Raw genomic sequence first — 55,595 nt, forward strand, 5'->3', positions numbered from 1 at the left:
TGCTTGAGCGCGAGTTCGCCCGCGATAAGCTGCGTGTCGAGCGATTTGGGGGCAAGACGCTGCATCGTCGCCAGCGTGTTGGCTGCGCCGGTCCAGTCCTGCGCCTCGATCAGCATGCGCGCGTAATCGCGGGCAAGCTGAAGATCGGGCTGGCCCGCCATGCCCTGGCGATAGGCTTCGTTCGCACCGGGATAATCCTTGAGCGCATAGAGCGCCGCGGCGCGGATCCGCCAGCCCGAGGGGCTGCGATCGTCACCCACCCAGTCCAGCGCCTGGCGCGCCTGCCCGCGCAGCAATGCGGCCTCAGCCTTCCAGCGCGTCAATTCGGGCCCGCTGCGGCCTGCATCGACCAGCCGCTGCAGGGTGGCCTGCGCGCCATCGCCATCACCCAGCCGCAGCTGGCTCTGGATCAGCAGCACCAGCAGGTCTGCATTGCCGCTATCGCCATCGAGCGCGGCCAGAGCCTCTACCCGCGCGCCGGCGAAATCGTCGGCGGCATAGGCGGCGCGGGCGTTGGCGGCATGATCGCCCCCGCCCTTCCCGCAGGCAGCGAGCGCGAGAAGCAGCGGAGCAAGGGCGAGCGAATGTCTCGAGAGGCGCATGGGCATCACGATCTGCCATCGAGGGCTGAAATTTCGGTGAATTGTCCGCATCCCGTCCACCTTCAGCTCCCCCGCCATCCGGCGATCTCGCCAGCGACGATGCCGCCGCGCTGCCCTTCGGCCCGGCCGATCGCATCGCATCATCAAGCCGTGGCGCTGGCAAGCCCAAGATCGGTTGCTGGGGGCCGATCGCTTCGTTACGTGTCGGTCGGGTTTACAACGACGCTGTAGTTAACCAACTGGAATCAAGCATTTCCGGGCTTGGCACATGTCTTGCTCATAACTTTTTCAGCAAACTTTAACCATTGAAGGTCCCGCTCATGCGCCTGTCCCGCTCGATTGCCAGCCTCGCGGCGATGGCCAGCTTCGCGCTTGCCGGCACGGCATTTGCCGATTCGATGACCTTTGGTTCGACCGACATCAGCAAGTCGGTGACGCTGAACTACAACGGCTACAGCGGCAGCGGCGGATCCTCGATCAGCGGCCTGACCGGTTCGACCACGTTCACGCTGACCGGCGTGTCGAACAACACCTACACCTTCGACTATTCGGTTTCGAACACCAGCAGCGCGCCGGTCACCGGCTCGCGCATCTCCAGCTTCGCGTTCAACACCGATCCGACGATCGCCAGCGCGACCTCGACCGGCGCGTTCTCGCAGACCACGCTCAATTCGAACTATCCCAACGGCATCGGCAACGTCGACGTCTGCTTCAAGGACGCAACGACCGGTTCGTGCGCCGGTGGTGGCAGCGGCGGCCTGACGCTGGGACAGACGGGCACCGGCTCGTTCTCGCTGTCGTTCTCCTCGCCCGTCTCGGCGGTGACGCTGAGCGACTTCTTCGTGCGGTACCAGTCGATCACCGGCGTTCCGGGGATCAGCTCGGCAAGCGGCGCAGGCACGATCTCTTCGGGATCGACCACCAGCAGCGGCGGCACTTCGGTGCCCGAGCCAGGGATGCTGGGCCTGTTCGGCATGGGCCTTGCCGGCATGGCCCTCGCCCGCCGGCGCCAGGTGCAGCAGCGCCGCGCCTGATCGCAGCGACGACGCAACAACGGATGGAGCCGGCCCGCAAGGTCGGCTCTTTTTCGTTTGGGGCTAACCCTTGCGCGCTTCGGCGTAATGGCGCTGGATCGTGGGGTTCTGGGGCGCCTTTGCAGCGGCATCGCGCAGCAGTTGCACGCCCCGCGCGCGGTCCCTGCCCTGTTGCACCAGCAGCCAGCCGAGCGTGTCCATCACCGACGCATTGCCCGGTGCTTCCTTAAAGGCGCGCTCGCCATAGCCGATCGCCTTGTCGAAATTGCCGAGCTGTCCTTCGGCCCAGGCGATGTTGTTGAGGACCATCGCGTTGCGCCCGTCGGTGGCGGCGAGGATGCGTTCGTAGGCATCGACCGCATTGGCCCAGTTGCCCTGGCGCATGGCGATATCGCCATTGGCAAGAAGGGCGCCCATCGCGCGCGGACTGGGGAAACGGGCGCGGGCATCGAACGAGGCGATGTCGACATCGCCGGCGTCCTTGGCGGCCTTTGCCAGCAGGCGCAGATCGTCGGGCAAGGCGGTGCGGCTGGTGGCGAACGGCCGAAGCGTGACGACCGCGCCGGCATTGTCGCCACCCGCCATCTGCGCCTTGGCCAGTTCTCGGCGCACGACGAGGTTTTCCGGATGACGCAGCAGCAGCGGGGCAAGACGCGCGCGCGCCTGTTCCGGCTGCCCCAGCGCAACGAGCGCCTGGGCATAGAGCACATTGGCATCGTCGCGTTCGGCAAGCTGGCCCTCGGCCGCCTGCAGCAGATCGCGCACCTTCTGCCACTGGCCGCGCGCGGCAGCGAGCCGCGCGGACAAGTAGGTGACATCGGCATCGCTACCGACGCCCTTGAGCGCGCCGATGGCCTGTTCGAGCTGGTCGAGCCGACCGAGATCGCCGAGCACGCCTGCCCTGCCGACCAGCGCGGGAAGATTGCCGGGATAGGCGCGCGCCGCCTTGTCGTAGGAGGCGAGCGCGCGCGAAAGATCGCCTTCGGCGGTCGAGACCTTGCCGTCGGCGATCATGGCATCGAGGCTGCCGCCATCGGCCTTGAGCGCCTTGTCGACGAGGACGCGCGCTTCGATCCGGTCCCCTTCGCCAAGGCGATAGCGCGCGGCGGCCGCAAGCAGACGGGCATCGTTTGGGTGGGCAATGACGCCGGCCGTGAATTCGCGCGCGGCCGCATCCTTGTCGCCCTTCCCCAGCAGCGCGAGCGCCCGCAGCCGCTGACCGGAAGCCGAATGGTCGTCCCCCAGCGCGGCCAGGGCTTCCGCCGGCTTTTCACGGAGCAGCGCCGCTTCGGCGACGAGCAGGCGGAAATCGGCGGGGCGACGATTGGCCGGCAGTTTCTGAAGGCTGGCACCCGCGGCGACGCCATCGCCCATGGCCAGCGCGTTGCGGGCGTGAAGCTCCAGCACGCGCGGATCGTCGGGCATGGCGGCCAGCGCGGCGGCAAGATCGGCCTGCGCGGCGAGGTAATCGTGATGGGCAAACTCCTGCCCGGCGCGGGCGAAGCGCTTGGCCGGATCCTCGCCACAGCCGGCCAGCGCGGCGAGCATCAGGCCGCCGATCGCGGGAGCCAGCAGGCGATTAACGCTGTTCATCCGGACGATTCTCACCATTTCGGACCCGCTCTCGCCGAAAGGTATAAACGTTGGATGAAGGTTTCCAATCGTCCCCGACATTATTCGGGCACGGCCCGGCGCGGCACCCGCGCTGCCGTTGCGGAATTTGTCCGCGCCGCCTAAGGGCCTGCGCAGACCAGGAGTGAGCTGAAGATGGGTTTTCGTTGCGGGATCGTCGGGCTGCCGAATGTCGGCAAGTCGACTCTGTTCAATGCGCTGACCGAAACGCAGGCGGCGCAGGCGGCGAACTATCCGTTCTGCACGATCGAGCCGAACGTCGGCAACGTCGGCGTGCCCGACCCGCGGCTCGACAAGCTGGCCGCCATCGCCGGCAGCCAGAAGATCATCCCGACCCAGCTGGGCTTCGTCGATATCGCCGGGCTGGTGCGTGGTGCATCCAAGGGTGAAGGCCTGGGTAACCAGTTCCTGGGCAACATCCGCGAAGTCGATGCCATCGTGCACGTGCTGCGCTGCTTCGAGAACGACGATATCCAGCATGTCGACAACAAGGTCGATCCGATCTCCGACGCTGACACGGTCGAGACCGAGCTGATGCTGGCCGACCTCGAAAGCCTGGAAAAGCGCGTTCCCGCCGCCCAGAAGAAGGCCGCTGCGGGCGACAAGGAATCGAAGATCGTCGCCTCGGTGCTCGGCCAGGCGCTGGCACTGCTGCGCGAAGGCAAGCCCGCGCGGCTGACCGTGCCCAAGGACGACGAGGAAGCGCGCGTGTTTGCGCAGGCGCAGCTGCTGACCTCGAAGCCGGTGCTCTATGTCTGCAACGTCGAGGAAGAAAGCGCAGCGGAAGGCAACGCCTTCTCCGCCCGCGTGTTCGAAAAGGCCAAGGCCGAAGGCGCCAACGCGGTGATCGTATCGGCCGCGATCGAGGCGGAGCTGGTCGGCATGGATCCCGAGGAGCGCACCGTGTTCCTCGAGGAAATGGGCCTGCACGAAACCGGCCTCGCCCGCGTGATCCGCTCGGGCTACGACCTGCTGCACCTGATCACCTTCTTCACCGTCGGCCCCAAGGAAGCGCGCGCCTGGACCGTGCACAAGGGCGCGAAGGCGCCCGAAGCGGCCGGTGAGATCCACTCCGACATGCAGCGCGGCTTCATCCGCGCCGAGACGATCGCCTACGACGACTACGTCACGCTCGGCGGTGAAACGGCGGCCAAGGATGCCGGCAAGCTGCGCCAGGAAGGCAAGGAATACGTCGTCCACGACGGCGACGTGATGCACTTCAAGTTCAACGTCTGATCCGCTGACGAACGCCCCGCCATTTGGGCGGGAGCCAATCGGGCGAATTGCCGTTCCCTTGTCGAAACAAGGGGATGTGATGGCGAAATTGACACGGGCCGATGTGCTGGCACGCGCGGGCTATGCCGCGCGCGGCGTGGTCTACGCGCTGCTTGGCTGGCTGGCGCTGGAAACGCGAAGCGCCGCCGACGATGGCCAGAACGCGGTGTTCGACATGGTGCAGGACATGCCGGCGGGCGGATTGGCGCTGGCGCTGCTTGTCGCAGGCCTGGTGGCATACGGCATCTACAAGCTGGCGGGCGCGCTGTTCGATCTCGAACGCCACGGCCACGATGCCAGGGGCGTCGCGGTGCGCATCGGTCAGGGCGCCGGCGCGCTCGCCTATCTCGGCATGGCGTTCGCGGCCGCCAAGTTCGCGCTCGGCTATCGGCACTTCGCGCACGAAGGCGCGCATGGCGGGGCCGAGATGGCCGGCGGCGTGCTGGCCTGGCCGCTCGGCTGGGTGCTGGTCGGGCTTGCCGGAATCGCCTTCGTCATCGCGGCGTTGTTCCAGGCGTTCGGTGCGGCCACGGGGCACTTCATGAAGCGCATTGCCAGCGATGCACCGCGCGCGACCGAAGCGCTGGGCCGGATCGGCCTCGCCGCGCGGGCGGTGGTGTTCGGACTGGTCGGCTGGTCGCTGCTGCGCTCGGCCTGGCTGGTGCGCCATGCCGAAGTCCGCGATCTTGGCGGCGTGCTCGAACAGTTGCGCACCCAGCAGACGATCCATCTGCTCGTGGCGGCAGGCCTTCTGGTGTTCGGCCTCTTCAGCCTCATCTGCGCACGCTACCGCGTGGTGCCCGCCGTCGACGTGGTGCACGCGGCCCGCCGACGATTTAATTGATCGGTTGACGCAGTCGGGCCATGCAGGCACGTTCCAGCGCATGCAGTATTACGAAGATATCGTCCCCGGCAGCACCGACCGCTTCGGCGCCTATGCCGTGACCCGCGAAGAAGTGATCGAATTCGCATCGAAGTACGACCCGCAGCCGTTCCATCTCGACGATGAAGCCGCGAAGCAGACCTATTTCGGCAGGCTTTCGGCGAGCGGCTGGCACACATGCGCGATGACGATGGCGATGCTGGTGGAGCAACTCAAGCAGCACCAGCAGGCCGGGCTCGGCTCGCCGGGCGTCGATGAGCTGCGCTGGGTCAAGCCCGTCTATCCGGGCGACACGCTGACCTGCGAGCGCATCACCATCGACAAGAAGCGCAGCAAGTCCCGGCCGGAGATGGGCAGCTTCCGCAACGAGGTCAAAGTGCTCAACCAGCACGGCGAACTGGTGATGACGATGAAGTCGACCGGTTTCATCCGCACCCGCGATCCGAACGGAACCGACTGAAGCGACGCGCCCTTCGCGCCGCTACATCGGCTTGCACTGGGCAGTGCCCTTGCTGTTGTAGACCACCTGGTCATAGGGGTCGGTCACCGTCAGCTGCGCATCGAACATCTCGACCGCGCCGTTGACGACATGCTTGCCACCGTCGATCCGCGTCAGCCGCAACGAATATTCCTTGCCGCTGTAATGCGACCAAGCTTCCTGCGGCAGCCTGGCGCTGCCCTTGTCGGCCGCCAGCACGACGATATGGCCATCGAGCTTGATCGCCGCCCTTTCGCCCTGTGCCAGCGCGGTGGCGCCCATCCCGCCGCCATCGGCCACGAAGTTGCAGCCGGCCGCGATCAGCTTGTTGTCGCGTATTTCGAAGTAGCCGATCGGCTGCGGATCGATCATCCGCGCCGGCGGCTTGGCGTCCTGCGCCGCCTGGACCTGCGCGATGGCCTGCTCGTCGCTCTCCTTCGGCTTGCTGGAACAGGCGGCAAGGGCCAGCAGGGCAAATGGCATGATCAGGCGGCGCATCGCAATCCTCTCGTCGATTTTAGCCGAGCCTAGCGCAAAGGCGCGTTGCAGCAAGAGCCACGCTGCCGTGTGATCGAGGATACAAGAGAAGGTGGCAGGAGAGGCCCGCATGACCCGCATTTCGATGATCGAGCACGATGGCTGGAGCAAGGCGCTGCGCGACGCGACCAACCCGGACGCGATGACCCCGCTTGAGCGGGGCACCTTGCGGATCATGGCGCACAAGCCCGAAACGGCACTTGGCTTTGTCGGCTTTTTCGGCGCCCTTCGAGGCGAGCGCACGCTACCCGAACGGCTGACAGAGCTGATGCGCCTGCGCATTGCCTTCCACAACCAGTGCCGCAGCTGCATGGCAGTGCGCTACAGCGATGCCGCGGCGGACGGTGTCGACGAGGTCCTCGTCTGCTCGCTCGAGCGGCCGGCGGAAGCGGAAAACCTGACCGAGCGGGAAAAGCTGGCAATCGATTACGGCGAGCGGCTCGCAACCAACCATCTGTCGCTGGACGATGAATATCACGCGCGGCTGAAGAAGCATTTCACCGAGGCCGAGATCGTCGAGCTTGGCATCTTCGCCGCGCTTTGCGTCGGTTTCGGTCGACTGGGCGCGAGTTGGGATATGGTCGAGGAACTGCCCGAAGCGTTCCGTGCGCGCGAGGGCGGGCCGATTGCGCCTTGGGGTCAACGCGAAGTGGTGGGCGTGCGCTAAGCCGGGGCGCTTACTTGCGCCCGAACAGCTTCTCGATGTCGCCATGGGCGAGCTTCACCCACGTCGGCCGGCCGTGGTTGCATTGACCGGAGCGCGGAGTGACTTCCATCTCGCGCAGCAGGGCGTTCATTTCCGGCACCGACAGCTGCCGCCCCGCGCGCACCGAGCCGTGGCAGGCCATCGTCGCGAGCACGAGATCGAGCTTTTCTTCCAGCAGCAGCGCATCGCCGTGGCGGGCGAGATCGTCGGCCACATCGTTGACCAGCGCCGCGGGATCGCCCTTGGCGAGCGCGGCGGGAACGGCGCGCACCAGCACGGCGGCCGGACCGAACCGTTCGAGCAGCAGTCCGAAACGCGCAAGCTTGGGCGCGGCATCCTCGAGCCGGTCGGCAGCGAGTTCCTCCACCTCCACCACTTCGGGGATCAGCAGGGCCTGGCTGGGCGCCTCGCCCGCGCCCGCCCCGGCCGCGCGCAACCGTTCGAGCACCAGCCGTTCGTGCGCGGCATGCTGGTCGACCAGCACGAGCCCGTCGGCGGCTTCGGCGACGATGTAGGTGTTGGCGACCTGCCCGCGCGCGACGCCGAGCGGATGCTCCACCGCTTGCGGAACCGGCACCGATGCCTCCTCGGCGCGGGCCACCGGCGGCGCCATGACGATTGCCTCGTACCCGCGCCAGGCCTGGCCGGCTTCGGACAGACGCTGCGGCGCGGGGGCGAAGATGTTGCCTTGCACGGGCGCGCCTGGCGTGAATGTCGGCGTGCTGATCGGCTCGGAACGCCACGAAGCCATCGCGGCGGCATCGGGCGCCTGCGCGCTGCGCTTGTCCCCGGCGGCGAGCGCATGGCGCAGCCCGGAGACGATCAGCCCGCGCACCAGCTGCGGATCGCGAAAGCGGACCTCGGTCTTCGCCGGGTGCACGTTGACGTCGACTTCGCTTGGCGGAACGTCGAGGAACAGCGCCAGCACCGCGTGGCGATCACGCGCCAGCATGTCGGCATAGGCGCCGCGCACCGCGCCGACCATCAGCTTGTCCTTCACCGGGCGGCCATTGACGAACAGGTACTGGTGATCGGCCATGCCGCGATTGTAGGTCGGCAGGCCTGCAACGCCGCCGAGGCGATATTCCCCGCGCTCCAGGTCGACCGCGACCGCATTGTCCTTCAGTTCGCGCGCAACGAGCAGCGCGACGCGTGCCTCGAGACTGTCGCCCGGCTGGACCTGAAGCGCGCGGCGCCCGTCGTGTTCGAGCGTGAAGCCGATGTCGGGGCGCGCCATGGCGAGGCGACGCACGACGTCGAGGCTGGCCGCCCATTCGCTGCGCGCGGACCGCAGGAACTTGCGGCGCGCGGGGATCTTGCCGAACAGGTCTTCGACCCGCACCCGCGTGCCCGGCGGCAGCGCGGCAGGCCCTTCGGACAGGAGCGCGCCGTGATCGACCACGCGCTTCCAGGTCTCGCCGGTTTCGCGGCTGCGGCTTTCGATCGTCACCCTCGCGACCGAGGCAATCGAGGGTAGCGCCTCTCCGCGAAAGCCCAGGGTCGCCACCATCTCGATCGCTTCGTCCGGCAGCTTGCTGGTGGCATGGCGTTCGAGCGCGAGCGCGATTTCGTCGGCGCGCATGCCGCAGCCGTCGTCGGTCACCTCGATCAGCGCGAGGCCCCCTTCGCCGAGGCGCACGGTGATCGCCGAAGCGCCCGCATCGATCGCGTTCTCGACCAGTTCCTTGAGCGCGGAGGCTGGCCGCTCGACAACTTCGCCCGCCGCGATGCGGTTGACCAGCGTTTCGGGCAGGCGGCGAATGGTGCGGGATGGCAAGGCTTGCGGAGGCTGCGACATGGCTCCGAACAATCCTAGCGACGAGCGTGCGAAAATTCGAGACAAGCGGTGCGACTTATCCCCTTCGACCTCGCACAAAATATTGGGTTTTGCGCAGGGCTTGCGCTAATGAGCCGCCTTCGCTGGACGCTCACTTCTGGAGGGGGAAGCGCATTGCTTTTGCGCAAACCCCCTGATTCTCGACGGATTCCCTGATGGCTTCGATGTTTTCCCGATTCTTCAAGTTCGGTTCCCAGAACATTGCGATCGACCTCGGCACGGCCAATACGCTGGTTTACGTGCAAGATCGCGGCATTGTTCTGAATGAACCTTCCGTCGTCGCCATCGAAACATTGAATGGCATCAAGAAGGTCAAGGCGGTCGGTGACGACGCCAAGATGATGATGGGCAAGACGCCCGACAACATCGAGGCCATCCGCCCCTTGCGCGACGGTGTCATCGCCGACATCGAAGTCGCCGAGGCGATGATCAAGCACTTCATCCAGAAGGTGCACGGCAAGAAGAGCCTGCTGCGCTATCCCGAGATCGTGATCTGCGTGCCTTCGGGCTCGACCTCGGTCGAACGCCGCGCGATCCGCGATGCGGCCAGCAACGCCGGCGCCAGCCAGGTCTACCTGATCCTTGAACCGATGGCCGCCGCGATCGGCGCCGACATGCCGGTGACCGAGCCGGTCGGCTCGATGGTCGTCGACATCGGCGGCGGCACCACCGAAGTCGCGGTGCTTTCGCTGCGCGGTCTTGCCTATACCACCAGCGTGCGCGTCGGCGGCGACAAGATGGACGAAGCGATCGTTTCCTACGTCCGCCGCCACCACAACCTGCTGATCGGCGAAGCGACCGCCGAGCGCATCAAGAAGGATTACGGCATCGCCACTGTGCCTGCCGACGGCATTGGCGAGACGATCCACATCAAGGGCCGCGACCTGGTTAACGGCGTGCCCAAGGAAATCACGATCACCCAGGCCAACGTGGCTGAGGCGCTGTCCGAACCGATCGGCGCGATCGTCGAAGGCGTGCGCATCGCGCTGGAAAACACCGCGCCCGAACTGGCGGCCGACATCGTCGACCAGGGTATCGTGCTGACGGGCGGCGGCGCGCTGATCCGCGGGCTTGACGAACACCTGCGCGAAGAGACCGGCCTGCCGGTCTCCGTGGCCGAGGATCCGCTGTCCTGCGTCGCGCTTGGCACTGGACGTGCCATGGAAGATCCGATCTATCGCGGCGTGTTGATGACCGCGTAAACCGCAGGTTCAGTCGTCAGGGTGCGTTGCGTCTGGCAAGACCTGCGCGCCAGTCGGCGGCGGTGACGAAGGGGTGATGACAATGGCGCGGTCGCAGGACAGGCGCCCGGGCTTTTCGCGCAGGGCGCAAGTCGGGATCTTCACCGGCTACGTGGTCGCCGTGGCCGGCGTGCTGCTGGGCGCGGTGCTGCTTGTCGTGTCGCTGTTCAACCCCGGTGCCTTCTCGTTTGCGCGCGCCAGTGCCGCCGAGGTGGCGCGCCCGCTGGGCGTGGCCGGGGCGGAAACGCGCGTGGCGAGCCAGGGCATCTTCGCCGCGATCGGCGCCTATCTCAACGCCGGGCGCCAGAACGCCGAACTCAGCCGCGAAGTCGCCGCAGCCCGCGCCAATGCCGTGGCGATGCGCGCGATCGAAGCCGAGAACGGGCGGCTCAAGGTCTTGCTCGGCATTGCCGAAACCCAGCCCCGCCCCATTGCGGCGGCGCGGTTGATCGGCTCCACCGCATCCAGTTCGCGCCGTTTCGCGGTGCTTTCGGTCGGCAGTCGCCAAGGCGTCAGCAAGGGCCAGCCCGTTCGCGGAGGCGGCGGGCTTATCGGCCGGGTGATCGAGACCGGACCCGACACCGCTCGGATCCTGCTGGTCACCGATCCCGACAACGTGGTGCCCGTCCGACGCGCCAGCGATGGACTGCCGGGCTTCGTCCAGGGCGGCGCCAATGGACGCATCGACATTCGCCTGATCAATTCGGGCATCAACCCGCTGCACAAGGGCGATGTCTTCGTGACGTCGGGTTCGGGCGGCATCTATCCGCCGGGCATTCCGGTCGCGGTCGCCACCGAACCGCATCGCGATGGCGCGACCGGGCATCTCGCCAGCGATCCTTCGGACGCCGACTACGTGCTGGTCCTGCCGATGTATCAACCGACAGCGGTCAGCGCGCTGGAAGCCACCCAGAAGGCAGCCCCGCCCCCGCCCGAGGACGAAAAGCCGTGATCGGTGGCCGCTTCGCCGGCGGTGCCGCGCGGGTGCGCAACCCGATCAACCGGGCCCCGTCGCCGCTGCTGGCGGTAGGGCTGCCGTGGCTTGCGATCATGCTCGCCGCAATGGCCAGCTTTTCACCGATCATCGCGTCGGCCCCGGTGCTGCCGCCCCTATCCTTCATGATGCTGCTCGGCTGGCGCATGCTGCGCCCGACGCTTCTGCCGGTCTGGGCCGGCCTGCCGCTCGGCGCCTGGGACGACCTGTTCAGCGGGCAGCCGTTCGGCAGCGGCATCGTGCTGTTTTCCGGGGCGATGCTGGCCATGGAGGCGATCGACGCGCGCTTCCTGTGGCGCGGCTTTGCGCAGGACTGGCTGGCCGGCGCCGCCTTGCTCGCCGCCTATCTTCTGCTTTCGGCGGGCTTCGCCGGCCTTGCAGCCGGCTATCCGCTGCCCATGACGATCGGGCCGCAGCTTCTTCTTGCCGTGGTGCTGTTCCCGCCTGTCACCCGCATCGTCGCGGTGATCGACCGCCTGCGCCTGCTGCCGCTCAAGAGGATCTGACGCCGGTGAAGCAGAAGCTGCCGATGACCTCGGCAATCCTCACCAACAAGTTCGAACGCCGCACGTTCGTGCTCGGCACGGCGCAGGCGGCGGTGGGCGTGCTGCTCGCCACGCGTCTCGGCTACCTGTCGGTGGCGGAGAATGCCAAGTACCGCGCCGCTTCGGAAAGCAACCGCGTCAACCTGACGCTGATCCCGCCGCGGCGCGGCTGGGTGATCGACCGGCGCGGCGCTGCCCTGGCCGCCAATCGTGCCGATTTCCGCGTCGACCTGATTCCCGACCGGGTGGTCGATGCCGACGCCACGCTCGCCACGCTCGGGCCGCTGCTCGGCCTGACCGCCGACAAGGTCAGCGACATCAAGACCCGGCTGGACAAGGCGCGCGGATTCCAGCCGGTCGAAGTCGCTTCGAACCTCGATTGGGACAAGTTCGCTGCCGTCTCGGTGCGCCTGCCCGAACTGCCCGGGGTTATCCCGCAGCGTGGCTATTCGCGGTTCTATCCCACCGGTCCCTCGGTCGGCCACCTCGTCGGCTATGTCGGCCCCGCCTCGGCCGAGGACTACGAGCGCGAACGCAATCCGCTGCTCATCACGCCCGGCTTCAAGATCGGCAAGGATGGCCTTGAAAAGCACTTCGAGGAGCGCCTGCGCGGCGTTCCCGGCGCCCGCCGCGTCGAGGCGACGGCGTCGGGCCGCGTGGTGCGCGACCTTGGCACGCGCGAGGACGTGCCGGGCAAGCCGATCCAGCTGACCATCCGCGCCGGCCTGCAGGACTACGCCGCACGGCGCATCGGCCTCGAAAGCGGCTCGGTGGTGGTGATGGACTGCGCCACCGGCGATGTGCTGGCGATGGTTTCGATGCCCAGCTTCGATCCCAACTCGTTCAGCGACGGGATCGGCCGCATCGAATGGAAGATGCTGTCGGAGGACGACCACGTGCCCTTGCGCAACAAGGTGCTGCGCGGCCTCTATCCGCCGGGCTCGACCGTAAAGCCGATGGTGGCGCTCTCGTTCCTCGAAGCCGGGCTAGACCCCAATGCCAGCGTCGGCTGCGCCGGTGGCCTGCGCGTAGGCAATCGCGTGTTCCACTGCTGGAACCATCGCGGCCACGGCAGCGTCGACATGGCCAAGGGCATCTACCAGTCGTGCGACGTCTACTTCTACCATTTCGCGCAACAGATCGGCATGGACACGATCGCGAAGATGGCGCGCCGCCTCGGCCTCGGCCAGGAATTCGAGATGCCCTATCCTGGGCAGTCCTATGGCACCGTGCCCGATCCTGCGTGGAAGCTGCGCAAGTACAAGAAGGAGTGGGCGATCTACGACACCGTCAATGCAACGATCGGCCAGGGCTACATGCTGGTCAATCCGTTGCAGCAGGCGGTGATGGCTTCGCGCCTCGCCTCGGGACTTGAGTTGAAGCCGCGCCTGCTGCTCGATCGCAATGCGCCGCGCGCGCCGTCGATGGGCTTCAAGCAGGAACATCTCGACCTGATCCATTCGGCCATGAACGAGGTGGTGAACGGGCGCGGCACCGCGGGGCACGCCCGCCTGCCGCTCGCCAACGTGCAGATGGCGGGCAAGACCGGCACCGCGCAGGTCGTTGGGCTGAACATCGGCAACGGCAAGGGCGGCCAGTGGAAGCATCGCGACCACGGCCACTTCATCTGCTTCGCTCCATTCGACAAGCCGCGCTTTGCCTGTGCCGTCGTCATCGAGCACGGTGGCGGCAGCCCCGCCGCGTATCCCATCGCTCGCGATGTGATGACGTACCTTTTCGACCCGGCCAAGGCGATGGAAGCGCTCGAGGCATACGAAAAGCAGTGGGGCGGCGATGTGCGCACGCGGATGCGCGCCAAGTACGATGCCTATGCCGCCCGGTTCGGCGCCAGCGCGCCTGCCGCGCCGGACGAGGACCAGGCGGCGGAGGAAGTTGCGGCAGAAAACAAGCCTGCGCCCGAACCGACCGCGGCGCAGACCGATGCCGCCGCGCCCGCGCCCGAACCCGAACCTGCGCCAATCGTCGTCCCCTCGCCCGCAGCGCCCGCTGCTGCGCCCGGCGCCGGCGCCGCACCCGGCACAACGCCGCTGCCAGGGACCTGAGCCAACGATGCAGCGCGCCTATATCCCGCAGATCATCGCGCGGCAGCCCTGGCGGGTGATCCTGCCGCTGTTCGCGCTCGTCGTGTTCGGCAGCCTCGTGCTCTATTCGGCGGCCGGGGGAAACATCCGCCCCTGGGCCGGAATGCACGTTGCCCGCTTCATCGTTTTCCTGGTCATGGCCGCCACGATCGCGCGGGTGCCGCAGGAATGGTTCAAGCGCGCGGCGCTGCCGATCTACGTGATCCTGTGCGTCCTGCTGGTGCTCGTCGAACTGATCGGGGGGATTGGCGGCGGGAGCCAGCGGTGGCTGAACCTCGGCTTCATGACGCTCCAGCCTTCGGAACTGATGAAGCCCGGCATCGTGCTTGTGCTCGCCTGGTTCTACTCCGTGCTGCCCGTTGGCGAGATCAACGGCTGGCGCGCGATCGTGCCGGCGCTTCTGCTGCTGGGTTTCCCTGCAGGCCTCGTGATGCTGCAGCCCGACCTTGGCACCGGGCTTGCCATCAGCTTCGGTGCGGTGGTGATGATGTTCCTGGCAGGCCTTCCCTTGCGCCTGTTCATCGGGGGCGCGCTTGCTGGCGCGGTTGCGGCGCCGATCGCGTTCTTCACGCTGCTGCACGACTATCAGCGCAAGCGCGTGCTGGTGTTTCTCGATCCCGAAAGCGATCCGCTGGGTTCGGGCTACCACATCACCCAGTCGAAGATCGCGATCGGTTCGGGCGGCCTTCTCGGCAAGGGGTTCGGCAACGGCTCGCAAAGCCACCTCGATTACCTGCCCGAAGCGCACACCGACTTCGTGTTCGCGACGATGAGCGAGGAGTGGGGCATGATCGGCGGCCTGTTCGTGCTCGCCGTGTTCTTCCTCGTCTTCCGTTGGGGACTGAAGGTCGCAACCAACGCGCCCGACCGGTTCTCGCGCCTGCTGGCGGCGGGCATGGTCACGACGATTTTCTTCTACATGTGCATCAACCTGATGATGGTCATGGGCCTTGCGCCCGTGGTCGGAATTCCGCTGCCTTTCATGAGCCACGGCGGATCGTCGATGATGACCAACATGATCTGCATCGGCACGATCATGGCCGTGGACCGCTGGTCGCGCCGTGGCAGCACCGGGCTGCTGTAGAAAACTTTCAATTTCCCCCTTGGCAGGCGCGCCAGAATCGTTATGGGGGCGGCTCCCCGGCGCACCAACGCCGAGACGGGATATGGACGCATAGCTCAGTTGGTAGAGCAGCTGACTCTTAATCAGCGGGTCCTAGGTTCGAGCCCTAGTGCGTCCACCATCCCTTCCTGCCCCAAGGCAGCCATCCCGATCGGGATACGGACGCATAGCTCAGTTGGTAGAGCAGCTGACTCTTAATCAGCGGGTCCTAGGTTCGAGCCCTAGTGCGTCCACCACCCTTCCCCAGCCCTGACGAAAAGATGCGGTTCGCGCGGTCGCATCGAGGTCTATCGCCGTGGCCCGGCACAGCGCCGCAGCGAGAGGAGCCAAGGCTATGGAACGTATCACCCTGTGGGGCTGGATCGACTTCGAGGGGAAGGACGCTAGCGCGATCGTGCGAGGCGCCACGCACCTGATCGCGCCGACCTATACCGAACAGGGCTGCGTCCACTACGTCTGGACGGCAGACCCGGTGCAGACCCATCGCGTCTGGGTGTTCGAGGAATGGGAGCGCGTCGAAGATCTTCAGGCGCATCTCGACGGATCGCTCTACCGCGACATGGCCGGATACCTCGCCGATGCCGGCATGACCGGGGCCGAGGTCAACAAGTACCGCGTCGACCTCAAGCAGCCGGTGTATGACGGATCGGGCCTGCCCCAAGCCGCTTTTACCTGAGAACGACGCGCCGATGCCCTGAAGGCCCGGGGAGGCGGCGGCACCGCCCTTGCGATATATGAAGCCGCCATCCCGCAGGCACTCTGCCTTGTTGCTCCAGCATGCAAATAAAAGCGCCGGAGGTTGCCCCCCGGCGCCAGTTCATCCGGTCCCGTGGCTGGACCGGCCCCTGTTATCCCTGTGTCACGCTCAGAAGCGGAAGCCCGCGGCGACGCCGTAGCGACGCGGTTCCAGCGTGAAGATGTTGGTGAACAGACCCGACGACTGGTCGGTCACGTACAGACCGGTGATCGAGTTGTTGTTGGTGAGGTTCTGGACGAAGCCGCGGATGAACCACTTCTTGTCCGGCCCGTCGAGCTGGATCTGGGCATTCACCTGGGTGAAGGCCGGAACCTTGTTGACGTTGCCGTTGAAGATGTTGCCGTAGGATTCGCCGGTGAAGGCAAGGTCCGCACGCGGCGTCAGGGTCAGATCGCCGATGTGGAAGTCATACTGCACGCCCGCCGAGAACTTGATCGTCGGAGCGCCCGGCAGATGGTTGCCCTTCACGCTGCTGGGCACGCCAGAGCCGTAGAACACGACGTCGTCGGGCTTGGGCACAACCCCGCCAACCCCGCTGGCGATGGCGCTACACACCGAGAACGCCCCGGTCGAAGCGATGCCACCGTTCGACGGGAAGGTCGTGGTGTGCTGCAGACCCGCGCCGGTTGCCGCGCTGAGCACGTCGTTGACGGCATTGACGTAGGCGTTGGTGATCGCGGCGTTGCCGGACTTCGAGGCGACCGCGCAGTTTGCAGCCGTCGTCAGGTCCTTGATGATCACCGCGTCCGCACGACCGCCACCGTAATCGCGCGAGTTCGAGATCGGCTTGTCGGTCGTCACCTTGGTGTTCAGGTAGCTGAAGTTGGCGTTGATCGACATGTCGCGGCTGGGACGGAACACCGCCTCGGCTTCGACACCCCAGATATCGGCATCGATGTTGTCGTTCACCGACGTGCGGTTGACGATGCGCGACAGCTGCAGCTGCTTGTACTTGTAGTAGAACGCCGTGACGTTCAGCTGCATCGCACCGTTGGCGAACGTGTTCTTCGAACCGATTTCGAAGGCGTTGACGCTTTCCGGCTTGAAGGTTTCGGGAACCTGCGCCGCAACTTCAGCCGACAGCGGCGGGTTGATACCGCCCGACTTGTAACCGCGCGAGTACGAAGCGTAGAGCAGGTTGTCCGGCGTGATCTGGAAATCAAGCACGGCGCGACCGGTCAGACGCGTGAACTTGACCTGGCGCTCCTGGAAGCGCTGCACGCCCGGGTTCGAAGCCGACGGATCCCCGTCGAAGCCCGCAGCATACGGCGAATCGTCGAAGTTGGCCGTGCCATAGGGGACCAGCGCGCTGAGCAGCGTGGTGGCGGCCCGGTTCTTCTTGTCGTCGTGGTTGAGACGCAGACCGACGGTCAGCTTAACCTTGTCGCTGAACTTGACGTAGCCTTCACCGAACAGACCGTAGCTCTTGAGGCGCAGGTCGGTGGAGTCCGAATGGAAGTTAGGAGAGCCCATATACGACGGCGGAAGCCCACGGAAATAGGCCGTTGCCGCACCCAGCAGGGCGCTCGCATAGTCAAGCTGGAACGAGTTGACGTAGTAGCTCGCATCCGTGACGTGCGCCTGCGAATAGATGCCGCCCAGAAGGAAGTTGAACGGACCGTCGAAATCCGAGGTCAGCACCGCTTCCGCCGACCACTGCGAAGTATCGAGCGTCGAGCGGTCGAAGTCTTCCGGAGTAGACGCGCAGAGCGCATGTCCACCATAGACGCCGGTGTTGCTCGGATCGCCGAGCGACGTGCAATACGTGCCGCCGGCAAGGCCCTTGGGCAGAAGCGCGTTGTAGGCCGGCTTGATGTAGTTCGAGAAGCCCGGCAGGAAGCCGTCATAGGCACCCAGTGCAGCCGCCTCGAAGCGGGCAAGGCCGGCTGCGTAGACCGATGCATCGCCAACCGACAGGTTGTAATCCTGACCGGAGTCGTTCTTGACCTTCGAATACTGCCCGGTGATGCGCAGGTTGAACTTGTCACCCAGCTTCTGGTTGATGCGGCCCTGAAGGATCAGTTCCTCAGCCTTGTAGTAGGGCTTGTAATCGGTGTTTACCACGCGCGGGTCGGTCGGATTGACCACGTTCTGGTAGATGTTCTTACCATAAACGTCAGTCAGTCCGAGGCCGAGACTGCTAAGACCGTTCAGCGCCAGGAACTGCTTCGAAATGAGGATCGAACCGGCGGTCGAATTGGCGTTGGTCGTGCCATAGCCGTACGAGGTGTTAAGGCAGCCGAGAATGCCCGTCGGATCGTTATCGCACAACTGCTTCTGAATGCGCAGGCGGTTGTCGTTTTCCTTGAAGTACTGCGCCATGAAGTCGACCGTGGTGGTCGGCGTCGGCTCCCAGGTGACCGAGCCGCGAAGGCCGAACATGTGGCGATCGTCGATGCGGCTGTTGTCGTACAGGTTCTTGGTATAGCCGTCGCGGTCCAGATAGAACCCGGCAAGGCGCACGCCGAAGGTGTCGGACAGCGGCACGTTGAGCGCGCCCTTCACCTTGATCGAGTTGTAGTTGCCGTATTCCGCCTCGCCATTGGCGCCGAACTTGTTGAGATCGGGCTTGGCGGTGCGGAAATTGACCACGCCCGACGTCGCGTTGCGCCCGAACAGCGTTCCCTGCGGACCACGCAGGACTTCGATCTGCGCGAGGTCGTAGAATTCGCCCTCGAACAGACGGGTCGAACCGCCGAGCGGGGCGTCGTTGAGGTGGATGGCGGTCGCGCTGTCGCAGGTGACGCCGACGCAAAGGTCGCCGATGCCGCGGATGGTGAAAGAGGCGGACGAGAAGTTGGTCTTGGTGAACGTGACGTTCGGCAGGGTCAGCTGAAGATCGCTGGTATTCTTGATCTGCTGCTTTTCGATGCCTTCGGCAGTGAACGCACTGACCGCGATCGGAACATCCTGAAGGCGCTGCGACTGGCGCTGCGCGGTAACGATGATTTCCTCGACCCCCGAACTCGCGCCCGCCTGGGCCGATTGCGCGAATGACGGAGTGGTAACGGCTGCGGCGCACACGCCCGCAAGCAGGGTAAGCTTGCCCCTCATCTTTCTGACCTCTCTCTCCAGCGGGGCCCGTCTTTTTCGCAGGTCCCCTGCCGCAAAGACATATTGAGACGGGCAACTTGTCAACCGGATAATTAACACGAAAGTGTTCCGTAGCGGCAGGAGCTTCACGCCCTTCGCGACTTTGGTCGGAATACCCTCACAGATCAGATAAAATTCACCCGGACTTCGCCCTCCACCAAGGGAAGTTTCGACCCCGATCCGTGAGTCGATGATCCGTTAGTCCCCGTAGATCGCACGAGTCGAACGACTCGTGGCGGTCGGGGACGGCGGCGTCTGGTCCGGGTGGCGCACAAGCGACGTGAAAACACGGCGCACTTCAGCGCATGCCGCGCGCGCTGTGTTCTCTGTCTAGCGCAGCGGCGCGCACGAATCCGCACGCCGCGCCTTGTCGGCCAAGGCAAAGGTTTCCGCCGTCGGGGCCAGACGCCGGTCGAGGATGACCCCTTGGCGCGAAGACGAGAGCACGACGGGCAAAGCGAGCCTGACGGCTGCATCGGGCAGCGGCTCGCCGGCACGTGCCAGCACGAACCGGATGCCGTCGGGATGGCTGATCGTATCGAATACCCCGATGTTGTCGGTGTTGCCGGCAAAGACCGAGATCGACGCGTAACCCCCGCCGGGAGTCGGTGCCGCCTTCACCAGCAGCGGACCGCTATCGAGGTCGTAGACGCAACTGGCGTAGGCAAGGTCGGGCGAAGGCCGGACGATGGCGCGCGACTGCGAGCTTGTCCGACGCGAGAACTGGAACGCGTTAACCGCCTTGCCATCCTGTCCCAGCTTGCGGATCGCCACCGCCATGATCGCGTGCGGCGCGACGAACACCGTGATCACATGAACGGCAAGCGCCGTCGCCAGGAAGGCCGCGACGAGGATCAGCGCGCGTTTCATGTCCCCGCCCCCTTGCCGCAATCGATCCGCTCCACCTTGGGGAACGGAATCGAGGCGAAGTCACCCTGTGCCTTGAGGCTCGGATTGTAGATCCGCAGCGTCAGGTCGAAATTCCCGGCATTGCGGCTCGATGCCCAGGCGCCCTCGCCCGGCTTTGCCGGCGACACGGTTGCGCTCCACCTGCCCTTCGCATCGGGTCGAACCTCGGTCGCATCGAACGAGAGCGCATCGTCGTCATTGAGCGGCAGGTAATCGTCGGCCGCATAGACCGTCACCGACCACCATCGCCCGGGCAAGGCGCCACCGCTGACGCGGTACCGGCAGTCTGCCCGGAGGCGCGCGCCGCTGTCGTCGACGTCGCGCCGGAAATAGATCGCCTGGCTGCGGTTGAGCGCGAGCAGCCCGGTCAGCGCGACCTGGGCCCGCGTCCAGGGATCGGCATCGGTGGCGCCCGTCACGCGGTTGCCGGCCCAGTGCGCATGCAACTCGCCGCCAGAGCCGTGCTTCATCACCCACCAGGTCGAGCCGAGCCCGGCCACCACGCCGAGCCCGATGGCCAGCAGCAGCGGTCCACGCCGCGCCCCTGCCCTGCGCTTGTGCCGACCCCGCGCCAAGGCTTCAGCCGCCGTCGGTGAAGCCGGTCAGGCCCCACGGGTTGTAAGGGCCGATCACCAGCTGTTCGAACACGCCGGTGCCGACTTCGCCGGCCGACGTGGTCACGCGGCTGACGATCTGGACGTGCAGGTTGTCCATCTGAAGCGGGTCCATCTGGCCCAGCACGAAGTCCTCCCGCTCGATCTCGAGCGGTCCATGATACAACCCATGCCCCCACTTTGGCGAGGTGTAACCGAGGCCCTTCATCTGGAAGCGGACCAAAGGCTCGAACGTCAGCGTCAAGGGCCCGTCGGGCGCCTGCACGGTCAGTTCGCCCGAAGCCGGCCAGCGCGTGCCCTTCTCCATGGGAGAGACCATCGTGCCCGAAGGCGTTTCGAAGAAGCCGTCGTGATGCGCGCCATCGGGGGCCACCACCGCGCGGGTGTTCCAGGCCGATCCGTGAACATCGGCGTTGATGTGATAGAACACCGACCGCGTCGGCAGGTTGATCGGCGTCCATTGCCAAAAGAACGACGGCACCTGGTTGCCGGCATGCGGCTGCGTGTCGCTCGTGCCGACGGGGCGCACGCCCCAGCTGCGGTCGCGCGTGCCGGCGGTTCCGGCGGCCAGTTCCTCGCGCACGCCGTCGATCTCGATCCAGCCGGTGTAGTGGCCGTTCTGGGTCAGGCGCGTGTAGTCCATGAACGTGCGCGGACCGTTGCGGAAGACGAAGCGCGGCTCCTCGATCGGGAAGGCGCGGCCGGTGAAGCGCACCTCGGCCTTGATCCCTTCGCCATCGACGCGAACGACGAGCTGCTTGAGCGGCTCGACCACCTCGATCGAAATCGGCCCGACGACGAGATCGAGCCGCTCCATCCCCAGTTCGCGCGAGGCGTGAAGGTTGTATTGCTTGCCATCCCGCACCGCGCAGAAGCTCGCATCGGCGACGTTGAGGTGGGGATAGACGCCGAAGGCCACGGCAAAGAACCCGCTTCCATCCGGAGCGTACCCGTTGAAGAAGTAGCGGTCGTAGAAATTGCGATCCGTACCCGAATAGGCGATCGGCTCGGGCGTCTGGTGCAGCGGGAAATCGTCACCCTTGGTCAACATCACACAGTCTCCGTCAGGCGCTTGAGGGCGCCGATGCTGTCATGATCGAGGCACAGCTCGCACGAGTTGCGCGCCATCGACAGGAAGTTGGCATCGCCGCGCTCGGTACGGACGACGAAGGCGGCGCTGAACACCGCGGTAGAAACGCCATGCAGCGCGCCGACGCGGTAGCGGTCCCAGATGTCGGCCCGGGTCAGCGGAACGCCGCGCCGAGTCATTTCGGCGCAGTACAGCTCGATCAGCTCGTCCTCGTGCGGGCGGCGCACCGCGCTGCCGATGCCGCAGCCGAGGAAATAGCCGAGATCGTTGAGCGGACAGCCGATCCCGGTCGTCTGCCAGTCGACCACCGCGATGGGATTCTCGCCGCCGCGGACGTCGAACAGCATGTTGTCGAGCCGGTAATCCCCATGCGTGACCGAAAAGTCGGTGGGCAGGCGCGTGAAGTATATGTCGATCAGATCGTTGAGCTGCTCGCAGACGGCCATCATTTCCGGCTCGAGCGTGTCGGCGTAGCGTTCACGGAAGATCGCCTGCGCCTGCGGATAAAGCGCGATCATCTGCTCCTGCGTGCCGGGCGCGGGCTGGAGCCAGGGTGCTTCTGCCAGCCACGGCGCATTCCACGTCGGCGCATGCAATGCAGCCGCCTGCCTCACGCCGTGGCGCGCGTCCTCCAGCGTGCAGCCTGCCAGCTGGTTGCCGCCGCGGCACGGGCCCAGATCCTCGAACAGCAGGATGAAGTCCGCGCCATCCTCGGTCAGCTCGGATCCGTAGATCTTCGCTGTGCGAACGTCGATGTTGGGCGCCAGCTCGCGATAGAAGTTCACTTCCTTGCGATAGAGCCCGAACATCGCTGCGGTGGAGCGGCTGGTGGCATCGGTCGAAGCGAACTTGGCCGCGACCGTCGCCGGGCCTGCCCCGGCAGGCTCGTAGGTCAACGTGAAACGCGCGGTGTCACCGACCTGTCCGGTACCTATCGATACCCATTCGACACCGGTGATGCGGCCTTCGCCAAGCGCGCCAGAACTGCGCAGGCGGTCTTCGAGCCAAGGCGCGGTAACCTCGGCAGGGGACTTCGGAAACTGTGTCATCATGCTCTCCCAAGCCCATGCTGGCAGAGCCGCACCCTCTTGTGAAGAGGATTTAATTGATTGCTTAAATCGGTTGCGCGCAACGGAACTGAAATATCTATTTATCAGTTGGTTGCACCATGAACGGGCCCTTTGCATGGTTCGGCGCGATCGGCGCCATCATCGCCGCTGGAATGATCGCCGCGGACCTTGGCCGGCGCTGGACCGGCTGGGGCTTCGCGTTGTTCGTCGCGGTGTCGGTGGCGTGGATTGCCTCGGGCCTGCTTCACGACACGATGCCCATAGTGGTGCAGAACGCGCTGCTGCTCGCGATCAACGCCTGGGGCGTATGGCAATACCTGTTGAGCCCCACGAAGAAGCGCCAGATCGAGAAACAGGAAGAACTCGCGGAACAGGCCAAAAACGAGGTGTAGGGGAAGCAGACCGTCATCCGCTGATACCGGTTCGTAGCTAGGACTAATGATCACCTCGCAAGAGCAATTTTCCTCAATCGTTTCGCAGCGCCACTGTGCGTACACAATTCGACTTGAGAGGAGGACTTGCAGATGGCGTTCACAAGGCGCGGCGTAATCGGTTCAGGAGCGGCCGTTGCAACCACGCTCGCGCTTCGAAGCGGCGCCAACGCCGAGGCGCCTCGGCTCGCGCGGGTCATCCTCGACAATGATTTTGCAGGTGATCCCGACGGCCTGTTCCAACTGGCGCACCATCTGCTCTGCAAGTCCCTGCGCATCTCGCTGATCGTCGGATCGCATCTTCCGGCCATGCCCTTTGCCGGACCCGATGCCCCTGTCCCCACCGGCAAGGCAGCTGCCGCGAAGGCTCAACAGCTTGTCGATCTGATGCGACTGCCGGCGCCGCCGATCGTGGCCGGTGCGGATGCGCCAATCTTCGATCGCAAAGCCTGGAGGCCCGCATCCTCCACCGCTGCCATCGTCCGCGAAGCCATGCGCGAAGACACCGCCGAGCCGCTCATCTATTGCGTCGGCGCAGGGCTCACCGATCTTGCGCTCGCATGGTTGGTGGAACCTCGGATCGGGAAGCGACTGAAGCTTGTGTGGATTGGCGGCTCCGAACATGCGGGTCTTGCCAACGCTCCACCCGGCGCCGTTGAACCAGAGTTCAATTTCTCGATCGATCCCTTGGCCGCACAAGTGATCTTCAACGATTCCGATATCGAGATCTGGCAGGTTCCGCGCGACGCGTACCGCCAGATGCTGTTTCCGAATGCAGAAATCGAAGAGCTCGCGACGCTCGGGCCACTCGGTGCCTACCTGAAGGCGCAGGTCGACAAGGTCAGCGCGATCATGGCGAGTATCCCCGGAATCCCGCCGATCCCCCCGACAGAAACGTACGTTCTGGGCGACAGCCCGCTCGTGACGCTCACGGCACTTGTCACCCAGTTTCAGCCCGATCCCGCTTCGAGCACCTACGTCCGCATGCCAACACCCCGCATCGAACCTGACGGTCAATACGTGGACAATCCAGCGACCCGGCCAATGCGCGTTTACACGCATGTGGATGCCGAGCTGACGTTTCGCGACATGCTGGCAAAGTTCAGGGCACACATGCACGCAGGCTGAGCGGACTTCCAAGCTGTTTACAGAGAAAGGGCCGCCCCGACGGGCGGCCCCTTCCTGATTTCAATTGGCAGTGCGACCTTACCCCGCCAGACGCCCAAAGGCTCCTGCACCGGCATAGAGTGCGTTCTTGCCCAGCTCTTCCTCGATGCGGATCAGCTGGTTGTACTTGGCAAGACGGTCCGAGCGCGCCAGCGATCCGGTCTTGATCTGGCCGCAGTTGGTGGCAACGGCGAGGTCGGCGATGGTCGCGTCCTCGGTCTCGCCCGAACGGTGCGACATGACGGCGGTGTAGCCGTTGCGCTGCGCGATCGAGACCGCTTCCAGCGTCTCGGTCAGCGTGCCGATCTGGTTGACCTTCACCAGCAGCGAGTTGGCCAGGCCCTTGCCGATGCCCATGGTCAGGCGCTTGGGATTGGTCACGAACAGATCGTCGCCCACCAGCTGCACCTTCTTGCCCACCTTGGCGGTCAGCGCGGCCCAGCCTTCGAAGTCGTCTTCGCTCATGCCATCCTCGATCGACTTGATCGGGTAGGCGTCGCACAGCGCGGCGAGGTAGTCGGCCATGGCCTCGGGCGACAGCGAAAGGCCCTCGCCGCTGATCTCGTACTTGCCGTTCTTGAAGAACTCGGTCGCGGCGCAATCCAGCGCCAGCACGATGTCGGTACCCGGCTTGAAGCCCGCCTTTTCGATCGAGGCCATCACGAAATCGAGCGCATCGCGGGTGCTGGCAATGTTCGGCGCAAAGCCGCCTTCATCGCCCACGCCGGTGGCGAGGCCCTTCTCGTGCAGGCCCTTCTTCAGCGTGTGGAACACTTCCGCGCCCCAGCGCACGGCTTCAGCGAGCGACGGCGCGCCGACCGGCATGATCATGAATTCCTGGAAGTCGATCGGATTGTCGGCGTGCTCGCCGCCGTTGATGATGTTCATCATCGGCACCGGCAGGACGTGCGCCGAAACCCCGCCGACATAGCTGTAGAGCGGCAGGCCGCGGGCATCGGCCGCCGCCTTTGCCACGGCAAGGCTGGTGCCAAGGATCGCGTTGGCGCCGAGGCGCCCCTTGTTTTCGGTGCCGTCGAGCTCGATCATGGCAAGGTCGATGTCGCGCTGGTCTTCGGCGTCGAGGCCGGTCAGCAGCTCGGCGATGTCGCTGTTCACGGCGGTGACCGCCTTGGTCACGCCCTTGCCGAGGTAGCGCCCCTTGTCGCCATCGCGCAGTTCGACCGCTTCGTGCGCGCCGGTCGAAGCGCCCGAAGGCACCGCGGCGCGGCCGAACGAGCCGTCTTCGAGCAGGACGTCGACTTCAACGGTGGGGTTGCCACGGCTGTCGAGAATTTCGCGGGCGTGGATGTCAATGATCGCGGTCATGGTGGCTCCCCCTCAGGTGGGCAATCTCGCCGGGCGGCGAGGCGTGGAACGGTGGCCGGGTCCGGGCCTCGGCTGCGGCTCCTATCGGGTGGAACCCGCGCTAGCAAGCCGCGTTGAGAGCCTTGAACACCGGCTATTGCGCAGGTGCAACATTTGCGCGCAATAATAGCCACAATTGTCTATTGTCCCTCTCCCGTCCGGGACTGGCCGCATCAATCAGAGGAACCGACCCATGGCTGACACCAACTCGAGCGACAGTGCAACGCCCGTGCTTTCGGCCGAAGGCGCAAAGAACGCGGCAGAAGACATCAAGGCCACGGCGAACGACGTGAAGGCCAGTGCAGCGGAAGGCCTGGCCGACGCCAAGACCCGTTTCGGCAAGGCGATAGAGGAAGCCAAGGCTGGCGCTGCGGCGCTCAAGGACGAAGCCGCCTCTCGTGCAGCCGATGCCAAGGAAAAGGCCGCCAGCACCGCCAGCGATTGGCAGGAACAGGCCGGCGCCTATGCCACCCAGGCCAAGGAAAAGGGCGTGGAACTCGCCAAGGTCGGCAAGACCAAGGCCAGCGATGCGCTGGTGACGCTTGGCCAGACCATCTCCGGCACGGCCGAAACGATCGATAAAAAGCTTGGCGTGCAATATGGCGACTATGCCCGCACTGCCGCGCGCAAGGTTCAGGAAACGGCGGCGAGCCTTGAAGCCAAGGACTTTGCCGAGCTGGGCGAAGACCTGAAGGAAGCCGTGCGCAAGAGCCCGGCGATCGCGGTGGGCATTGCGGCGGTGGCAGGCTTCGCCCTTGCGCGCCTGTTCGGCGGTTCCGACAAGTCCGACGCCTGATGCACGCAGGCAAAGGGCTGCGGGCATGATGGACAGCGAAGGCCAGCCCGGCAGCGAAGCCGGCGCGCCCAGGGGTGCGCGCGACTTCGCGCTGGGCGATGGCATCCGCGCATTGCTGGAAGACGGTCAGACCTTGTTCGAGGCCGAGATCGCCTTCCAGCAAGCGCGCGTCGGATATGTGCTCGGTCGCGCCAAGGGTATCGCACTCCTTCTGGTGGCAACGCTGTTTCTGGCGTTCTTCTTTCTGGTGGCCTTGGTCGTCGGCCTTCTTCTCGCCCTCACGCCGCTGGTCGGACCGTGGGGTGCGCTGGGGATCGTCGCCGCCGTGCTGCTGGTGGGCACTATAGGTTGCTTCGTGAGCGCGGTGTCGCGCTATCGCGCGGCGCGTGACGTCCTCCTCGGCAAGGACGGGAGCAAGGCATGACCACGGCCAGCGAATACGCCGAGCTGCGCGCACTGCGCACACGAGCATGGAGCCAGGTCCGCTCCGACGTCGAAGCCTTGCGCGATGCGCTTGATACCCGCTCGATCAGCCAGCGGATCAAGGACAAGGCGGCGGACGAGGTTGTCGACATCATCGATACCGCCCGCGATGTCGCAACCGAGAACAAGGCGGTCATCGGCCTGACCTTTGCGGCGCTGGTCGGATGGTTCTTCCGTCGGCCCATCGCGGAAGTGGCACAGGATGTCGCCGAGGCCGTTACCGATTACGTCGACCGGCGTTGACCGGGCCAAACCGCTCCGAACGGGGCCAATCGCATACAGACACAGGAGTCTCCCGTGACCGAAGAAACCGCGTCCCGCCTGCGTGATCGTCTCGACGCCGCCAAGGCCCGCGACGTCGCCCGCTCCAGCGTCGAGACCGTCAAGGGCGTAATCCATGAACATCCGGTCGCCGCGCTTGCCGGTGGCATCCTTGTCGGCGCGATCGTCGCGCGCATGCTTCCGCGCGGTTCGAAGACGCAGGAAGAGCCGGTGAAGAAGGCGGGCAAAAGCGCCTCGGCCCTCGCCGCGCTCGGCGCCGAACTCGCCCTCGCCTATGCCACCAAGGCCGCCGAAAAGGGCCGCGAAGGCGTCCACAAGCTCGAGGATATCGGTGGCAGCGTCGGCGGCAGGATCGGCGATGGCGCAAGCGAGGCGAAAAAGCGCGCCGCCGACTTTGCCGAGATCGCCGTGGGTGCCCTGCGCGATGCGGGTGAAGCAGCGCTCAAGCGCGCAAACGATCTCAAGGATCGCGTGAAGCACTGATCGACGATCAACTCTTGCGGACGCGGGGAGCGGCATCGTCTCCCCGCGTTCCTTGTTTCACAAATCTTACGCTACGACTTTCGGTGCTCTTGCCACCGACCAGCACTTTTGCCAGTGGCGCAGGCGAATCTTCCTCCCCTCAAGGAACAATCGCGACATGCAGAAGCTGCACCTGGTGATGGGCGGTCGGGTCAAGGACCCGCAGGCCCTCGAATTCGTGGATCTCAAGGCCATCGACGTCGTCGGCGTCTTCCCCGACTATGCCAGCGCCGAAGACGCCTGGCGCGGCGCGGCGCAGCGTACGGTCGACGATGCGGAAATGCGCTACGTGATCGTGCATCTCCATCGCCTTCTTGAACCGGACCTGCCCAAGGCCTGATCTCTTGGCGGAATGGAAAAGGGCCCCGGAAGCATCGCTTCCGGGGCCCTTTTCCATTTGCGTTCGAATGTCGAAGCTCAGATGAACTCGATCTTCTCGACCACGTAGAACTTGTCGCCCGAAGGCACGGTCACTTCGACCTCGTCCTCGACCTTGCGCCCGATCAGCGCGCGCCCGAGCGGCGAATTGTAGCTGATCTTGCCAAGCTTCGCGTCAGCTTCTGCCTGTCCCACGATCTGGTAGCGCACAGGCTTGTCGTCGTCGTCGAGCAGCGTCACCGTCGCTCCGAACACGATCCGGTCGCCCGACAGCGTGGTTGGATCGATGATCTGCGCGCGGCTGATCTTGTCCTCCAGGTCGGCAATCGTCGCCTCGACCTGTCCCTGGCGCTCCTTGGCGGCGTGATATTCGGCATTTTCCGAAAGATCGCCATGCGCACGCGCTTCCTCGATGGCGTCAACGATCTTCGGGCGCTCTTCGCGCAGCGCCTTCAGCTCGGAGGTCAGCTTTTCATAGCCTTCCTGGAGCATCGGCAGCTTTTCGATACTGGCCATCAGTATTCCTTTTCCTTTCAAACCCTTGGCGCAAGCGGGCGTTCAAGACGCTACGCTGGCCGGGGCAAACCGTTCCCCGCCGGACCACACAATGCGGCCCGGGACTTCACATCCGGTACGTGCGGGGGGACCCGTGGAAGCTCAGAGATAATAATCCTGCAGGGAACGGACCGCAAGGTCGGCACTCTTCAGCGCCTCGATTGCCTCCGCCGCCGCGACCGAAGCCGCTGCCGTGGTGAAGTAGGAAATCTTGCCCGTCAGCGCAGACCCGCGGATGGATTGCGAATCCTTGTGGCTCTGCCAGCCCTCGGTGGTGTTGAAGATCAGCGCGATCTCGCCGTCGATGATCCGGTCGACGATATGCGGACGCCCTTCGGCCACCTTGTTGACCCGTTCCACCGCCACGCCGTTTTCGGAAAGGTAGCCCGCCGTGCCGCCCGTGGCGACGATCTTGAAGCCCAGGTTTGCCAGCTTCTGCACCGCCGGCAGCACCACCGGCTTGTCGCTGTCCTTCACCGAAACGAACAGCGTGCCCTGCGTCGGCAGCTTCACGCCCGCGCCAAGCTGGGCCTTGGCGAAGGCGACCGCGAAGTTGCTGTCGATGCCCATGACTTCGCCGGTCGACTTCATCTCCGGCGAAAGCACCGGGTCTACGCCGGGGAAGCGCGCGAACGGGAACACCGCTTCCTTCACCGCCATGTAGTCGATGTCGCGCTTGATCGCGGGAAGATCGGCGAGCTTTTCACCCGCCATCACCCGCGCCGCGAACTTGGCGATCGGCTGGCCCACCGCCTTGGCGACGAACGGCACGGTGCGGCTGGCGCGCGGGTTCACCTCGATCAGGTAGACCTTGCCGTCCTTCACCGCGAACTGGATGTTCATCAGGCCGCGCACCGACAGGCCGTTGGCGAGCAGCACCGCCTGGCGCTCCATCTCGGCGATGATTTCGGCTGGCAGGCTGTAGGGCGGCAGCGTGCAGGCGCTGTCGCCCGAATGGATGCCCGCTTCCTCGATGTGCTGCATCACGCCGGCGACGGTGACCTGGTCGCCATCGGCCAGCGCGTCGACGTCGCACTCGATCGCATCGCGCAGGTACTGGTCGATCAGCACTGGGCTGTCCCCCGAAACCTTCACCGCGGTCTGGATATAGTCCTCGAGCTGCGCCTGGCTGTCGACGATTTCCATCGCTCGCCCGCCGAGCACATAGCTCGGCCGCATCAGCACCGGGTAACCGATCCGGCTGGCAACCGCGATCGCTTCCTCCCGGCTACGGGCGATGCCGTTGGCGGGCTGGAGCAGGCCCAGCTTCTCCACCAGCGCGGCAAAGCGTTCGCGATCTTCGGCAAGGTCGATCGAATCCGGGCTGGTGCCCAGGATCGGGATGCCTGCATCCTGCAGCGCCTGCGCCAGCTTCAGCGGAGTCTGCCCGCCGAACTGAACGATCACGCCGACCAGCTCCCCGTTCGACTTCTCGGTCTCGAGGATTTCGAGCACGTCCTCGGCCGTCAGCGGCTCGAAATAGAGCCGGTCCGAAGTGTCGTAGTCGGTCGAGACCGTCTCGGGGTTGCAGTTGACCATGATGGTCTCGAACCCTGCATCCTCCAGTGCGAAGCACGCATGGCAGCAGCAGTAGTCGAACTCGATGCCCTGGCCGATGCGGTTGGGACCGCCGCCCAGGATCACGATCTTCTTGCGGTCGGACGGCGCCGCCTCGTTCTCCGGCTCGCAGAACAGCGCGCCTTCGTAGGTCGAGTACATGTACGGCGTAACCGCCTCGAACTCGGCCGCGCAGCTGTCGATGCGCTTGAACACCGGGCGCACGCCCAGCTTGTGGCGCAGCTTGCGCACTTCGGCTTCGCTCGTCGCGCCGGCCATCGCGCTGATCACGTCGTGGAGCAGGCCGGACCGCTTGGCCTGCGTTTCGCCAAGGCCGCCGGCCACGCCCACCGAGCGCACGGCCAGCGTCGCCAGCCGCTTGTCAGAAAAGCCCATCGCCTTCAGCTTGCGCATGCCCGCCGCATCGACCGGCAGCCCGTTTTCCTGGACGTTCGCTTCTTCGGCGATGATCTCGGCGATGTGGCGCAGGAACCACGGCTCGTACTTGGTGATCGCGTGGACGTCTTCCACGCTGAAGCCTTCGCGGAAGGCCTGGCCCACGATCAGCAGGCGGTCGGGCGTCGCCCGGCTCAGCGCTGCCTTGATCTCGTCGCGGCTGGCGCCTTCCAGCTCGACCACGCGGTTGAAGCCGTCGAGCCCGGTTTCAAGGCCACGCAGCGCCTTCTGCAGCGATTCCTTGAAGTTGCGGCCGATCGCCATGACTTCGCCGACCGACTTCATTGCCGTGCCCAGCAGCGGCTCGGCACCTTTGAACTTCTCGAAGGCGAAGCGCGGGATCTTGGTAACGACGTAGTCGATCGTCGGCTCGAACGCGGCCGGCGTCGCACCGGTGATGTCGTTGGTGATCTCGTCGAGCGTGTAGCCCACGGCGAGCTTGGCCGCGACCTTGGCAATGGGGAAGCCCGTCGCCTTCGACGCCAGCGCCGACGAGCGCGACACGCGCGGGTTCATCTCGATCACGATCAGGCGCCCGTCGGCGGGATTGACCGCGAACTGCACGTTCGATCCGCCGGTCTCCACGCCGATCTCGCGCAGCACCGCGATGCTGGCGTTGCGCATGATCTGGTATTCCTTGTCGGTCAGCGTCAGCGCCGGCGCGACGGTGATGGAATCGCCCGTGTGGACGCCCATCGGATCGACGTTCTCGATCGAGCAGATGATGATGGCGTTGTCGTTGCGATCGCGCACGACTTCCATCTCGTATTCCTTCCAGCCGAGGAGCGATTCCTCGATCAGGACTTCGGTCGTGGGACTGGCTTCGAGCCCGCCCTTCACGATCTGGACGAATTCTTCCTTGTTGTAGGCGATGCCGCCGCCCGTGCCGCCCATGGTGAAGCTGGGGCGGATGATCGAAGGCAGCCCCGTGCGTTCCAGTACGGCGAGCGCTTCCTCGATGGTGTGGGCCACGCCCGAACGCGCCGATTCCAGCCCGATCTTGTCCATCGCCTCGCGGAAGCGCTGGCGGTCCTCGGCCTTGTCGATTGCATCGGCATTCGCACCGATCATCTGCACCCCGAACTTGTCGAGCGTGCCGTCGTTGAACAGCGCCAGCGCAGTGTTGAGCGCGGTCTGCCCGCCCATCGTCGGCAGTAGCGCGTCGGGCCGCTCCTTCTCGATGATCTTGGCGACGACTTCGGGGGTGATCGGCTCGACATAGGTCGCGTGCGCCATGTCCGGATCGGTCATGATCGTCGCGGGGTTCGAGTTCACCAGGATGATGCGATAGCCCTCTTCCTTGAGCGCCTTCACCGCCTGCGTGCCCGAATAGTCGAACTCGCAAGCCTGGCCGATGATGATCGGCCCGGCGCCGATGATCAGGATCGAGGAGATGTCAGTGCGTTTGGGCATTTTCGCTCTCGTGTCTCGACACCCGGATCACGATGAATGTCGTGCCGGGCAGGAATATCTCAAATCAGCCGCTCAACCGAGCGACGCGACAAACTTCTCGAACAGGTAGAAACTGTCCTGCGGCCCCGGGCTCGCCTCGGGGTGGTACTGCACCCCGAACGCGCGCTTGCCCTTCACCGCGATGCCGCAGTTCGAGCCGTCGAACAGCGACACGTGCGTCTCGACCACGTTCTCACCCAGCGCGCCGGGGGCGTTGTCGACCGCGAAGCCGTGGTTCATCGAGGTGATCTCGACCACACCATCCTCGATCCGCTTGACCGGGTGGTTCGCGCCGCGATGGCCCTGGTGCATCTTGGTGGTGCGGGCGCCCGCGGCGAGCGCCAGCATCTGATGGCCAAGGCAGATACCGAAGATCGGCATGTCCATTTCGAGCAGCTTCTGGATCACCGGCACGGCATAGGCGCCGGTCGCCGCCGGATCGCCCGGGCCGTTCGACAGGAACACGCCCGCGGGCTTCAGCTCGAGGATCTTGTCCACGCTGGTCTCCGCCGGCACGACGGTGACGTCGGCCCCGGCCTTCACCAGGTTGCGGAAGATGTTGTCCTTCGCGCCATAGTCGATGGCCACGACGTGGGGGCGACCGGTGCCTTCGGGCTTGGTGTAGCCCTCGCCCAGCTTCCAGATCGAACCGTCCCACTGCTCGCGCGCCTCGCGGGTGACCTTGATGGCAAGGTCCATGCCTTCGAGGCCCGGCCACGAACGCGCGCGCTCGACCAGCGCCTCGATGTCGAAATTGCCTTCGGGATCGTGCGCGATCACCGCGTTGGGCGCGCCGGACATGCGGATGCGGCGGGTCAGCGCGCGGGTGTCGATCCCGGCAAGGCCGATCTTGCCCTGCACTTCCAGCCAGCGCTGGAACGTGCCGGTGGCGCGGAAGTTGGCGGGGTCGGTCACGTCCTCGCGCACCACGCAGCCGATCGCGCCGGGCACGCCCGCGCTTTCGATGTCCTCGGAATTCACGCCGACGTTGCCGATGTGCGGGAACGTGAAGGTCACGATCTGCGCGGCATAGGAAGGATCGGTCATCACTTCCTGGTATCCGGTCATCGCGGTGTTGAAGCACACCTCGCCCACCGAGGAGCCGACGGCACCGAAGCCGCGTCCCCACGAAACCGATCCATCCGCAAGAACAAGGACTCCGGTCGCACCTTTTGGCGTCGCACCATCTGGTTTGGGCGCGTGCGAAAGTGCGGGGTCGGCCATGATTGGGGGCGCTCCGTTGGCAAGGGGTCTGGCGATGTCGCTAAGGCTCGCCCGCTAGACCTGCGGCGTCCCAGCGTCAACCTAGCGAAGGCAGAAAGTTTCCCCTAGATGGGGCCATCCGCGTTCCGCGCGAACCCACATCCACAGGAATCGAAGATGATCCGCGACACCATCAAGGCCGCGCAGGTTTCGGCCATGAAGGCCGGCGACAAGCCCCGCCTCGCCGCCGTCCGCCTGATCCTTGCCAAGCTCAAGGACAAGGATATCGAACTGCGCACCGCCGCCAATGTGCCCGACGACGATACGCTAGTGGTCGACGTGCTGCAGAAGATGGCCAAGCAGCGCCGCGAATCGATTGCGCTCTACGAACAGGGCGGCCGCCAGGAACTCGCCGACGTCGAAAAGGGCGAACTCGCCGTGATCGAGGAATTCCTGCCCCAGCAGCTCTCCGAGGAAGACACCCGCGCCGCCATCACTGCGATCATCGCCGAAACCGGCGCTGCCGGCATGAAGGACATGGGGCGCGTCGTCGCTGCCCTGAAGGCCAAGCACGGCAGCCAGCTCGACATGGGGCGCGCCAGCGGGCTGGTAAAGGCCGCGCTGGCGGGGTGATCTTCGCGCGGAAAGGAAAGCCCTTGCCGCGACGACGCTCGACACGAATAGAGATCAGCCTAGTCTTACATCTCTTACCGCCCCCCTTCCCGTTCGTGTCGAGCGAAGTCGAGACACCCCGCAATGTGATCCCATGGCCTTCTGGACGTACATTCTGCGCTGTGCCGATGGAAAGTATTACACAGGCCACACCGAAGACCTCGAACGGCGCATGGCTGAACATGCGCAAGGTGGCTTCTGCGCCTTCACCACCCCACGCCGCCCCGTGACCCTCGTGTGGTCTGAAGCTTTTCCCACCCGCTACGAAGCGCTTTCGTGCGAAGTCCGGGTCGGCAAATGGTCGCGTGCCAAGAAGGAAGCGCTGATCGCGGGTGATTGGGCGCGGATTTCGCACTTCGCCAAACCACCGCGCGAACGTGTCTCGACTTCGCTCGACACGAACGGGTAGATTGGCGCTCCCTTTAAAATGCCCCCACCCCGTTCGTGTCGAGCGTAGTCGAGACACGTTTCACAAAGGCCTGCCACGAACGCATGTACAAGCCATGAGCCTCTCCCCCCAATGGCTGGACGAACTGCGCGCCCGGGTCTCGCTTTCGGGGCTGATCGGGCGGTCGGTGCGCGTCCAGAAGGCGGGGCGGGAATTCAAGGCGTGCTGTCCGTTCCACAACGAAAAGACGCCCAGCTTCACCATCAACGACGAAAAGGGCTTCTACCACTGCTTCGGCTGCGGCGCGCATGGCGATGTGATCCGCTGGATGACCGACCATCAGGGCCTGCCGTTCATGGACGCGGTCAAGGAACTGGCGCTGCAGGCGGGCATGGAAGTCCCCGCTCCCGATCCGCGCGCGGCGCGGCGTGCCGAACAGCAGAAGTCGCTGCACGACGTCATGGCCGCAGCGCAGGAGTACTTTCGCGAATCGCTTAAAGGTCCCGGCGGCGCAGCGGCGCGTGCCTATCTGGCCTCGCGCGGGTTTCCCGAAGGCATCGTGCGCGAATTCGGCTTTGGCTATGCCCCCAATGACCGCCAGGGGATGAAGGCCGCGCTCTCCGCTTTCCCCGAGGACATGCTGATCGAGGCGGGCCTCAGGATCGTGGTCGAAGGCAAGGATCCCTACGACCGCTTCCGCGACCGACTCATGCTGCCCATCCTCGATGCGCGCGGCCGCGTCATCGCGTTCGGCGGTCGCATCCTCTCGCCCGAAAAGACCGATGCGCCCAAGTACCTGAACTCGCCGGACACGCCGCTGTTCGACAAGGGGCGCACCGTCTACAACCTGCACCGCGCCGGCCCTGCCGCGCGCCAGTCGGGGCGGATCGTCGTTGTCGAAGGCTACATGGACGTGGTCGCGCTCGCCGCCGCCGGCATTGCCGAAGCGGTCGCGCCCCTGGGCACCGCGCTGACCGAACACCAGCTCGAACGGCTCTGGCGCGTGACGGAGCGGCCGACGCTGTGCTTCGATGGCGATGCCGCCGGCCAGCGCGCCGCGATGCGCGCGGTGGTGCGCGCCCTGCCGATGCTCCAGCCCGGGCACTCCCTGCGCATCGTCACCCTGCCGCAGGGCATGGACCCGGACGACGTCGTGAAAAAGCAGGGCCCGCAGGCGATGGAAACCCTGCTGGGCGAAGCGCGCAGCCTCGTCGATGTGCTGTGGGAAGCGGAACGCGACGCCGCCCCGCTTGCCACGCCCGAGGACAAGGCCGGCCTCAAGGCGCGCCTGCTCGCCCATTGCGACACCATCGCCCATCCCGATATCAAGGCGCTCTATCGCAGCGAGCTCACCCGCCGCTTCGGCGATCTCGCCTATGCCCGGCCCGAACGCGCGCCGTTCCATCCGCGATCGAAACAGCCGCAGCGGGGCCAGCAGCAGGGCCGTGGCCAGCCGTGGAAGCCCGCCCCGCCCCCGCTCGATCCGCAGGACGCCGCTCGCCTGCGCAACGTCGGCACCAACGATGCGCTGATGGCCGCCGTGCTCGCCGGCCTTGTCGCGCACCCTTCGCTGATCGCGCTGCAGTGCGAGGTCCTTGCCCGGCTCCATCCCCAGCAGCCAGACCAGGCCGCGCTGCTCGATGCGCTGCTGCTCATGGCCGACTCGGGCCAAACGGTTGAAACGCAACGGCTCGCCACCATATTGGCGGAGCGAGGGCTGAAGGTCCCGCAAGCGGCGGACTACGCCGGAATGCGATTCGGCTTCCTGAACCCGGCAAGCGATTCGGCGCGCGACGAACTCGCCGAAGCAATCGCCCTGCTGGTCGAGTTGCCGGCCGTCGAAACGGCGCTGGTCGACGCAAACCGGCGCCACGAGGCGGAGTTTTCCGACGAAAGTTTTGCCGAACAGCAGCGTTTGCTGCAACGAAGGCTGGCGTTGCTTGCCCGTTTGGGGCAGATGGGCCGTGCTCGGCTTTCGTTATAATTATATGATGCACGCGCTCCGGCCCCCAGCAGGCCGGCGGATGACAGGTGGTACCGGGTTTCAATGGCTTCGAACGAAAAGACCGATAGCGGCGATGCCCCGCTGATCGACCTCAACGATGCTTCGATCAAGAAGCTGATCGCACGCGCAAAGCGTCGCGGCATCATCACCTATGACGAACTGAACGAGGCCCTGCCGCAGGACCAGATGTCTTCCGAGCAGATCGAGGACATCATGGCCGCGATCTCGGAAATGGGCGTCAACATCGTCGAGAGCGACGAAGATGCCGTCGATCCTGAAGACAAGGCTCAGGACGAAGAGATCGACGAGAGCGAAGCGGTCGACGATCGCCCCGATATCGTCAAGCGCAAGGAAACCGTCGAGCGCACCGACGATCCGGTGCGCATGTATCTGCGCGAAATGGGCGCGGTCGAACTGCTCAGCCGCGAAGGCGAAATCGCCATCGCCAAGCGCATCGAAGCGGGCCGCGACACCATGATCATGGGCCTGTGCGAAAGCCCGATCACCTTCCACGCGATCATCCAGTGGTCCGAAGCGCTCAACGCGGGCGAGATGCAGCTGCGCGAGATCCTCGATCTCGACGCGATGCTGTCGAAGGAGCCGCAGCCCGAAAACCTCTCCGAAGATGGCGAGGAAGCCGACGGCGAGATCAGCGAAGCCACCGCCGGCCCCACCTTCAAGGAAGAAGAGGACGTCGAGGAGGAGGAATCCGCCGACGACGAGGACGATGAACTGCGCGAACGCCGCGCGCGTCCGGCCGAGGAAGAGGAAGAGGACAACACTCTCAGCCTCGCCCAGATGGAAGCGCAGCTGAAGCCTGCCGCGCTCGAAAAGTTTGCCGAGATCACCGGCCTGTTCCGCGCCTTCGAAAAGCTCCAGGCCGAGCGGCTCGATGCGCTGGGTCTTGGCAATGCCTTCCCGGCGGCCAAGGAAGCACAGTATCACAAGCTGCGCGAAGAGCTCACCGCGCAGGTCGAATCCGTGCAGTTCCACGCGACCAAGATCGAATACCTGGTCGACAACCTCTATGCGTTCAACCGTCGCCTGACGACGCTTGGCGGCCAGATGCTGCGCCTTGCCGAACGCCACAAGGTTTCGCGCAAGGACTTCCTCGACCTTTACGTCGGGCACGAGCTCGACGAAGGCTGGCTGCAGCAGCACGCCAAGCGCGACAAGAAGTGGGCCGCCTTCGCCGCCAACGAAGCGAGCGCGGTCGAACGCATTCGTGCAGAGATTTCCGACATCGCCAGCGCCACCGGCATGTCGCTCGGTGAATTCCGCCGCATCGTGAACATGGTCCAGAAGGGCGAGCGCGAGGCGCGCATCGCCAAGAAGGAAATGGTCGAGGCGAACCTGCGCCTCGTGATCTCGATCGCCAAGAAGTACACCAACCGCGGCCTGCAGTTCCTCGACCTGATCCAAGAAGGCAACATCGGCCTGATGAAGGCGGTCGACAAGTTCGAATACCGCCGCGGTTACAAGTTCAGCACCTATGCCACGTGGTGGATCAGGCAGGCGATCACCCGTTCGATCGCCGACCAGGCGCGCACCATCCGCATCCCGGTCCACATGATCGAAACGATCAACAAGCTGGTCCGCACCAGCCGCCAGTTCCTGCACGAGCAGGGCCGCGAGCCCACGCCCGAGGAAATGGCCGAGCGTCTGTCGATGCCGCTCGAAAAGGTGCGCAAGGTGATGAAGATCGCCAAGGAACCGATCTCCCTCGAAACGCCGATCGGCGACGAGGAAGATTCGCACCTGGGCGATTTCATCGAGGACAAGAACGCGATCATCCCGGTCGACGCGGCGATCCAGGCGAATCTCAAGGAAACGGTCACCCGCGTCCTTGCCAGCCTCACCCCGCGCGAAGAACGCGTGCTGCGCATGCGTTTCGGCATCGGCATGAACACCGACCACACGCTCGAGGAAGTCGGCCAGCAGTTCTCGGTCACCCGTGAACGCATCCGCCAGATCGAGGCCAAGGCGCTGCGCAAGCTCAAGCACCCGAGCCGCAGCCGCAAGATGCGCTCGTTCCTCGATCAGTAAGCGCCAGAACAAGAAGGGCCGCCCGATGTTGCTCATGATGTCGGCGGCCCTTGCCGCCCTCGCGCCGGCTGCGGCCACTGCGGCCCAGCCCGCGCCGGCCACCCCCGCCACGGGCGCGCTCGATGCCAGGGCGCTGGCCACCGCGCGCGAAATCATCCGCGTCGGTTTTCCCGAAGACAAGCGGATCGAGATGTTTTCCGGTGTGGTCGATACCATGACCGGCCAGATGCGCTCGGCGATGATGCCCTCGCTCAACAACGATCCCGTCGCCAAGGGCATGGTCGAACGCAAGCTCGACAGCTTCATTCCTCAAGGCAAGGCGGTGATGGTCCAGCACATCCCCGCGTTCATGGACGCCTATGCGCAAGGGTACGCCCGCGAATTCAGCCAAGCCGAACTCGACCAGATCCTCGTCTTCGCCAAAACGCCGGTCGGCCAGCATTACTTCCTGCGCAGCAGCGCGATCATCGCCGATCCCGCCTTTGCGGAGGTCAACAAGGCCTACCTGCGCGAACTCCAGCCGCTGGTCGAAAAGATGCAGCGCGAACTGGTCGCCGAGCTTACCGCCTACTTCATGAAGCATCCTCCCAAGCCGGCCGGGTCGTCCTGATCGGACAAGCGGCGCGGCTCTTCCACGGAACGGGCCATGCCCAAGACGAGCCGAGGAACGGCCCATGGCGCCACCCGTTGATGGGTCAGAGCGTATGGAAAGCATCATGGTCGGTCCGTCCGGGACGACCGGGAAAGGCCTCGACGGGATCGTCGGGGCCTTTTTCGTATGGGCCCAACAAGGGCCAAGGATGAAATGAGGCCATCACCCCATCGTCACCCGGACTTGATCCGGGATCCCCCTCCCCTCTTTACCCTCTTCCCGCCAAGTTGACACGCCATATTGCATACGCAACCTTGCCTGCCCGCCGGCAACCGCCGCCCGCCGTCTGTCCTACAGTCGCCAATGCCGGTAAAGCTAACCGCCCCCGCTCCTTGAAAGCTCGGTAAATCAGCACCTTGCCCCGTAGCCTCCCAGCCCGCCGAGCCTGCAGGGCTCCGCACACCCTCAGCCCCCGCCCGCTTGCGCATTCTCCCCTTGTAGTCTGTCAACTTCGTCAACTTGGGTCTCGTAAAGCCCCCTCGGCAGGGACTTCGCGCACAGCGACATTCCCTCCGGTGCAGCGCCGGGGCACGGGCCCTTTTCGGGTGGCGCTTGGCCCCAAGCAGGCCTAAGGGGGGCCGCGATTCCTCCGTCAACTTTGCCAAGGGCCAGACCGCACCCCATGCGCATCGCCATTGCTTCCGACCACGCCGCCGTCGATCTGAAGGCCGCCTTGCGCGAATACCTGATCGGCCTCGGCCACCAAGTCGCCGACCTCGGCCCCGAAACGGCCGACCGTGTCGATTATCCCGACTATGGCTACAAGCTGGCCTCGGTGGTGGAAGAAGGCATCGTCGATCGCGGCGTCGCACTCTGCGGTTCTGGAATCGGCATCTCGATCGCGGTCAACCGCAACCCGGCCTGCCGCTGTGCGCTCGTCTCCGAGCCGCTTTCGGCTGCCCTCGCCCGCGAACACAACGATGCCAACGTCATCGCGATGGGCGCGCGCCTGACCGGCGAGGACATGGCCAAGGCCTGCCTCGACGCCTTCCTTTCGACCGATTTCGGCGGAGGCCGCCACGCCGGCCGCGTCGAAAAGCTTTCCAACCCTTCGTTCTGACACAGGAGACCGGACCCATGGCCTCTACCGCTCCCGACATCCGCAAGCCCGGCTTCTTCACCGAGCACCTCGCGTCCGCCGACGCCGAAGTCTTCGCCGCGATCGAAGGCGAACTGAAGCGCCAGCAGAACAAGATCGAGCTGATCGCGTCCGAGAACATCACCTCGCTCGCCGTGCTCGAAGCGACCGGTTCGGTCTTCACCAACAAGTATGCCGAAGGCTATCCCGGCAAGCGCTACTACGGCGGCTGCGAATATGCCGACGTGGTCGAAAACCTCGCCATCGAGCGCGCCAAGAAGCTGTTCGGCTGCAACTTCGCCAACGTCCAGCCCAACTCGGGCAGCCAGATGAACCAGGCGGTGTTCCTCGCCCTGCTTCAGCCCGGCGACACCTTCATGGGTCTCGACCTCAACTCGGGCGGCCACCTCACCCACGGCAGCCCCGTGAACATGAGCGGCAAGTGGTTCCACCCCGTGCCCTACGGCGTGCGCGAGGACGACCACCTCATCGACATGGACGAGGTTGCCCGCATCGCCCGCGAAGCCAAGCCCAAGCTGATCATCGCCGGCGGCACCGCCTATTCGCGCGTTTGGGACTTCCAGCGCTTCCGCGAAATCGCCGATGAAGTCGGCGCGTGGCTGCTGGTCGACATGTCGCACTTCTCGGGCCTCGTTGCCGGTGGCGCGCACCCCTCGCCCTTCCCGCACGCCCACGTCGTCACCACAACCACGCACAAGAGCTTGCGCGGGCCGCGCTCGGGCGTGATCCTGACCAACGACGAGGATCTCGCCAAGAAGTTCAACACCGCGGTCTTCCCCGGCCTGCAGGGCGGCCCGCTGGTCCACGTTATCGCGGCCAAGGCAGTGGCCTTCGGCGAAGCGCTGCGGCCTGAATTCAAGGCTTATGCCGCGCAGATCGTCGCCAACGCCCGCGCCCTTGCCGCCTCGCTGGTCGATGCCGGGCTCGGCGTCGTTTCGGGCGGCACCGACAACCACCTGATGCTGGTCGACCTCACCGCCAAGGACGTCACCGGCAAGGCGGCGGAAAAGGGCCTCGATCGCGCCTGGCTCACCTGCAACAAGAACGGCATCCCGTTCGACAAGCGCTCGCCCTTCGTCACCTCGGGCATTCGCCTCGGCACGCCGGCGGGCACCACCCGCGGTTTCCGCGAGGATGAGTTCCGCACCATCGGCAAGCTGATTGCCGAAGTCGTGGACGGCATGGCCCGCAACGGCGATGATGGGGATGGCCAGGTCGAGCAGCGCGTGCGCGATCAGGTCGAGGCGCTGTGCGCCCGCTTCCCGATCTACCCGGAGCTTTGACCCGATGAGCAGCAACGACGATCTCGCCACCCGCGCCAAGACCGAAATCTCGGGCATGGCCCGGCAAGGCATGGACCACCCTTCGACCAAGCCCGTGCTGGTTGGCGCCGGCATCGGCGCGGTGGCGGGCGCGTTGCTGCCGGTCGTTTCGCTTCCGGCCGGCCTGCTGATCGGCGCCGGCATCGCGTTCTGGCAGCGGATCAAGAACTGACCCACACGCATGCGTTGCCCGTTCTGTGCCCATGACAACAGCCAGGTGAAGGATAGCCGGCCGAGCGAGGACAATACCTCGATCCGCCGGCGCCGTCAGTGCGAAGGGTGCGGCGCGCGCTTCACCACGTTCGAACGCGTGCAGCTGCGCGAGGTCACCGTGGTCAAGAGCAACGACCGCCGCGAACCCTTCGACCGCGCCAAGATCGAACAGTCGGTCGCGCTCGCCAGCCGCAAGCGGCCGGTGGCGCAGGAACGGCTTGACCAGCTCGTCTCGGGCATCCAGCGCCAGATCGAGACGCTGGGCGAAAACGAGGTCAGCTCGCGCGAGATCGGCGAGATGGTCATGGAAGGCCTGCGCCAGCTGGACAGCGTCGCCTACATCCGCTTCGCCAGCGTCTATCGCGACTTTTCGGAAGCGCGCGATTTCGAGGAATTCGCCAGCAGCGTCGCCGAAATGAGCCGCCGCGGCCAATGACTTCCGAAGCCGAAACCCGCAAACCGGTGATCGTGCTGGTGCGCCCGCAACTGGGCGAGAACATCGGCAAGGCCGCGCGCGCCATGCTCAACTTCGGGCTGGACGAAATGCGCCTCGTCGCCCCGCGCGATGGCTGGCCCAACCCCTCGGCCGGCCCCGCCGCCTCGGGCGCGGACGTGGTGCTGGAAAAGGCGCAGGTCTTCGACACGCTGGCCGAAGCGGTGGCCGACTGCTCGCACGTCTATGCCACCACCGTGCGCAAGCGGGGCGTGACCAAGCCGGTGCTGACGCCCGAACAGGCGGCGAAGGACATCGTCGTCGCGTCCGGCCGCAGCGCGCTGGTGTTCGGGCCCGAACGCTCGGGGCTCGAGACCGACGACGTGGCGCTGGCCCGCGCCATCGTCACCGCGCCGATCAATCCCGAATTCGGCTCGCTCAACCTGGCGCAGGCGGTGATCCTGTGCGCCTATGAATATTCCAAGCACCTTGATCTGGTGCAGCCGACGGTCGAGGATATCCTGCCCCCTGCCCCGCAGGAGGAGTTCGAGGGCATGTTCGAACAGCTGTGCGACATGCTGGAGCCGCGCGGCTATTTCGAACCGGCGATCCGCGCGGCGGTCACCCGCCGCACGCTGCGCACGCTGCTGACCAAGGCCGGCTGGAACCATCTGGAAGTGCGCACCTTCCGTGGCGTGCTGTCGATCCTGCGCCGCCGTCCCGGCCCGAAAGAGGAAGGCGACGCTTCGGCTTGACTCGTGCGGCCAAGCCTGTAAGGGCCGCGCTTCACTTGGACCCGACGGAAGCCTCTTTCGTCGAATTCGTCCTATTGGCCCCGCATTTCCGGTGAAGCGGCGGCCGCATCCGGCAACAGGCCGGATGGTGCGCTCCGGAAGCGAACCCGTCCGTGGCAATCCTGCCGCGGGCAAGCAGATTGGAAAGGAAAGCGCATGTCCAAGCGTCATGCTTCTAAGCACAAGATCGACCGCCGCCTTGGCGAAAACATCTGGGGTCGTCCCAAGTCGTCGGTGAACCGCCGCTCGTACGGCCCGGGCCAGCATGGCCAGCGCCGCAAGAGCAAGGTCTCTGACTTCGGCATCCAGCTGCGCGCCAAGCAGAAGCTCAAGGGCTATTACGGCGACGTCACCGAAAAGCAGTTCAAGCGCACCTATCAGGAAGCGGCGAGCATGAAGGGTGACACCGGCCAGAACCTGATCGGCCTGCTCGAACAGCGCCTCGACATGGTCGTGTACCGCGCCAAGTTCGCTCCGACGGTGTTCTCGGCCCGCCAGATCGTTTCGCACGGCCACATCTTCGTCAACGGCGTGAAGTGCAACATCGCTTCGCGTCGCGTCCGCCCCGGCGACGTGATCAGCCTCGGCAAGAAGGCCAAGGAAATGGCCCTGATCGCCGAAGCGCTGACCCTGCCCGAGCGCGAAGTGCCCGACTACGTTGCCCAGGACGGCACCGACAAGGTGACCTTCGTCCGCGTTCCGACGCTCGATGAAGTGCCCTATCCGGTTAAGATGGAACCGAACCTGGTCGTCGAGTTCTACTCGCGCTGATCGGGATCGCTCCAGCACTGGAACGCGGCAAGAAGGCGGGACGGATGTCCCGCCTTTTTCCGTTTGGAAAGAATGTTTTGCTGCACCTTCGTGCTGCACTTTTTCCGCGGCAGGCAGCGGAACCGCAGGCCCCTTCGAACGATTGATGGGGCATGAACACGCTCTATCGTTTCGTGACCGCTCACCGCACCGGCAAATGGTATCAGGACCTGCGCACCGCGCAGGAACAGGCCTACGCCATCGGCGCCGGCTTCCTCGAACCGCGATCGGGCGAGTTCTACCAGTACCCTGGCACCCGCCTCGAAACGCAGGTGCTGGAGCCGGTGGAGCCGCAGGTCATCGCGGCTTGACGGTACACGCCTTGTCAGCAAACATCGTCAATGGCGGGTTATTTATCGTCTCGACGAAAGGCCCTGTAATTGAGGATCACGGCCAGTCCAGCTTCCCCGAGCGGAACTAGCGAACCATCCGCTCGTCGTGGTTGCTCGACAAGCGAACCTTTCGTGTGAGGAAGCCATGGCAAGCGAGCTTCTAGCTTAAAAGCTATCGGGTCATTTTGTTTTTCCTACCAGAACGCGCTTTATCGCGTAACCTCTTCCGAATGTGGATCTGAGGTCGTTAGGATTTATTTCTTCGACCGAACCGGGATCGCCGGTATCCCCGAACCGAACCAGCATCGGCCATCCACTAGCGCCAGCAAGAGCGTCCGTGCGCCAGCGGGGGACCGTGAATATCCCGCTTGACGTTCTAACCCGCTCCATCCAGATGTCGAACGCGGTAGACGAGCTCCATTTGCCCTTGCCAGTGCGCGCTTCTACTTCCGCCTTGGTTGGGTAAGGGATCTGCAACGCGTAAAGATTTTCGGGCAGTTCCGGCGATCCGTGAGTTCGCAGCAAGGCAAACAGCGTCTCACCGTTGGGCAGATCGATCGCAGCCGCTTCGCCGGTTACCCGCGTGGCGATTCCGCCGCCCCCTCCGCCTGAGATGCTATACGGCCCGCCCGCCGTCGTCTGCACCTCGATCACGCTCGATCCGCGCCGCAGGCCCTGCGGTGTTTCCACCTCCACCGTCACGCGGTAGCGATAGGCGGGATAAGTCTTGCCGAACACACCCCCGCAGGCGGTGGCGAGCAAGGCAGCCGCCAGGATGACCCAGCGCCAGCGTTGCCGGACTGTCATCCTCATCGGGTTAGCCCTGCTCGCCCAGCGACCCTAGAGCCCCAGTGCCTTGCGGAACAGCGCATCGCTTTCCGACAGGAGTTGCGTGCGCGCCGCGGCGTTGACCAGGCTGTGGGAAAGGCCCGGGAATTCGACCAGCGACACGTCCCTGCCCGCCGCCTTGAGCCGGTCCGCCATCAGGCGCGACTGGCCGATGTCGACATTGCTGTCGAACGTGCCGTGATACAGCCGCACCGGCACCGTAATCGCGGCGGCATTTTCGCTCGGCGAACCGGCCTTCACGTGGTCCCCCGTGCCGATCATCTTGTCGACGATGCCGTAATCGCTCCAGTAGAGCCGGTCGGCGCGCAACTTGTTGAGATCGGTCACGGGCGCCACCGCCACGATTGCCTTGAACAGCCCCGGATCGAGCACGCCCGATTGCAGCGCGGCATAGCCGCCATAGGACCAACCGAAGATTGCGAGCTTGCCCTTGCCGGCGATGCCCTGCGCTTCGAGCCAGCGTCCGGCGTCGTCGATATCGCCGATTGCGGTGCGCCAGGACTTGAAGCCGTTTTCCTTGTACCAGTCGTTGCCATACCCGGCGGACCCGCGATAATTCGGCTGAAGCACGGCATAGCCGCGCGCGGCAAAGAACTGCACCAGCCAGTCGAAACCCCATTCATCGCGCGAGGCGGGGCCACCGTGCGGCATGACGATCGCGGGCAGGTTCCTGCCGTTCGAGCCCACCGGCAGCGTGAGGTAAGCCGGGATCATCGTACCGTCTGCAGCCGGGAAGCTGACCGCCTTCATTTCGGCCAGTTTCACCGGCGCGAGCTGCGGGCGCAGCGACAGCACCTCCTCCAGCTTCGAGGTGGCCTTGTCGAACAGGTAGAACGTGCCCGCGTCGCTATCGCGCCCTGCAAACATCAGCAGGCGCGATTCATCGGCGCTGGCATCGAGGATGCTGATCTGTGGCTTCGTCGGCAGCGCCTGGCTCAGCGCGCCGGCCAGCGAACGCAGCGCCGGATCGAAGTATTCGACCAGCCGGCGATCGGTGGCGTAGCTTGTGCCCACGACGCGGCGGTTGCGGCCGATCGTGATGAGCTCGTCGACATCGACATCGGGCCGCGACAGCACCAGCTCGCGCGTCAGCGAACCGTCGAGCCGGATGCGGTACAGCGCCTTGCGCCCGCCAGCATCGTCGAAACCATAGACGACGTCCTGCGCGGAATCGACCGCAACCGGCTCGAACCCTCGCACGTGGCCGCCGTCGCTGTAATCGATCTTGCCCAGATCGTGCCAGCCGCCATCGCCCTTCAAGCGATAGGAATAGCTGACGACTCCGCTCTGGTAGCCGTAACCGGTGCGTGGGGACGTGCCGACGATACGGATCTTGCCGTGCCCGTCGGTGAAGAAATCGGTAGCGTCCTTGCGCGGCTGTTCGACCGGATGGCGCTGCAGGCTGACGACGTCGACTTCCTCGACCCCCAAGCCCGACAGCGACGAGGCGAGATGGGTGTTGAGATCGGATTCGGGCACATAGTCGCGCAGCATCAGCACCGTCCCGGGCTTGGTCCCGTTCCAGTCGATCACGCTGCCGCCGAACAGCGCGGGACGCAGCGAGCGGCTGTTGGTCTGGCGCGTCAGCACCTTCATGTCGCTGCCATCGGCGTTCAGCGTCAGCTGGCGGCTGGCGGTCATCACGTCGCCCGCGCTTCGGGTGGACAGTACGATCGTGCAGATCAGGCGCGTGTCGGTCGGCCAGCTGCAATCGACCAGCTTCGTCCCGCTGGCATTGCTGGTCAACACCGCCTTGGGCGTGCCGCCGGCCACCATGTCGGCCACGAACACCACTTCGCCGCCGCCGCCGTTGGGCGCGACGTAGGCAATGTGCCGGCCGTCGGGCGAAAGGCTCATCGAGGCGACCGCCTCCAGCGCGCCGAAGCGCGCGGCAAGTTCGTCGGTCGGAACAGTGTCGGCAAGCGCCGGCTGCACAAGGCAAGCCAGCGAAGAAACTGCAGCAAGAAACGCGAAACGCGATGTAACGGTCATGAAGCCCCCCATTGGAGCGGGGAGACTAGCGGCGCTTGTCGGATAGGCCTGATACTTTGTCGTCCGATCCGAACTCGGTTCATCGCTTCTCGAAGTAGTCGCGCCGGAAATCGCGCGCGAAGGCCTCGAACCGCTGGTCTGCAATCGCGGCGCGCATGGCGGCCATCAATTGCTGGTAGAACCAGATGTTGTGTTCGGTAAGCAGGATCGCCCCCAACATTTCGCCAGTCTTGTGCAGATGATGCAGGTAGGCGCGGCTGTACTTGGCGCAAGTGGGACAGGCGCAGCGTTCGTCGACGGGGCCGGTATCCTCGGCATGGCGGGCATTGCGCATGTTGAGCGGGCCGTTCCACGTGAAGGCCTGGCCGTTGCGGCCCGAACGCGTGGGCAGAACGCAATCGAACATGTCGACCCCACGCTCCACCGCGCCGACGAGATCGTCGGGCTTGCCCACGCCCATCAGGTAGCGGGGGCGGTCAGCGGGAAGCTGGCCGGGCGCGAATTCGAGCGTTTCGAACATTGCCTGCTGGCCTTCCCCCACGGCGAGGCCGCCGATGGCATAGCCGTCGAAGCCGATGTCGATCAGCGCATCGGCGCTCGCCTTGCGCAAGCCTTCATCCAGCGCACCCTGCTGGATGCCGAACAGCGCGGCGCGGCCCGCGTGCTCCTCGCCGGCATCGAATGCATCGCGGCTGCGGCGGGCCCAGCGCATCGACATTTCCATCGAGCGGGCGATCACGTCGCGCGGCTGGTCGATCTTGGGGCATTCGTCGAAGCACATGACGATGTCGCTGCCGAGCAGGCGCTGGATCTCCATCGAGCGTTCGGGGCTGAGCATGTGGCGCGAACCGTCGATATGGCTGGCGAAGGTGACGCCTTCCTCGGTGATCTTGCGCAGCTCGGACAGGCTCATCACCTGGTAGCCGCCGCTGTCGGTCAGGATCGGGCGGTCCCAGCCCATGAACTTGTGCAGGCCGCCAAGCCGCGCCACGCGTTCGGCGCCGGGGCGCAGCATCAGGTGGTAGGTGTTGCCGAGGATGATGTCGGCGCCGGCGGCGCGCACCTCTTCCACCTTCATCGCCTTGACCGTGGCGGCGGTGCCGACGGGCATGAAGGCGGGCGTGCGGATTTCGCCGCGCTGCATCTGGATGACGCCGGTGCGGGCCTTGCCGTCGGTGGCGTGGATCTGGAAGGAAAAACGCGTCATCGGGAATACTGACCAAAAAGAAGATTGCGGCCCTTAGGCGCAATCGCCATGGCGCGCAAATGCTCGAACCGGCGCATCTCGACCTGTGGCTCTATCCCGTGCTGACGCTGGTGGCGGTGTTCACCGGCTTCATCGATGCGGTGGCGGGCGGTGGCGGCCTGGTGATGATGCCGGTGCTGCTGTCGACGCCCCTGCCCCCGCACGTTGTGCTTGGCACCAACAAGGTGCAGTCTATGTGCGGCACGGCGATGGCCACGTGGCGCTATTGGCGCGCGGGCCTGTTCAGCTTCCGCGCCAGCGCCCCGACCGCGCTGGTGGTATTCGTGGGCGCGCTGATCGGCTCGCTCGCGATCCAGCGGCTCAGCACCGACGTGCTCAAGCTGGTGGTGCCGGTGCTGCTGATCGCGGTGGCGCTCTATACCGTGCTGTCGCCCAGCATGACCGATGACGACCGCCATGCGCGGCTGGGTGAAAAGGGCTACATGCCGGTGGGTGCGGGCGTTGCCTTCTACGACGGGTTCTTCGGCCCCGGCGCAGGCCAGTTCTTCACCACCACGCTGGTGGCGCTGCGGGGTCTGGGCCTGACGCGCGCAACGGGGCTGACCAAGTACCTCAACGTCACCAGCAACATCGCCAGCGTGATCGTGTTCACCATCGGCGGGCAGGCGATGTGGATCCTGGGGCTGTGCATGGGCGCAGGCGCGATGACCGGCGCGGTGATCGGCAGCCACTTCGCCACCCGTCACGGCGCCAAGGTGATCCGCCCGCTGCTGGTGGTGGTAAGCATCGGGCTGACCGCGCGCCTGATCTGGGGCTGGTTTTCCTGATACCACCAGGAAGCGGCGCGGGCCGATCTCACCCGCTGCGCACCGGCCGCGACATCACCGAAACGTCAATTGACACTGCGGAAGCGGCTGCCCCATCGCGCAAGGCATCGAACCGGGACGGTGGGCAGTTTCGCAGTGAAGGTAGCAGTGTATCGGGATCCGGCCGACCTGGCCGGATTGCGCGACGAATGGGCCGCACTTCATCGCCGCAGCGGCGATGGCTCGGCATCGACGGGCCCCGATTACTGCATGGTCGCCCTGACGCACGCCCTGCCCCGCCATGCGGCGCCGTTCGTGATCGCGGCGTGGTCCGATACCGATGGCAGGCTTACCGGGATCTGGCCGATGTGGCTGACGCCGGAGGGCGGACGCAGCGTCGGCCATCATGTCGGCATCGGCTCGCACGAGGAAAATTCCGAGCCACTGGCAAGCGACGCGGCGAGCATGGCGGCCATGCTGAAGAGCGCCGAAGACGCCTGCGACGTGCTGATCGTCAACAACGTCAGGCCCGAAGGCTTGCTCTTCGCCGCGATCCGGGGCCGCAAGCCCTGGCGCATCCACAAATCGCGCATCCGATCGCCGATCACGCGCTGCGCGGGCGCCGGTTCGTGGGATGCCTGGCTGGCGGGGCGGTCGCGCAAGTTCCGGCAGGACATCCGCAGCGAAGGCCGCAGGCTCGCCCGGCTGGGCGACCTTCGCATCGGCCGCGTAGAAGGTGCGGAGATCGCCCCCTTTGTCGACTGGCTGTTCGACCAGAAGACCGCGTGGCTGGCGGCATGGTCCGACCAGGCATCCTGGCTGCACGCCCCGGAATGCCGCGCCTTCGTCAAGGCCGCACTGGCGGACGAGGCGACCCGCCTTGTCGGCCATGGCATATGGCTCGACGGGCGGTTGGTCGCCGCCGCGCTGTGCCTGAAGTCCGCCGTGCATGAATACATGGTCACGGTTTACGATCCGGCCTTTGCCGCGTGTTCGCCCGGCCACCAGATCACCGGGCATTGCGTGGCAGAGGCGATCGCCGAAGGCTGCGACTTCGATTTCCGCATCACGCACGATAGCTACAAGCTGCGCTGGATCGACGATTTCGACCTGCGCTATTCGCTGACCCTTGCCAACACCCTGCGCGGCGTGCCCGCGCTTGTCCCGCTTCACATCCGGACCGCGCGCAAGACGCTTACGCGATGGCGCGATGGCTTGCGTCGCAAACGGGTCGCCGGATGATCCCGGACAGGTCCAATGCGCCCGTCTTCGTGGGGGAGGATGTCCGCCTGGGCGCGATCACGCCCGAAGAATGGGACCGGACCATCCAGCGCGCCGGCGCCAGCTTCATCCTGGCGCACAAACGGCTGACGCTGTGGCGCCGGGCGCAAGTGCTGAAAGGCAGCAAGGTCAGGATACTGCGACTGTTGGCCGACGGCGCGATTGCGGGGATCTGCATCGTTCGCAGCCGCAACGGCATCAACACCGTGCGCGAACGGCTCCACCTGTTCCCCGAATACGACGTCCACTGGGCGCAAGCTTTGCAGGCCGTGCTGCGCCATGTCGGCACGGGGTTCTATCGCTATGGCCCCGCCGATTCGATTTCCCCGCCGCGCAGCGCCGAACTGCTCCAGCTTGCCGGCGTGCAGATCACCGACGTAAAGCCCTACACGGTCCACGCGGTGGATTTCGGCCGCTATGCCGGGTGGGAGGATTACGAGCGCGGCCTGAAGCCCGGCATCCGCAATGAATGCCGCCGGGCGGAAAGCCGCCACGGCCTGCATCTGGCATCGCATTCGGGCCGTGCCATCTGGCCGCAGATCGGCGGGTTCGCCCGCGATCTGCATCGCCAGCCCCACCGCAAGGGCGGTCGCCGCGCCGAACTGCGACAGGTGATCAGCATTGCCCTTTCCACGGCAACCCTGCGCGGCGAAGCGACCATGTTCGCGGCGGTTTCGGACGGAAGGGCGCTGGCGCGGCAGTACTATGTGGATTTCGGGAAGGATCGCTACTACACCGCCGGGGCCGCCGCGCGGCTGCAGCCAAGCCCGGCGTGGTGGCTGACGATCAGGGCCTTGCGTGAAGCCTACAAACGCAATCCCGGCGGCCGGGTCATCCTCGGTTCGTTCTACCCGCATCTCCACGATGGCAGCGGCGATGGCCTGCTCGATTTCCGCCGACGCTGCGGCGCGACGTCGTTTGATAGCGATATGTTCGAATTCCGCTACGAGGCCGAAGCCGCTCAGGGAATAAGCAGCGACGAATCCCCGTAGCTGTAGAAGCGGTAGCCGCTGGCGATGGCATGGGCATAGGCCGCCATCATACGGTCGCGGCCCATCAGCGCGCTGACCAGCATCATCAGAGTCGACTTGGGCAGGTGGAAGTTGGTCATCAGCCCGTCGACCGCGCGGAAGGTGTAGCCCGGCGTGATGAAGATCGCGGTGTCGCCCTCGAACGGACGGATGATCCTGTCCTCGCCCGCCGCGCTTTCCAGCAGACGCAGGCTGGTGGTGCCAACCGCGATCACGCGATGCCCGGCGGCGCGCGCGGCGTTGAGCCGGTCGCAGGTGGCGGCATCGATCGTGCCCCATTCGGCGTGCATTGCGTGGTCGTCGGTATCCTCGGCCTTCACCGGCAGGAACGTGCCCGCGCCCACGTGCAGCGTCAGCGTCTCGGTACGCACGCCGGCGTCGGCCAGCGCGGCCATGAGTTCGGGGGTAAAGTGCAAGGCCGCCGTCGGCGCGGCAACGGCGCCGTCCTTGGCCGCGAACATCGTCTGGTAGTCGGCGCGGTCCTGTTCGTCGGTCGGCCGCTTGCCGGCGATATAGGGGGGCAGCGGCATCCGCCCGGCGCGTTCGAGCAGCACTTCGACCGGCTCTTCGCCCGGGAAGAACAGCGTCCAGCTGCCATCGGCGTGGCGCGCTTCGGCGTGGCCCGTCACGCCCGCCCCGAACGCGATCTCGTCGCCTTCGCGCAGGCGCTTGGCGTTGCGCACGAACGCCTGCCAGCGGCGCAGGTCCACGCGCTTATGCAGCGTCGCGCCGATCCGCGCCTCGCCCCGCTGGCCTTCGAGCTGGGCGGGGATGACGCGCGTGTCGTTGAACACCAGCACGTCGCCCGCGCGCAGCAGGACCGGCAGATCGCGCACGATGTGATCGGTGAACGGCCCTTCCGCATTCACCCGCAGCAGTCGCGCGGAATCACGCGGACGCGCCGGGCGCAGGGCAATGTTTTCGGGCGGAAGGTCGAAATCGAACAGGTCAACACGCATGGGAGGGGCCCCTAGGCGGCGTGGACAAATTCCGCAACGCCACGGTCACCCTGGTGAAGGCCCCGGCTAGGAGCGAGGCCGCAGGTGGAGTGGGCCTCCATCAAGGCTGAGCGACGCCGCCGGGGCCTTCACCAGGGTGACCCCTTTGGGGCTGGTCCAAAAAGCGCCATCGCAGCGTCAGCTCGGCTCACAATATTCCCGATATTGCTCCGCCTCACCTCCTCACGCTGGCGCTTTTTGCCTCCAGCCGTGGCGCTGCGGAATTCGTCCACGCCGCCTAGCGCGGATGGCCGATCAATTCGAGCCTGTCCGTCCGGCCGTTGCGAAAGCCGTCAGTTCGACTTGGAATTGCGCAGCATGTCCGCGGTGATCGCGGGCGCTGCGGCGGGGGCGGCGGGCATCGCCTGCGGCTTGTTGTCCGAAGCGAGCGAGGCCTGGAGGATGCGCGTGGGGTTGGCGGGCGGCTCGCCGCGCTGGATCGCGTCGACCACGTCCATGCCCGCGATCACCCGACCGAACGCGGTGTATTTGTGATCGAGCCCCATGCGCGGATAGAACACGATGAAGAACTGGCTGTTGGCCGAATTCGGATCATCGGTGCGCGCCATCGAGACGGTGCCGCGCACGTGCGGCGCATCGTTGAACTCCGCAGTAAGGTCCGGCAGCTTCGAACCGCCCTGGCCGGTTCCCGTCGGGTCGCCGGTCTGCGCCATGAAGCCGTCGATCACGCGGTGGAAGATGATCCCGTTGTAGAAGCCCTGCCCCACCAGCTCCTTGATCCGCTCGACGTGGTGCGGCGCCCACTGCGGCATCAGGCGGATGGCGACGCGCCCGCCGTTCGACAGGTCGAGCAGCAGGATGTTCTCGCGGTCGTGGCTCTGGTCGACGTCCACCGCGTAAGGGAACGACTTCGAGGATTCGACGCGCTGGACGTCGAACGGACGGACTTCGGCCTTTTCCTTCTGTGCCAGCGCCGGGCCCGCGATCATCGCGGAAAGGGCGGCGGCAAGGGCGAACGAGCCGGAGACACGAAACTTCATGCGGTTATCACCTTCGAGGCACGCGGCGGAGGCACCGGGACGGCCCTGCCCTGTTCGCTGTGCCGATAGAATGCGCGCGCTGACGCTGCAATGAACGATTGCACGCCAGACATGCACGTTTGGCCTCAATAATCGCCCAGCCGTCCGACCTTTTCCACGCGGGCGATCACATCCTCGCGGATCGCCGGGGTCACAAACTGGCTGATATCGCCGCCGAACAGCGCGATTTCCTTGACCAGCTTCGACGCGATCGGCTGGAGCGAGACGTCGGCCATCAGGAACACCGTTTCGATTTCGGCATCGAGCTGCTGGTTCATGCCGGCCATCTGGTATTCGTACTCGAAGTCGGCCACCGCGCGCAGGCCGCGGATGATGACGCTGGCGCCCTGGGCGCGGGCGAACTTCATCAGCAGCGCGTTGAAGCCCACCACCTCGACATTGTCGATGCCCTGCTCGGCCAGCTCGCGCGTGACCATGGCCATGCGCTCGTCGGGCGTGAACATCGGGTTCTTCGACATGTTGGTGGTCACGCCGATGATCAGCTTGTCGACCAGCTTGGCGCCGCGACGGATGATGTCGAGGTGGCCGAGGGTGATCGGGTCAAACGTGCCGGGATAGACCCCGATCCTCTCTGCCATTCAACGATCCCTTTCGATGATGAAGCGCGCGATTTCGCGCAGCAGGTCGGCCTCCGGGCCGAAGTGGGACAAGTGCGCGATCGCCTGGTCGACCAGCATCCGCGCCTGTTCGCGCGCGCGCTCTGCGCCGAGCAGCGAAAGAAACGTCTCCTTGCCCGCCGCCGCGTCCTTGCGCAGCGCCTTGCCGGCGGCCTCCTCGTCGCCTTCGGCATCGAGCAGGTCGTCGGCGATCTGGAAGGCAAGGCCGATATCGCGGGCATAGCCGCGCAGGGGGGTGCGCCCTTCGACCGGCAGGCGGCCCAGGATCGCGCCCATCTCCACCGCCGCGCCCAACAGGGCGCCGGTCTTCAGCTGCTGCAGGCGGGTAACGGTCTGCAGGTCGAAGCTGCCCTTCTCCGCCTCGATGTCCATCATCTGCCCGCCGGCCATGCCGTCCATGCCGCTGGCCGTGGCGAGCGTGCGCACCAGTTCGATGCGCACGAACGGATCGCCGCTCATCGCCGGGTCAGACAGGACTTCGAAGGCAAAGGCGTGGAGCGCATCGCCCGCCAGCACGGCGGTCGCCTCGTCGAAGGCCTTGTGCACCGTGGGCTTGCCGTGGCGCATGGCATCGTCGTCCATGCACGGCAGGTCGTCATGGATCAGCGAATAGACGTGGATCGCCTCGATCGCGGTGCCGGCGCGAATGGCAGAGGTGCGGTCGGCACCGAACAGTCCCGCGGTGGCTGCCAGCAGCAGCGGGCGCATCCGCTTGCCCCCGCCGATCGCGGCATAGCGCATCGCCTCGACCAGGCGATCGCGCTGGTCACCGGCCAGGGGTAGCAGCGCATCGAAGCTCGCATCGATCTCACGCGCGATCTGGACGAGCGCGGGCTTCAGCAGACCCGTGGCGGAAATGGCGCTCATGCCGATGCTTCGTCGAACGGGCGCGTGCCCACCGGCTTGCCGTCGCGATCCGAGACGATCGCCTCGATCCGCGCCTGCGCCGCATCGAGCCGCTTCTGGCAATGGGCACGCAGCGCATCGCCCCGGGCATAGAGTTCGATCGATTCGTCGAGCGGCGCTTCGCCGCTTTCAAGCTTGCGCACGACGTCTTCGAGCGCCTTCAGCGCCTCTTCGAACGACAGCGCGGCGATATCAGGTAGGGTTCCCATCGATGCCAGCATTGACCCGGCGGCGGCGGCGGGTCAAGCTTGGCCGACAACGAAAAGGGCTGCGTGAACGGCCCGAGGGGACGAGGACATGTTCATCGGACACTGGAGCGCGGCGTTCGTCGCCGCGGCGCATAGCCGGGCGCCCCGGCTCGGCACGCTGGCGATCGGCGCGCAACTCGTCGACATCGCCTTCTTCGCCTTTGCCATGGTCGGCATCGAACATTTCCGCTTCGTTCCGGGCGCGACGGCGAGCAACTGGCTGATGCTGGATTCGGCGCCCTATACCCACAGCCTGCTGGGTGGCCTTGCCTTCGCGGCTGCGCTGGCGGTGCTGGTGTGGTTGGCCGATTGCGACCGGACCGCCGCGTTGATCGCCGCGCTGGTAGTGCTCTCGCACTGGCTGCTGGACTTCGTCGTCCATCGCCCGGACCTCACCCTTGCGGGCGCCCCGCCGATGCTCGGGCTCGGCCTGTGGAATGCGCCGCTGATCGAAAAGCCGCTCGAACTCGCGCTGACGTTCGGTGCACTTGCCTTCTACGTGAGCAAGCGGCGCCCGCGCCCGGTGCCGGTCGCGGTGCTCGCGGTCGTGCTGCTGGCGGTGCAGGCGATCGACTGGTTCGGCCCGCGCAGCACCGATGCCGGGCCATCCGCATCGCTCACCGCCATCGCCGCCTACCTCGTCATCGCCGCACTCTGTGCGTGG

55 protein-coding genes and 2 tRNA genes (2 of these 57 only partly in view) are annotated in these 55,595 nt (G+C 65.6%); 36 read left to right on the forward strand and 21 right to left on the reverse strand.

Annotation, left to right across the window (positions count from 1 at the left end):
* Positions 1-608: the beginning of a tetratricopeptide repeat protein gene (locus tag AACH40_RS09570; protein ID WP_338642216.1), read on the reverse strand. Its footprint begins 919 nt before the window's first position; only the first 608 of its 1,527 coding nucleotides appear in the window; the start codon lies at positions 606-608; its stop codon lies off the left edge, out of view.
* A 314-nt stretch (positions 609-922) separates the two neighbouring features.
* Here AACH40_RS09570 and AACH40_RS09575 point away from each other — a divergent pair, with 314 nt between their 5' ends.
* Positions 923-1,636: a cistern family PEP-CTERM protein gene (locus AACH40_RS09575; RefSeq protein ID WP_338642217.1), complete on the forward strand. Its 714-nt coding sequence runs from the start codon at positions 923-925 to the stop codon at positions 1,634-1,636.
* Positions 1,637-1,699: 63 nt separating this feature from the next.
* Here the strand turns inward: AACH40_RS09575 and AACH40_RS09580 are convergent, their stop codons facing one another.
* Positions 1,700-3,229: a tetratricopeptide repeat protein gene (locus AACH40_RS09580; protein ID WP_338642218.1), complete on the reverse strand. Its 1,530-nt coding sequence runs from the start codon at positions 3,227-3,229 to the stop codon at positions 1,700-1,702.
* Positions 3,230-3,403: 174 nt separating this feature from the next.
* Between AACH40_RS09580 and ychF the strand changes: the two genes are divergently transcribed.
* The 3 genes from ychF to AACH40_RS09595 all read left to right on the forward strand — a co-directional run bounded on the left by ychF (position 3,404) and on the right by AACH40_RS09595 (position 5,886).
* Positions 3,404-4,504, forward strand: a complete 1,101-nt coding sequence (ychF, locus tag AACH40_RS09585; RefSeq protein WP_338642220.1) for a redox-regulated ATPase YchF — start codon at positions 3,404-3,406, stop codon at positions 4,502-4,504.
* A gap of 79 nt (positions 4,505-4,583) precedes the next feature.
* Positions 4,584-5,387 carry a DUF1206 domain-containing protein gene (locus AACH40_RS09590; RefSeq protein WP_338642221.1) on the forward strand — a complete coding sequence of 268 codons (804 nt, stop codon included), beginning with the start codon at positions 4,584-4,586 and terminating at the stop codon, positions 5,385-5,387.
* A 40-nt stretch (positions 5,388-5,427) separates the two neighbouring features.
* Positions 5,428-5,886 (forward strand): MaoC family dehydratase, encoded by a 459-nt coding sequence (locus AACH40_RS09595; RefSeq protein WP_338642223.1) that lies wholly within the window; start codon positions 5,428-5,430, stop codon positions 5,884-5,886.
* 21 nt (positions 5,887-5,907) lie between these two features.
* On the opposite strand, the gene AACH40_RS09600 is transcribed toward AACH40_RS09595, so the two are convergent.
* Entirely contained in the window at positions 5,908-6,402 is a 495-nt protein-coding gene (locus AACH40_RS09600) for a hypothetical protein (RefSeq protein WP_338642225.1), read from the reverse strand.
* Between the two features lie 109 nt (positions 6,403-6,511).
* Here AACH40_RS09600 and AACH40_RS09605 point away from each other — a divergent pair, with 109 nt between their 5' ends.
* Positions 6,512-7,108 carry a carboxymuconolactone decarboxylase family protein gene (locus AACH40_RS09605; RefSeq protein ID WP_338642227.1) on the forward strand — a complete coding sequence of 199 codons (597 nt, stop codon included), beginning with the start codon at positions 6,512-6,514 and terminating at the stop codon, positions 7,106-7,108.
* A gap of 10 nt (positions 7,109-7,118) precedes the next feature.
* On the opposite strand, the gene mutL is transcribed toward AACH40_RS09605, so the two are convergent.
* Positions 7,119-8,945, reverse strand: coding sequence for a DNA mismatch repair endonuclease MutL (gene mutL / locus AACH40_RS09610; protein ID WP_338642229.1), 1,827 nt, complete (start codon positions 8,943-8,945; stop codon positions 7,119-7,121).
* 194 nt (positions 8,946-9,139) lie between these two features.
* Between mutL and AACH40_RS09615 the strand changes: the two genes are divergently transcribed.
* From AACH40_RS09615 to AACH40_RS09650, 8 genes are all read left to right on the forward strand, one after another.
* Entirely contained in the window at positions 9,140-10,186 is a 1,047-nt protein-coding gene (locus AACH40_RS09615) for a rod shape-determining protein (RefSeq protein ID WP_169493551.1), read from the forward strand.
* A gap of 82 nt (positions 10,187-10,268) precedes the next feature.
* Complete coding sequence (gene mreC, locus AACH40_RS09620; RefSeq protein WP_338642230.1) at positions 10,269-11,177, forward strand: rod shape-determining protein MreC; 909 nt, start codon at positions 10,269-10,271, stop codon at positions 11,175-11,177.
* On the forward strand, positions 11,174-11,725 hold the full coding sequence (locus tag AACH40_RS09625) for a rod shape-determining protein MreD (protein ID WP_338642232.1): 552 nt from the start codon (positions 11,174-11,176) through the stop codon (positions 11,723-11,725). The genes mreC and AACH40_RS09625 overlap by 4 nt, the downstream gene beginning before the upstream one ends.
* A gap of 23 nt (positions 11,726-11,748) precedes the next feature.
* Positions 11,749-13,827 (forward strand): penicillin-binding protein 2, encoded by a 2,079-nt coding sequence (gene mrdA / locus AACH40_RS09630; RefSeq protein ID WP_338646030.1) that lies wholly within the window; start codon positions 11,749-11,751, stop codon positions 13,825-13,827.
* A gap of 7 nt (positions 13,828-13,834) precedes the next feature.
* A complete protein-coding gene (gene rodA, locus AACH40_RS09635; protein WP_338642234.1) occupies positions 13,835-14,950 on the forward strand; it encodes a rod shape-determining protein RodA in 1,116 nt (371 codons plus the stop codon).
* A gap of 84 nt (positions 14,951-15,034) precedes the next feature.
* Positions 15,035-15,110: transfer RNA gene (locus tag AACH40_RS09640), tRNA-Lys, on the forward strand.
* Between the two features lie 39 nt (positions 15,111-15,149).
* Positions 15,150-15,225 (forward strand) — tRNA-Lys (locus tag AACH40_RS09645).
* A gap of 98 nt (positions 15,226-15,323) precedes the next feature.
* Positions 15,324-15,665, forward strand: a complete 342-nt coding sequence (locus tag AACH40_RS09650) for a putative quinol monooxygenase (protein ID WP_338642236.1) — start codon at positions 15,324-15,326, stop codon at positions 15,663-15,665.
* 189 nt (positions 15,666-15,854) lie between these two features.
* Here AACH40_RS09650 and AACH40_RS09655 read toward each other — a convergent pair whose 3' ends face one another.
* From AACH40_RS09655 to AACH40_RS09675, 5 genes are all read right to left on the reverse strand, one after another.
* The gene (locus AACH40_RS09655; RefSeq protein ID WP_169492855.1) at positions 15,855-18,800 is read right to left on the reverse strand and encodes a TonB-dependent receptor; all 2,946 of its coding nucleotides are present in this window, start codon (positions 18,798-18,800) and stop codon (positions 15,855-15,857) included.
* A 369-nt stretch (positions 18,801-19,169) separates the two neighbouring features.
* On the reverse strand, positions 19,170-19,709 hold the full coding sequence (locus tag AACH40_RS09660; protein WP_338642238.1) for a DUF1254 domain-containing protein: 540 nt from the start codon (positions 19,707-19,709) through the stop codon (positions 19,170-19,172).
* Positions 19,706-20,323: a DUF1214 domain-containing protein gene (locus tag AACH40_RS09665; protein ID WP_338642239.1), complete on the reverse strand. Its 618-nt coding sequence runs from the start codon at positions 20,321-20,323 to the stop codon at positions 19,706-19,708. The genes AACH40_RS09660 and AACH40_RS09665 overlap by 4 nt, the downstream gene beginning before the upstream one ends.
* 4 nt (positions 20,324-20,327) lie before the next feature.
* Positions 20,328-21,413, reverse strand: coding sequence for a hypothetical protein (locus tag AACH40_RS09670; RefSeq protein WP_338642240.1), 1,086 nt, complete (start codon positions 21,411-21,413; stop codon positions 20,328-20,330).
* Positions 21,413-22,504, reverse strand: a complete 1,092-nt coding sequence (locus AACH40_RS09675) for a phosphotransferase (RefSeq protein WP_338642241.1) — start codon at positions 22,502-22,504, stop codon at positions 21,413-21,415. Before AACH40_RS09675 ends, AACH40_RS09670 begins: the two co-directional genes overlap by 1 nt.
* Before the next feature lie 116 nt (positions 22,505-22,620).
* Here AACH40_RS09675 and AACH40_RS09680 point away from each other — a divergent pair, with 116 nt between their 5' ends.
* Together AACH40_RS09680 and AACH40_RS09685 are read left to right on the forward strand one after the other, a co-directional pair.
* Complete coding sequence (locus AACH40_RS09680; RefSeq protein ID WP_338642242.1) at positions 22,621-22,914, forward strand: hypothetical protein; 294 nt, start codon at positions 22,621-22,623, stop codon at positions 22,912-22,914.
* 132 nt (positions 22,915-23,046) lie between these two features.
* Complete coding sequence (locus AACH40_RS09685; RefSeq protein WP_338642243.1) at positions 23,047-24,081, forward strand: nucleoside hydrolase; 1,035 nt, start codon at positions 23,047-23,049, stop codon at positions 24,079-24,081.
* A gap of 78 nt (positions 24,082-24,159) precedes the next feature.
* Here the strand turns inward: AACH40_RS09685 and eno are convergent, their stop codons facing one another.
* On the reverse strand, positions 24,160-25,446 hold the full coding sequence (gene eno, locus AACH40_RS09690) for a phosphopyruvate hydratase (RefSeq protein ID WP_169492861.1): 1,287 nt from the start codon (positions 25,444-25,446) through the stop codon (positions 24,160-24,162).
* A gap of 232 nt (positions 25,447-25,678) precedes the next feature.
* Here eno and AACH40_RS09695 point away from each other — a divergent pair, with 232 nt between their 5' ends.
* From AACH40_RS09695 to AACH40_RS09715, 5 genes are all read left to right on the forward strand, one after another.
* Positions 25,679-26,281: a hypothetical protein gene (locus tag AACH40_RS09695; RefSeq protein ID WP_338642244.1), complete on the forward strand. Its 603-nt coding sequence runs from the start codon at positions 25,679-25,681 to the stop codon at positions 26,279-26,281.
* 25 nt (positions 26,282-26,306) lie between these two features.
* Entirely contained in the window at positions 26,307-26,705 is a 399-nt protein-coding gene (locus AACH40_RS09700) for a phage holin family protein (protein ID WP_338642245.1), read from the forward strand.
* A complete protein-coding gene (locus AACH40_RS09705; protein ID WP_338642246.1) occupies positions 26,702-27,007 on the forward strand; it encodes a hypothetical protein in 306 nt (101 codons plus the stop codon). The genes AACH40_RS09700 and AACH40_RS09705 overlap by 4 nt, the downstream gene beginning before the upstream one ends.
* Before the next feature lie 54 nt (positions 27,008-27,061).
* Entirely contained in the window at positions 27,062-27,529 is a 468-nt protein-coding gene (locus AACH40_RS09710; RefSeq protein WP_338642247.1) for a hypothetical protein, read from the forward strand.
* Positions 27,530-27,686: 157 nt separating this feature from the next.
* Entirely contained in the window at positions 27,687-27,908 is a 222-nt protein-coding gene (locus AACH40_RS09715; protein ID WP_169492865.1) for a DUF4170 domain-containing protein, read from the forward strand.
* Positions 27,909-27,985: 77 nt separating this feature from the next.
* Here the strand turns inward: AACH40_RS09715 and greA are convergent, their stop codons facing one another.
* The 3 genes from greA to carA form a co-directional block, all read right to left on the reverse strand.
* A complete protein-coding gene (gene greA / locus AACH40_RS09720) occupies positions 27,986-28,462 on the reverse strand; it encodes a transcription elongation factor GreA (RefSeq protein WP_169492866.1) in 477 nt (158 codons plus the stop codon).
* Positions 28,463-28,603: 141 nt separating this feature from the next.
* Positions 28,604-31,927 (reverse strand): carbamoyl-phosphate synthase large subunit, encoded by a 3,324-nt coding sequence (carB, locus tag AACH40_RS09725; RefSeq protein WP_338642248.1) that lies wholly within the window; start codon positions 31,925-31,927, stop codon positions 28,604-28,606.
* A gap of 72 nt (positions 31,928-31,999) precedes the next feature.
* Positions 32,000-33,190, reverse strand: coding sequence for a glutamine-hydrolyzing carbamoyl-phosphate synthase small subunit (carA, locus tag AACH40_RS09730; RefSeq protein WP_338642249.1), 1,191 nt, complete (start codon positions 33,188-33,190; stop codon positions 32,000-32,002).
* A 156-nt stretch (positions 33,191-33,346) separates the two neighbouring features.
* On the opposite strand from carA, the gene AACH40_RS09735 reads away from it, so the two are divergent.
* The 12 genes from AACH40_RS09735 to AACH40_RS09790 all read left to right on the forward strand — a co-directional run bounded on the left by AACH40_RS09735 (position 33,347) and on the right by AACH40_RS09790 (position 43,914).
* Positions 33,347-33,802 carry a GatB/YqeY domain-containing protein gene (locus AACH40_RS09735; protein WP_338642250.1) on the forward strand — a complete coding sequence of 152 codons (456 nt, stop codon included), beginning with the start codon at positions 33,347-33,349 and terminating at the stop codon, positions 33,800-33,802.
* Between the two features lie 133 nt (positions 33,803-33,935).
* Complete coding sequence (locus tag AACH40_RS09740) at positions 33,936-34,250, forward strand: GIY-YIG nuclease family protein (protein ID WP_338642251.1); 315 nt, start codon at positions 33,936-33,938, stop codon at positions 34,248-34,250.
* A 94-nt stretch (positions 34,251-34,344) separates the two neighbouring features.
* Positions 34,345-36,213: a DNA primase gene (dnaG, locus tag AACH40_RS09745; protein ID WP_338642252.1), complete on the forward strand. Its 1,869-nt coding sequence runs from the start codon at positions 34,345-34,347 to the stop codon at positions 36,211-36,213.
* 63 nt (positions 36,214-36,276) lie between these two features.
* A complete protein-coding gene (gene rpoD, locus AACH40_RS09750; RefSeq protein ID WP_169492872.1) occupies positions 36,277-38,280 on the forward strand; it encodes an RNA polymerase sigma factor RpoD in 2,004 nt (667 codons plus the stop codon).
* A gap of 25 nt (positions 38,281-38,305) precedes the next feature.
* Complete coding sequence (locus AACH40_RS09755) at positions 38,306-38,890, forward strand: DUF2059 domain-containing protein (RefSeq protein ID WP_338642253.1); 585 nt, start codon at positions 38,306-38,308, stop codon at positions 38,888-38,890.
* Positions 38,891-39,554: 664 nt separating this feature from the next.
* Positions 39,555-39,992 carry a ribose 5-phosphate isomerase B gene (gene rpiB, locus AACH40_RS09760; RefSeq protein WP_338642254.1) on the forward strand — a complete coding sequence of 146 codons (438 nt, stop codon included), beginning with the start codon at positions 39,555-39,557 and terminating at the stop codon, positions 39,990-39,992.
* Positions 39,993-40,009: 17 nt separating this feature from the next.
* Positions 40,010-41,314, forward strand: a complete 1,305-nt coding sequence (glyA, locus tag AACH40_RS09765; protein WP_169492875.1) for a serine hydroxymethyltransferase — start codon at positions 40,010-40,012, stop codon at positions 41,312-41,314.
* A 4-nt stretch (positions 41,315-41,318) separates the two neighbouring features.
* Positions 41,319-41,525, forward strand: coding sequence for a hypothetical protein (locus AACH40_RS09770; protein ID WP_169492876.1), 207 nt, complete (start codon positions 41,319-41,321; stop codon positions 41,523-41,525).
* Between the two features lie 9 nt (positions 41,526-41,534).
* Positions 41,535-42,002, forward strand: coding sequence for a transcriptional regulator NrdR (gene nrdR, locus AACH40_RS09775; RefSeq protein ID WP_169492877.1), 468 nt, complete (start codon positions 41,535-41,537; stop codon positions 42,000-42,002).
* Positions 41,999-42,754: an RNA methyltransferase gene (locus AACH40_RS09780; RefSeq protein ID WP_338642255.1), complete on the forward strand. Its 756-nt coding sequence runs from the start codon at positions 41,999-42,001 to the stop codon at positions 42,752-42,754. The genes nrdR and AACH40_RS09780 overlap by 4 nt, the downstream gene beginning before the upstream one ends.
* A gap of 195 nt (positions 42,755-42,949) precedes the next feature.
* Complete coding sequence (gene rpsD / locus AACH40_RS09785; protein ID WP_169492879.1) at positions 42,950-43,564, forward strand: 30S ribosomal protein S4; 615 nt, start codon at positions 42,950-42,952, stop codon at positions 43,562-43,564.
* Positions 43,565-43,716: 152 nt separating this feature from the next.
* On the forward strand, positions 43,717-43,914 hold the full coding sequence (locus AACH40_RS09790) for a hypothetical protein (protein WP_169492880.1): 198 nt from the start codon (positions 43,717-43,719) through the stop codon (positions 43,912-43,914).
* 201 nt (positions 43,915-44,115) lie between these two features.
* Here AACH40_RS09790 and AACH40_RS09795 read toward each other — a convergent pair whose 3' ends face one another.
* The 3 genes from AACH40_RS09795 to tgt form a co-directional block, all read right to left on the reverse strand.
* The gene (locus tag AACH40_RS09795; protein WP_338642256.1) at positions 44,116-44,748 is read right to left on the reverse strand and encodes a hypothetical protein; all 633 of its coding nucleotides are present in this window, start codon (positions 44,746-44,748) and stop codon (positions 44,116-44,118) included.
* A 27-nt stretch (positions 44,749-44,775) separates the two neighbouring features.
* Positions 44,776-46,776 (reverse strand): alpha/beta hydrolase family protein, encoded by a 2,001-nt coding sequence (locus tag AACH40_RS09800; protein WP_338642257.1) that lies wholly within the window; start codon positions 46,774-46,776, stop codon positions 44,776-44,778.
* A 79-nt stretch (positions 46,777-46,855) separates the two neighbouring features.
* Positions 46,856-47,983, reverse strand: coding sequence for a tRNA guanosine(34) transglycosylase Tgt (tgt, locus tag AACH40_RS09805; RefSeq protein WP_338642258.1), 1,128 nt, complete (start codon positions 47,981-47,983; stop codon positions 46,856-46,858).
* A gap of 59 nt (positions 47,984-48,042) precedes the next feature.
* Here tgt and AACH40_RS09810 point away from each other — a divergent pair, with 59 nt between their 5' ends.
* From AACH40_RS09810 to AACH40_RS09820, 3 genes are all read left to right on the forward strand, one after another.
* Entirely contained in the window at positions 48,043-48,810 is a 768-nt protein-coding gene (locus tag AACH40_RS09810; protein WP_338642259.1) for a TSUP family transporter, read from the forward strand.
* A 135-nt stretch (positions 48,811-48,945) separates the two neighbouring features.
* Positions 48,946-50,031: a GNAT family N-acetyltransferase gene (locus AACH40_RS09815; RefSeq protein ID WP_338642260.1), complete on the forward strand. Its 1,086-nt coding sequence runs from the start codon at positions 48,946-48,948 to the stop codon at positions 50,029-50,031.
* Positions 50,028-51,062 carry a hypothetical protein gene (locus tag AACH40_RS09820; RefSeq protein ID WP_338642261.1) on the forward strand — a complete coding sequence of 345 codons (1,035 nt, stop codon included), beginning with the start codon at positions 50,028-50,030 and terminating at the stop codon, positions 51,060-51,062. The genes AACH40_RS09815 and AACH40_RS09820 overlap by 4 nt, the downstream gene beginning before the upstream one ends.
* Here the strand turns inward: AACH40_RS09820 and queA are convergent.
* From queA to AACH40_RS09845, 5 genes are all read right to left on the reverse strand, one after another.
* Positions 51,032-52,060 (reverse strand): tRNA preQ1(34) S-adenosylmethionine ribosyltransferase-isomerase QueA, encoded by a 1,029-nt coding sequence (queA, locus tag AACH40_RS09825; protein ID WP_338642262.1) that lies wholly within the window; start codon positions 52,058-52,060, stop codon positions 51,032-51,034. The genes AACH40_RS09820 and queA overlap by 31 nt on opposite strands.
* Before the next feature lie 332 nt (positions 52,061-52,392).
* On the reverse strand, positions 52,393-53,100 hold the full coding sequence (locus AACH40_RS09830) for a peptidylprolyl isomerase (protein WP_338642263.1): 708 nt from the start codon (positions 53,098-53,100) through the stop codon (positions 52,393-52,395).
* 125 nt (positions 53,101-53,225) lie between these two features.
* The gene (coaD, locus tag AACH40_RS09835) at positions 53,226-53,738 is read right to left on the reverse strand and encodes a pantetheine-phosphate adenylyltransferase (protein WP_169492888.1); all 513 of its coding nucleotides are present in this window, start codon (positions 53,736-53,738) and stop codon (positions 53,226-53,228) included.
* On the reverse strand, positions 53,739-54,644 hold the full coding sequence (locus tag AACH40_RS09840; RefSeq protein ID WP_169492889.1) for a polyprenyl synthetase family protein: 906 nt from the start codon (positions 54,642-54,644) through the stop codon (positions 53,739-53,741).
* Positions 54,641-54,892: an exodeoxyribonuclease VII small subunit gene (locus AACH40_RS09845; protein ID WP_206069475.1), complete on the reverse strand. Its 252-nt coding sequence runs from the start codon at positions 54,890-54,892 to the stop codon at positions 54,641-54,643. Before AACH40_RS09845 ends, AACH40_RS09840 begins: the two co-directional genes overlap by 4 nt.
* An 88-nt stretch (positions 54,893-54,980) precedes the next feature.
* Between AACH40_RS09845 and AACH40_RS09850 the strand changes: the two genes are divergently transcribed.
* Positions 54,981-55,595 carry the 5' portion of a hypothetical protein gene (locus AACH40_RS09850; RefSeq protein WP_338642264.1) on the forward strand. It continues 39 nt past the right edge of the window, so the window shows 615 of its 654 coding nt (coding positions 1-615); its start codon is at positions 54,981-54,983; the stop codon falls past the right edge of the window.

It is taken from the genome of Novosphingobium olei, assembly GCF_037076535.1.
Lineage (GTDB): Bacteria > Pseudomonadota > Alphaproteobacteria > Sphingomonadales > Sphingomonadaceae > Novosphingobium > Novosphingobium olei.

Excerpts from the sequence above, each read along its gene's own strand:
- AACH40_RS09575 (WP_338642217.1), top strand. The coding sequence starts at position 923 with ATGCGCCTGTCCCGCTCGATTGCCAGCCTCGCGGCGATGGCCAGCTTC.
- AACH40_RS09580 (WP_338642218.1), bottom strand. The coding sequence starts at position 3,229 with ATGAACAGCGTTAATCGCCTGCTGGCTCCCGCGATCGGCGGCCTGATG.
- ychF (WP_338642220.1), top strand. The coding sequence starts at position 3,404 with ATGGGTTTTCGTTGCGGGATCGTCGGGCTGCCGAATGTCGGCAAGTCG.
- AACH40_RS09590 (WP_338642221.1), top strand. The coding sequence starts at position 4,584 with ATGGCGAAATTGACACGGGCCGATGTGCTGGCACGCGCGGGCTATGCC.
- AACH40_RS09595 (WP_338642223.1), top strand. The coding sequence starts at position 5,428 with ATGCAGTATTACGAAGATATCGTCCCCGGCAGCACCGACCGCTTCGGC.
- AACH40_RS09600 (WP_338642225.1), bottom strand. The coding sequence starts at position 6,402 with ATGCGCCGCCTGATCATGCCATTTGCCCTGCTGGCCCTTGCCGCCTGT.
- AACH40_RS09605 (WP_338642227.1), top strand. The coding sequence starts at position 6,512 with ATGACCCGCATTTCGATGATCGAGCACGATGGCTGGAGCAAGGCGCTG.
- mutL (WP_338642229.1), bottom strand. The coding sequence starts at position 8,945 with ATGTCGCAGCCTCCGCAAGCCTTGCCATCCCGCACCATTCGCCGCCTG.
- AACH40_RS09615 (WP_169493551.1), top strand. The coding sequence starts at position 9,140 with ATGGCTTCGATGTTTTCCCGATTCTTCAAGTTCGGTTCCCAGAACATT.
- mreC (WP_338642230.1), top strand. The coding sequence starts at position 10,269 with ATGGCGCGGTCGCAGGACAGGCGCCCGGGCTTTTCGCGCAGGGCGCAA.
- mrdA (WP_338646030.1), top strand. The coding sequence starts at position 11,749 with ATGACCTCGGCAATCCTCACCAACAAGTTCGAACGCCGCACGTTCGTG.
- rodA (WP_338642234.1), top strand. The coding sequence starts at position 13,835 with ATGCAGCGCGCCTATATCCCGCAGATCATCGCGCGGCAGCCCTGGCGG.
- AACH40_RS09650 (WP_338642236.1), top strand. The coding sequence starts at position 15,324 with ATGGAACGTATCACCCTGTGGGGCTGGATCGACTTCGAGGGGAAGGAC.
- AACH40_RS09655 (WP_169492855.1), bottom strand. The coding sequence starts at position 18,800 with ATGAGGGGCAAGCTTACCCTGCTTGCGGGCGTGTGCGCCGCAGCCGTT.
- AACH40_RS09660 (WP_338642238.1), bottom strand. The coding sequence starts at position 19,709 with ATGAAACGCGCGCTGATCCTCGTCGCGGCCTTCCTGGCGACGGCGCTT.
- AACH40_RS09670 (WP_338642240.1), bottom strand. The coding sequence starts at position 21,413 with ATGTTGACCAAGGGTGACGATTTCCCGCTGCACCAGACGCCCGAGCCG.
- AACH40_RS09675 (WP_338642241.1), bottom strand. The coding sequence starts at position 22,504 with ATGATGACACAGTTTCCGAAGTCCCCTGCCGAGGTTACCGCGCCTTGG.
- AACH40_RS09680 (WP_338642242.1), top strand. The coding sequence starts at position 22,621 with ATGAACGGGCCCTTTGCATGGTTCGGCGCGATCGGCGCCATCATCGCC.
- AACH40_RS09685 (WP_338642243.1), top strand. The coding sequence starts at position 23,047 with ATGGCGTTCACAAGGCGCGGCGTAATCGGTTCAGGAGCGGCCGTTGCA.
- eno (WP_169492861.1), bottom strand. The coding sequence starts at position 25,446 with ATGACCGCGATCATTGACATCCACGCCCGCGAAATTCTCGACAGCCGT.
- AACH40_RS09695 (WP_338642244.1), top strand. The coding sequence starts at position 25,679 with ATGGCTGACACCAACTCGAGCGACAGTGCAACGCCCGTGCTTTCGGCC.
- AACH40_RS09700 (WP_338642245.1), top strand. The coding sequence starts at position 26,307 with ATGATGGACAGCGAAGGCCAGCCCGGCAGCGAAGCCGGCGCGCCCAGG.
- AACH40_RS09705 (WP_338642246.1), top strand. The coding sequence starts at position 26,702 with ATGACCACGGCCAGCGAATACGCCGAGCTGCGCGCACTGCGCACACGA.
- AACH40_RS09715 (WP_169492865.1), top strand. The coding sequence starts at position 27,687 with ATGCAGAAGCTGCACCTGGTGATGGGCGGTCGGGTCAAGGACCCGCAG.
- greA (WP_169492866.1), bottom strand. The coding sequence starts at position 28,462 with ATGGCCAGTATCGAAAAGCTGCCGATGCTCCAGGAAGGCTATGAAAAG.
- carB (WP_338642248.1), bottom strand. The coding sequence starts at position 31,927 with ATGCCCAAACGCACTGACATCTCCTCGATCCTGATCATCGGCGCCGGG.
- carA (WP_338642249.1), bottom strand. The coding sequence starts at position 33,190 with ATGGCCGACCCCGCACTTTCGCACGCGCCCAAACCAGATGGTGCGACG.
- AACH40_RS09735 (WP_338642250.1), top strand. The coding sequence starts at position 33,347 with ATGATCCGCGACACCATCAAGGCCGCGCAGGTTTCGGCCATGAAGGCC.
- AACH40_RS09740 (WP_338642251.1), top strand. The coding sequence starts at position 33,936 with ATGGCCTTCTGGACGTACATTCTGCGCTGTGCCGATGGAAAGTATTAC.
- dnaG (WP_338642252.1), top strand. The coding sequence starts at position 34,345 with ATGAGCCTCTCCCCCCAATGGCTGGACGAACTGCGCGCCCGGGTCTCG.
- rpoD (WP_169492872.1), top strand. The coding sequence starts at position 36,277 with ATGGCTTCGAACGAAAAGACCGATAGCGGCGATGCCCCGCTGATCGAC.
- AACH40_RS09755 (WP_338642253.1), top strand. The coding sequence starts at position 38,306 with ATGTTGCTCATGATGTCGGCGGCCCTTGCCGCCCTCGCGCCGGCTGCG.
- rpiB (WP_338642254.1), top strand. The coding sequence starts at position 39,555 with ATGCGCATCGCCATTGCTTCCGACCACGCCGCCGTCGATCTGAAGGCC.
- glyA (WP_169492875.1), top strand. The coding sequence starts at position 40,010 with ATGGCCTCTACCGCTCCCGACATCCGCAAGCCCGGCTTCTTCACCGAG.
- AACH40_RS09770 (WP_169492876.1), top strand. The coding sequence starts at position 41,319 with ATGAGCAGCAACGACGATCTCGCCACCCGCGCCAAGACCGAAATCTCG.
- nrdR (WP_169492877.1), top strand. The coding sequence starts at position 41,535 with ATGCGTTGCCCGTTCTGTGCCCATGACAACAGCCAGGTGAAGGATAGC.
- AACH40_RS09780 (WP_338642255.1), top strand. The coding sequence starts at position 41,999 with ATGACTTCCGAAGCCGAAACCCGCAAACCGGTGATCGTGCTGGTGCGC.
- rpsD (WP_169492879.1), top strand. The coding sequence starts at position 42,950 with ATGTCCAAGCGTCATGCTTCTAAGCACAAGATCGACCGCCGCCTTGGC.
- AACH40_RS09790 (WP_169492880.1), top strand. The coding sequence starts at position 43,717 with ATGAACACGCTCTATCGTTTCGTGACCGCTCACCGCACCGGCAAATGG.
- AACH40_RS09795 (WP_338642256.1), bottom strand. The coding sequence starts at position 44,748 with ATGAGGATGACAGTCCGGCAACGCTGGCGCTGGGTCATCCTGGCGGCT.
- AACH40_RS09800 (WP_338642257.1), bottom strand. The coding sequence starts at position 46,776 with ATGACCGTTACATCGCGTTTCGCGTTTCTTGCTGCAGTTTCTTCGCTG.
- tgt (WP_338642258.1), bottom strand. The coding sequence starts at position 47,983 with ATGACGCGTTTTTCCTTCCAGATCCACGCCACCGACGGCAAGGCCCGC.
- AACH40_RS09810 (WP_338642259.1), top strand. The coding sequence starts at position 48,043 with ATGCTCGAACCGGCGCATCTCGACCTGTGGCTCTATCCCGTGCTGACG.
- AACH40_RS09820 (WP_338642261.1), top strand. The coding sequence starts at position 50,028 with ATGATCCCGGACAGGTCCAATGCGCCCGTCTTCGTGGGGGAGGATGTC.
- queA (WP_338642262.1), bottom strand. The coding sequence starts at position 52,060 with ATGCGTGTTGACCTGTTCGATTTCGACCTTCCGCCCGAAAACATTGCC.
- AACH40_RS09830 (WP_338642263.1), bottom strand. The coding sequence starts at position 53,100 with ATGAAGTTTCGTGTCTCCGGCTCGTTCGCCCTTGCCGCCGCCCTTTCC.
- coaD (WP_169492888.1), bottom strand. The coding sequence starts at position 53,738 with ATGGCAGAGAGGATCGGGGTCTATCCCGGCACGTTTGACCCGATCACC.
- AACH40_RS09840 (WP_169492889.1), bottom strand. The coding sequence starts at position 54,644 with ATGAGCGCCATTTCCGCCACGGGTCTGCTGAAGCCCGCGCTCGTCCAG.
- AACH40_RS09845 (WP_206069475.1), bottom strand. The coding sequence starts at position 54,892 with ATGGGAACCCTACCTGATATCGCCGCGCTGTCGTTCGAAGAGGCGCTG.